The sequence below is a fragment of the Streptomyces neyagawaensis genome, from assembly GCF_023516595.1.
In the GTDB taxonomy this organism is placed as follows: Bacteria; Actinomycetota; Actinomycetes; order Streptomycetales; family Streptomycetaceae; genus Streptomyces; species Streptomyces neyagawaensis.
Genome location: NZ_JAMGBG010000156.1, coordinates 1 through 44,609, shown reverse-complemented (window position 1 = coordinate 44,609; position 44,609 = coordinate 1). Strand labels below are relative to the sequence as shown.

Below are 44,609 nucleotides of genomic sequence, written 5' to 3'. Positions count from 1 at the left end.
GCCGGAGCCCCGTACGGGCCGGCCGGCGGCTGGCCCTGCGGCGGCGCGAACTGCTGGCCGCCCTGCTGCGGCGCGGGCGGCGCGTACCAGCCGGGCTGGCCCTGGCCCGGAACCGGCATCGGCGGCTGCGCGCCGGGCGGCAGGGGCTGCTGGAGCCCGGCCTTCTGGTCGATCGTCGAGCGGTAGTCCACGGCGCCCTGCGTCATCCGCATGTACGCCTCCTCCAGAGACGCCTGGTGCGGGGACAGCTCCCACAGGCGTACGTCGGCGTCGTGCGCGAGGTCGCTGATGCGGGGCAGCGGCAGGCCCATGACCCGCAGCGCGCCGTCCTGCTCGGGCAGCACCTGGCCGCCGGCCTCGGTCAGCGCGGTCGTCAGCTTCTCGCGCAGCTGCGGCTCGGTGTCCGGGGTCCGGACCCGCGCGAAGTCGGCGGAGTTCGCCGAGATGAAGTCCTTGACGCTCATGTCGGAGAGCAGCTGGCCGCGCCCGATCACGATCAGGTGGTCGGCGGTCAGCGCCATCTCGCTCATCAGGTGCGAGGACACGAAGACCGTACGGCCCTCCGCGGCGAGCGCCTTCATCAGGTTGCGCACCCAGAGGATGCCCTCGGGGTCGAGGCCGTTGACCGGCTCGTCGAACAGCAGCACCTGGGGGTCGCCGAGCAGGGCGGCGGCGATGCCGAGCCGCTGGCCCATGCCGAGGGAGAAGCCCTTGGAGCGCTTCTTGGCCACGTCCTGGAGGCCGACCACGCCGAGCACCTCGTCCACCCGGCGGGCCGGGATGCCCGACAGCTGCGCCAGGGACAGCAGGTGGTTGCGGGCGGACCGGCCGCCGTGCACCGCCTTGGCGTCGAGCAGGGCACCGACCTGGCGGGCGGCGTTCGGCAGCTTGCGGTACGGGTAGCCGCCGATCGTCACCTGCCCGGAGGTGGGGTTGTCCAGGCCGAGGATCATGCGCATCGTCGTCGACTTGCCGGAGCCGTTGGGCCCCAGGAAGCCGGTGACGGCCCCTGGCCGCACCTGGAAGGAAAGGTTGTACACGGCTGTCTTCGCGCCATAGCGCTTAGTCAGGCCGACTGCCTCGATCATGCTCCGCACCCATCGAACGGTTCAGGACGTCTCGTCTCAGGACGTCGGGGCGCACGCCCCCGTAAGGGTTAGGAGCTTATCCGGGCCTTGACGGTTCCGCTCAAGAGTAAGTAAAACCGCGCAGGTCACACGGTCGCCGACTTGGCATGTACGTTTCGCCTGGTCAGGCCCCTCGGTCATGCGTCGCGCTTCTTCAGCGACAGGAACCCGCCGAGCAGCGCGGCCAGCACCCACAGCGCCATGATCCCGAGGCCGCCCCAGGGCCCGTACGGGGTGTCGTCGTCCACCGGGGTGACCACGCGCATGATGCTGCTGCCGGCCTGGTCGGGCAGATAGCGGCCGACCTTCTCGGTGGCGCCGACGTTGCCCAGGATGTTGGAGATCAGGAAGAAGAACGGCATCAGGATGCCGAGCGACAGCAGCGGGCCGCGGAGGATCGCCGCGATCCCCATGGAGAACACCGCGATGAGCGTCATGTAGAGCCCGCCGCCGATGACCGCGCGCAGTACGCCCGGATCGCCGATGGCGGCCCGGTGCTCCCCGAGCATCGCCTGTCCGAGGAAGAACGTCACGAAGCTGGTCGCGAGTCCCACTCCGAACGCGAGTGCGGTCGCCACCGCCAGCTTGCTGAAGAGGAACGTGCCCCGCTGCGGCACCGCCGCCAGCGAGGTGCGGATCATCCCGGTGCTGTACTCGTTCGACACCACCAGCACCCCGAACACGATCATCGCCAGCTGACCGAGGCTCATCCCCGCGAAGCTCACGAACGTCGGATCGAAGGAGAGCCGCTCCGTACGGCTCAGGTTGTCGAACTCGTGCCGGGACAGCAGCGAGATGAGGATGCCGAGCGCGACGGTGACGACCACCGCGAGGGACAGCGTCCACACCGTGGACGCCACCGACCGGATCTTGGTCCACTCCGACCGTACGACCTGTGCGGCGGCCATACTCAGCCCTCTCCCTTCCAGCCCTCGCCCCACGCCCGGGCCGCGGGAACGTCCCCGGCCCCGGAGTGGGCGTGGTACTCCACCGACTCGGCCGTCAGCCGCATGAACGCCTCCTCCAGTGAGGCCTGCTGCGGGCTCAGCTCGTGCAGGACGACCTGGTGCCGGGCCGCCAGCTCCCCGATGTGCTCGGCCTTGCCGCCGTCCACCTCGAACGCGCCGTCACCCGTCCGCAGGACGGTGATCCCGGCCGCCGCCAGCACATCGGACAACTGCTCGGGCTGCGGGGTGCGGACGCGCACGTACGTGCGTGAGTTCCGCTGGATGAAGTCGGCCATGGAGGTGTCGGCGAGCAGCCGCCCCTGCCCGATCACGACCAGGTGATCGGCGGTCAGGGCCATCTCGCTCATCAGGTGGGACGACACGAACACCGTCCGGCCCTGGGCGGCCAAGGACTTCATCAGGGTGCGGATCCAGTGGATGCCCTCGGGGTCGAGTCCGTTGACCGGCTCGTCGAACATCAGGATCCGCGGGTCGCCGAGGAGGGCGCCCGCGATGCCGAGCCGCTGCCCCATGCCGAGGGAGAAGCCCTTCGCCTTCTTCCGGGCGACCGGGGTGAGGCCCACCGTGTCCAGTACCTCGTGCACCCGCGCCCGGGGGATCCCGTTGCTCTGCGCGAGGCACAGCAGATGGTTGAACGCGCTCCGCCCGCCGTGCACGGCCTTGGCGTCGAGCAGCGCGCCGATGTACGTCAGCGGGTCCTTGAGCCGGTCGTAGTGCGTGCCGTCGATCCGCACATCCCCCGCGGTCGGCCGGTCGAGTCCGAGGATCATCCGCATCGTCGTCGACTTCCCCGCGCCGTTCGGCCCGAGAAAGCCCGTCACCATGCCGGGCCTGACCGCGAAGGAGAGGTTGTTGACGGCCACCTTCTCCCCGTACCGCTTGGTCAGCCCCTCGAGCTCGATCATGCGGCCACGCTAGAACGGGCCCGGGCCACCTGCCACCGGGGCACCCCGCGCCCGGCACCCCTCACACCGAAGGGCTCGCACCCCCTCACACCGAAGGGCCCGCACCCCCCGAAGGGGATGCGGGCCCTCAAGAACCCACGGCCGACAGCCGTCACACAGCGGTGTTACCGGGTCTGCTGCGCCGGAACACCCCGGGAGATCGGCTCGTCGTCGGTCACCGGCGTGCCCGCCGCGGCGACGGCCGCACCGGTGAGCGTCGCCAGCATCTCGCGCACGTTCGTCAGCTGGGCGTTGATGGAGTCGCGGCGGTTGGTGAGCGCCGCCAGCTCGCGCTCGGATTCCGAACGGATCCGGTCGGCCTTGGCGTTCGCGTCCGCGACGATGTCCTCGGCCTGACGCTGCGCGGTCTCCACCGTCTGGCGGGCGCGGCGCTCGGCGTCGGTGCGCAGCTTCTCCGCCTCCAGACGGAGCTGCTCCGCGCGGTGCTCGATCTCCGCGAGGCGCTTCTCGGCCTTCTGCTGCCGCGAAGCGAGGTCACGCTCGGACTGCTCACGCCGCTTGGCGAGGTTCGTCTCGAAGTCGGCGGCGGCCTGCGCGGCCTTGGCGCGGGTCTCCTCGAAGAGGGCGTCCGCCTCCTCGCGCTTCGACTGCGCGTCCTTCTGCGCCTCGGCACGCAGCTGCGAAGCGTCGCTCTTGGCCTTCTCGACGATCCGGACGCCCTCGTCCTCGGCCTTGGCCTTGCGCTCCGCGGCGAACGACTCGGCGTCGTTGCGCACCTGCTGGGCCGCCGACTCGGCGAGCTCGCGGTGCTGCTCGGCGGCGCGGCGGGCCTCCTCGCGCAGGTCCTTCGCCTCCTCCTCGGCGAGGCGGAGGATCTTCTCGACGCGGGCGCCGAGACCGGCGTAGGACGGCTCGGCGTCGGTGACCGCGGCCTGGGCGTTCTGCGTCTCGAGGTGGAGCTCCTCGATGCGCTTCTCGAGGGCGGTGATGCGGGCGAGAGCGGAGTCACGGTCGGAGACGAGCTTGGAGATACGTTCGTCCACCTGAGCGCGGTCGTATCCACGCCGCACAAGCTCGAAGCCGTAGGGGGAAGTGTCGCTCATGGGGTTCCTGTCGAATGAGACCGGTGAGGTGATAGGTGGAATCCTAGGGGGCGAAGCGGCGTGTCATCGAGCGGATGCACGTTTGATCTGGAGAATGACACCTCTTTTGAGTGGCCGACCCTCGGAATACTTGCCAGAAACTTTGCATCAAGGCCCTGGCGAGCACAGGAAGAACACAATTGGGTGTCTGACGATCGAGTGGCGCGGGACCATACCCGCAACAGCCCGACTCCGCTAGCCGTCTGACGACTTGCCACCCGATCGGGTAGCACCCGCTGTGGCACCCGCCTTGACTCCACCGTCCTTGCCGCCCGACGGGGCCTCAAAAGACTCCAACGCCTCCAGGACGTCCTGGACACGGGAGATCTCCGCATTGATGTCCTCGCGGCGCCGGACCAGCACCTCGAGTTCCCGCTTGCCCTCCTCGACCGTACGGCGGGCCTCACGGATCGCCTCGGCCTTCAGTTCCTCGGCCTCACGGATGAGCGTGGACTTCTTCTGCTCCGCCTCCTTCAGAAGACCCTCGGCCTTCTTCACGGCGGCGATACGCACCTTGCCCGCCTCGGAGTTCGCCTCGGAAACGATCTCCTTGGCCTTCGCCTGAGCCTTCTCCAACTGCTCCTCGGCGGCCTTGATCAGCGCGTCACAACGATCGCCGGCGGATTTCATCGTCTCGGCCGACTCACGGCGGGCCCGCGCGTGCAGCGCCTCGATCTCCGACGTGATCCGCTCGCGCAGTTCCTCCGCCCGCTCCCTTATGGCGGTCGCGTCCCGGCGCGCGCCGACCAGCAGCTCGTCGGCGTCCTGACGGGCCTTCTCGACCGTGGTGTTGCCCTCCACGGTCGCCGTGGAGATCAGCCGGTCGGCCTCCGTGCGGGCCGCGCCCACCATGGAGTCGGCCTGTGCCTCGGCGTCCGCGGTGGTCTTCAGCGCCTGCTTCTGCGCCTCCGCGAGCAGCTTGTCGGCCTCCGCCGCGGTCTCCGTGATGAGCGTGTCGACCTGCTCGGCGGCTTCCGAGCGCCGCTTGTTGGCGTCCTTGCGGGCCTCGTCGAGCGTGCGGTCGGCCTCGTCGCGGGCGGCCGCCGTGAGCCGCTCCGCCTCCGCCTCCGCCTCGGCCCTGACCCGCTCGGCGTCGTGCCGGACCCGCTCCGCGTGCTGCCTCGCGGAACCGACCGTCTCGGCGGCCTCGGCCCGCAGCCGCTCCGCGTCGTCGGTCGCCTCGGAGATCAGCCGCTCGGCCTGGGCGACGGACTCCGCCCGGACCCGCTCGGCCTCCTCGTTGGTCTCCCGTGTCAGCCGCTCCGCCTCGGCGGTGACCTCGGTGATGAGGGTGTCGGCCTGCGTCGCCGCGTCCGACCGGATGCGGTTGGCGTCCTCACGGGCCTCGGCACGCGTGCGCGTGGCGTCCTGGTCGGCCCGCGCGATGGTGTCGGAGGCCTCCGTACGGACCCGCTGGGCGTGCTCGGACGCCTCCGAACGCACCCGCTCCGCCTCGGCGATCGCCTCCGCGACCGTGCGCTCCGCGAGCGACTTCGCCGCGTCCGTCTCCTCACGGGCCTCACGGCGCACCCGGTTGGCGTCGTCGGTGGCCCGCTCCCGCTCCGCGTAGGCGTCGGCGCGGACCCGGTCCGCCTCCTCCTCGGCCTCCCGGCGCGTACGGTCCGCCGCGTGCTCCGCCGCGTTGCGCAGCCCGGCGATCTCCTCCTGGGCCTGCTCGTGCAGCCCGGCGACGGAGTCCCGCACCTGCTGGGCGTGCTGCTCGGCGGCCGACACCATCTCCGTGGCCCGCCGCTCGGCCTCCTCGACCAGCCGTACGGCCTCGGTCTCGGCCTCCTCCACGCGCTTGCGCGCCGAGGCCAGCAGCTCCTCGCTCTGCTCGCGGGCCCGCCGGCGCTCCTGGTCCGCCTCCTGGCGGGCCGAGCCGAGCAGTTCCTCGGCCTCGCGGCGGCGCCGGACGGCCTCCTCCTGAGCGGCGGCCAGCGTCTCCGAGGCCTCCGCGGCGAGCCGCTCCGCGGCGGCCTGCGCCTCCGCCCGCACCCGGTCCGCGGTGTCCTGCGCCTCCGACTTCAGCCGCTCCGCCTCGGCCGCGGCCTCCGACCGCAGACGTACGGCGACGGCCTCGCCCTCGGCCCGCGACGCGGACGCGTCCGCCGCGGCCTCGTCCCGCAGCCGCTCGGCCTCGGCCTCGGCCTGCGCCTGGAGCGTACGGATGCGCTCGGCGGCCTCGGTGCGCAGCCGGTCGGCCTCCTCGGCGGCCTCGCGGCGGATCCGCTCGGCCTCCGCGCGGGCGTCGGTGAGCGCCTCCTCGGCGGAGGTGAGCCGCTGCTCGGCGTCCGTGTGCAGCCGGGCCAGACCCTCGGCGGCCTCCGCCTCACGGGTCGCGATGCCCCGCTCGGCCTCCTCGCGCAGCTCACGGACGGCGCGCTCGGCGTCGGCCTTCAGCTCCTCGGACTGCTCCTCGGCCTCGGCGCGGTGCCGCTCCGCCTCCTTGCGGGTGCGCTCCAGCGTCTCCTCGGCCTGACGGCGCAGCGCCGAGGCGCGCTCGATGGCCTCCGTGCGGACCTTCTCGCTGTCCGCGGTGGCCGTCTGCCGCAGCTCGTCCGCGTCCGCCTTCGCCTTGGCGAGCAGCTCCTCGGCGGTCTTCGCCGCCTCCTCGATCTGCTGGACGGCCTCACGGCGGGCCTCGGACCGGATCCGCTCGCCCTCCGCGACCGCGTCGGCACGCAGCTGCTCGGCCTCGCCGCGCAGCCGGCGCGCCTCCTCCTGCAGCTCGACCGTCTTGGCGCGGTACTCCTTGGTGTCGTCCTTCGCCGCGCCCTTGAGCTCCTCGGCGAGGTCGTGCGCCTCGGCCCGCAGCCGGTCCGCCTCGGCCTCGGCCTCCTTGCGGATCCGGTCGGCCTCCTCGGCGGCGGCCTTGGTGGTCCGGCGGGCGTCCTCGGACGCCTTGTTCAGCACGTCCTCGGCGGTCTTGGCCGTCTTGGCGAGCTGGGAGGCGGACTCCTCCGCGGTGAGCGAGCGGGCCTTCTCGGCCGCCTCGGCGAGCAGCTTCTCCGCCTCGGCCTTGGCGTCCGCGACGACTTCCTCGGCGGCCGCCTTGGTGGCCTCGGCGTCCTTCGTGGCCTCCTCGACCAGCCGGGCGACCTGCTCCTTGGCCGTACGGGTGCGCTGCTCGTTGGTCGACTCGGCGGTGGAGAGGGCCTTGGCCGCGTTCTCCTTCGCCTCGGTGACCAGCTTCTCCGCCTCGGCCCGCGCCTCGCGCAGCGCCGCCTCGGCCTCCGACATGCGCTGCTCGGCGGCCCGGCTCAGCTCGGCGGCCTGGCGGCGGGCGCTGTCCGACTCGGTGGCGGAGGAGGAGCGCAGCTGCTCGGCGTGCTCGGTGGCCTCCTGGGCCTGCGTCGACGCCGCGTTCAGCAGCCGCTCGGCCTCGGCGCGGGCGCGGCGCAGGATCTGGTCGGCCTCCGCGCGGGCGGCCTCGGAGTCGCTCTGGAGACGCTGGCGGGCCTCGTTGGTGAGCCGCTCCGCCTCGGCGCGGGCGGCGGCCAGCGCCTGCTCGGCCTCGGCGCGGGACTCGTCGACGAGCCGGCGGGCCTGCTGCTCGGAGCGGGCCCGCAGCTGCTCGGCCCACGCCACGTTCTCGTTGACGTGGGACTCGACGGTCTGGCGGCGCTCGGACAGCTCCTGGTCGAGCTGCTGGCGGCGGGTGACCGCCTCCTGGTGCAGCTCCGCCTGGAGGCGCGCGGCCTGCTCGGCGTGCTCCTGGAGGATCCGCTGGGTCTGCGCCCGCGCCTGGCTCAGCTCGCGCTCGGCGTCGGCGCGCAGCTGGTCGGCCTGCATCTGGGCCTGGCGCAGCATCTGCTCCGCCTGGTACCCGAGGTCGGCGCCGTCGTAGGCGGGCCGGGACATGAGGGTGCGGCGCGCCTCGTGCAGCTTGGCGCGCAGCACCTCGACCTGGTAGCCGAGGTCCTCGGCGTGCTGGATCGCCTTTTCCCGCTCGGTCTTCAGCCGCTCCATCTCGGCCTCGAACCGAGAGAGGTGGTCGACGTCAGCCGCCGGCTCTCGCTCCTGGCGTTCGTAGCCCCGCACTGCGCGGTCCCATCCGTCCCCTGGTCGCAACCTCTGGCAAACGAGCTCCGTCCAACCGGCGAACGGGGCCCCCGGGGAATGGTGTCAGATCAACGGCGGAGCACGGGCTGCCGCCCTCACCCTCGTCCCCCGAAACCTGGACCCCGGCCCATGAGTCCCGTCGTCGGAAGGCGGCAGGACCCGGGCCGTCGCCCGGTGAAGGGGACGGCCACCCCCAACCCTACCGGCCCATATGTACGGGGGTCAGTGCTCAGGTGACTCAACTGGCGCCGAAGTGACCAGTTCTGTCAGTACTCCATGACAATCCTTCGGGTGCAGGAACGTGATCCGTGACCCCATGGAACCGCGTCGCGGCTCCTCGTACAGGATGCGTACGCCCTTGTCCTTGATCGAGGCGGCGTCGGCGTCCACATCGGCCGTACCGAAGGCGATGTGGTGCACCCCCTCGCCGTTCTTCGCCAGCCACTTGGCGACGGTGGAGTCCTCGCGGGTCGGCTCCAGGAGCTGCAGGTAGGAGGCACCGCCGTCGTCCGTGCTGTTGATCTTGAGCATGGCCTCGCGCACGCCCTGCTCCTCGTTGACCTCGGAGTGGAACACCTCGAAGCCGTAGGTGGCACGGTAGAACTCGACGGTCTTGTCGAGGTCGAAACAGGCGATCCCGATGTGGTCGATTCGCGTCAGCATGGTGTCAGTGCAGCGCGCATCGAGCGGTTACGCAACGTGCCAGCGATCACACTCACGGCCGGGTGACGGCACGGAGTGCCACTCAGTACATTCGAAGTAAACCCTCGTTCACTCCTCGGCCGTGCAGGCTGGATAGGGGATCGCACCTCATGACTGGAACGAACGGCAGGACCTCGGTGATCGTCGCGGGCGCGCGTACGCCCATGGGGCGGTTGCTCGGGTCGCTGAAGTCCTTCTCCGGAGCCGACCTCGGCGGCTTCGCGATCAAGGCCGCCCTCGACCGTGCGGGGATCGGTGGCGACCAGGTGCAGTACGTGATCATGGGCCAGGTGCTCCAGGCCGGGGCAGGGCAGATCCCGGCACGCCAGGCCGCCGTCAAGGCGGGCATCCCGATGAACGTGCCCGCCCTCACCATCAACAAGGTGTGTCTGTCGGGCCTGGACGCCATCGCCCTCGCCGACCAGCTGATCCGCGCCGGCGAGTTCGACGTGGTCGTCGCCGGCGGCCAGGAGTCCATGACCAACGCCCCGCACCTGCTGCCGAAGTCCCGTGAGGGCTACAAGTACGGTGCGATCCAGATGCTCGACGCGATGGCGTACGACGGGCTGACGGACGCCTTCGAGGGCATCGCCATGGGCGAGTCCACCGAGAAGCACAACACCCGCCTCGGCATCCTCCGCCCGGAGCAGGACGAGTTCTCCGCCCTGTCCCACCAGCGGGCGGCCGCCGCGCAGAAGAACGGGATCTTCGACGCGGAGATCACCCCCGTGGAGATCCCGCAGCGCAAGGGCGAGCCGGTCGTCTTCAGCCAGGACGAGGGCATCCGGGGCGAGACCACCGCGGAGTCGCTGGGCAAGCTGCGCCCGGCCTTCGCCAAGGACGGCACGATCACCGCGGGCTCCGCCTCGCAGATCTCGGACGGTGCCGCGGCCGTGGTCGTGATGAGCAAGGAGAAGGCCGAGGAACTGGGCCTTCAGTGGCTCGCCGAGATCGGCGCCCACGGGAACGTCGCGGGACCGGACAACTCCTTGCAGTCGCAGCCGTCCAACGCGATCCAGCACGCCCTGAAGAAGGACGGCCTGGACGTGGCGGATCTCGACCTCATCGAGATCAACGAGGCCTTCGCGGCGGTCGCCGTGCAGTCAATGAAGGACCTCGGGGTGTCCCCTGAAAAGGTGAATGTCAACGGCGGTGCCATCGCCCTCGGCCACCCGATCGGTATGTCCGGCGCCCGTCTCGTCCTCCACCTCGCGCTGGAGCTGAGGCGGCGCGGCGGCGGGGTCGGCGCGGCCGCGCTGTGCGGCGGCGGCGGTCAGGGTGACGCGCTGATCGTGCGGGTACCCAAGGCCTGAGGCCTTCCCCTCCCAGGTGTACGTGGCTGTTCGGAACGGAGCTGTGATGCAGGACGTCCCCACGCTGGTGGCCCAGGCCAGGGAAGGGCGGCCGCGTGCCGTCGCCCGGCTGATCTCCCTGGTGGAGGGGGCGTCCCCGCAACTGCGCGAGGTGATGGCGGCGCTGGCCCCGCTGACCGGCGGGGCGTACGTCGTCGGTCTGACCGGATCGCCCGGCGTGGGCAAGTCCACGTCCACGTCGGCGCTGGTCACCGCGTACCGGAAGGCCGGCAAGCGGGTCGGCGTTCTGGCGGTGGACCCGTCCTCGCCGTTCTCCGGGGGCGCGCTGCTCGGTGACCGCGTCCGGATGTCGGAGCACGCCTCCGACCCCGGTGTCTACATCCGCTCCATGGCGACCCGCGGCCACCTCGGCGGCCTCGCCTGGGCGGCGCCGCAGGCGATCCGCGTCCTCGACGCGGCGGGCTGCGACGTGGTGCTGGTCGAGACGGTCGGTGTCGGCCAGTCGGAGGTGGAGATCGCCTCCCAGGCCGACACGTCCGTGGTGCTGCTGGCGCCCGGCATGGGTGACGGCATCCAGGCGGCCAAGGCCGGGATCCTGGAGATCGGTGACGTCTACGTCGTCAACAAGGCCGACCGGGACGGCGCCGACGCGACCGCGCGCGAGCTGAACCACATGCTCGGGCTCGGCGAGACGCGCGGCCCCGGGGACTGGCGGCCGCCGATCGTCAAGACGGTCGCGGCACGCAGCGAGGGCGTCGACGAGGTCGTCGAGGCGCTGGAGAAGCACCGGGCGTGGATGGAGGAGCGCGGGGTGCTCGCGGAGCGGCGGCGGGCCCGCGCCGCGCGCGAGGTCGAGACGATCGCGGTGACCGCGCTGCGGGAGCGGATCGGGGACCTCCACGGAGACCGCCGCCTGTCCGCTCTCGCGGAGCGGATCGTGGAGGGGGAGCTGGACCCCTACCGGGCGGCCGACGAACTGGTCGCCGGCCTGACGGAGGGGTGAGGGCGCCTTATGGGTGGGGGCCGGGGGGGGCGTCGGCGGCTGCGGGTGCGTCGTGGTTTCTCGCGCAGTTCCCCGCGCCCCTGAAGGGAACGGGCCTGCGGCCCGCCCTTCATCCTGAAAAGCACGGGGCGCAGCCCCGATCGCTTTTCAGGGGCGCGGGGCGGTGACACATGCGGCTCCGCCGCGAGGGCGCGAACAACCCCTACCGGGCCGCAGTCGAACCACGGCCCGGAAAGGCATCCGGCGGTCAGCCATTCGTGCGGTCGGCCGTGACCTTGCCCGTGTCCAGCGCCACGCGCCAGTCGCTGCCCGTGCCGTTCGCGGCGGTGGTGTCGACCTCCCACGCCTTGTCCCGGCTCTCCTCGTCGAGGTCGACGGAGGTGACGGTGCCCTTCGCGGCGGCGGCCTCCGCGGCCTCCGCGGCGGTCACCGAGCTGCCCTTGAGCGCGTCCCGGATCCGCGCGGTCTCGGCGGCGTCGTCACCGTCGTCGTCCTTCTCAGTGTGCGAGCCGAGAACCTTCCCGGTGGCCGGGTCGATCTGGACGCTGTGCCAGGAGCCGCCGCCCGTCAGTACGTCGACGTCCCACACGTAGGTCGTGCCCTCGTCGTCGAGGTCGGCGGAGACCGCCGTACCGGACGTGTGCTTCAGCGCCGCCTCGATCGCGTCGGCGGCGGTGATCTGCGCGGCCTTGGCGTCGGCCGCGTTCTCCGCCTTGTCCTCGGCGTCCTCGTCCGTGTCACGGGCGGCCCGGTCCTCGGCCTTGTCCTCCGCCTTGTCCTCGGCCCTGTCCTGCGCGGTGTCGTCGGTGTCCTGGGCGTCGTCGCGGTCGTTGTCGTCGTTCGCCACCGTGACCGTCTTCTTCGCCGGCGCCTCGTCGTCACCCGCGACCGCGATGGCGGTCGCGGTGCCTCCGCCGATCAGGGCGGCGGCCGCGACGGTGGCGATGACGATGTTGCGCTTCATGGGATTCCTCCGTCTGGTGTGCCTCGTCTGCTTTCGACGTCCACCAAGCTGGCCGAGCGACGCTGAAGCGGACCTGAAACCCCCTGAAGAACGCTTCAGGTTCGCTTTGCCAAGCTGAACGCATGCGTCTGTTGATCGTGGAAGATGAGAAGCGGCTCGCGGTGTCCCTGGCCAAGGGGCTGACGGCCGAGGGCTACGCGGTGGACGTCGTCCACGACGGCGCTGAGGGCCTGCACCGGGCGAGCGAGGGCGTCTACGACCTCGTCATCCTCGACATCATGCTGCCCGGCATGAACGGCTACCGGGTGTGCGCCGCCCTGCGAGCCGCCGGCCACGACGTGCCGATCCTGATGCTCACCGCCAAGGACGGCGAGTACGACGAGGCCGAGGGACTCGACACGGGCGCCGACGACTACCTCACCAAGCCGTTCTCGTACGTGGTCCTCGTCGCCCGGGTGAAGGCGCTGCTCAGGCGGCGCGGCCCGGCGGGCGGAGCCTCGCCCGTGCACGCGGTCGGCGATCTGCGGGTCGACACCGCCGCCCGGCGCGTGTTTCTCACCGACGACGAGGTCACGCTGACCGCCAAGGAGTTCTCCGTCCTCGAACAGCTCGTGCTCAGAGCCGGTGAGGTCGTGTCGAAGGCCGACATCCTGGAGCACGTCTGGGACTTCGCCTACGAGGGCGACCCGAACATCGTCGAGGTCTACATCAGCACCCTGCGCCGCAAGCTGGGCCCGACGCTCATCAAGACCGTCCGCGGCGCCGGATACCGACTGGAGGCCCGCCCGTGAGGCGCCGTCTGGGCTCCGTACGGGCCCGTGCCACGCTCGCGGCGACCGTGGTCGTGGCCGTCGCCCTGGTCGCCGCGGGCGCCGCGGTGCTGCTCTCGCTGCGGTTCACCCTCGTCGACAAGGCGGACACCGAGGCCGACTCCGTGGCCCGCAGTGCCGCCTCGGCGCTCGCCCACGGCTTCGCGTACGACAAGCTGAACCTGCCGGACGGCGACGAGAACCCCGTGGAGATCCTCGACCGCGCGCAGAAGCCGGTCGTGGTCGGCGAGGACGTCGAGGGCATCAGCGTGAGCGCCGTCGCCTCCGAGCGGCTCAACTCCGAGACCAACGACGACGCCGACGACCGGGCGGAGGGCGACCGGGAGGCGGAGGACGCGAACCGTCTGAAGTCCGGTGAGGTCGCCGACGAGACCTGGTACGGCGAGGGCACCGCGACCGTCGAGGGGGAGACGGCCGACTACCGGTTCGCCGCCGTCGACGTGATCACGAAGGGCGGGGTCCCTCTCACTGTCTACGCGGGCGCGCCGCTCGCCGTCGAACAGGACGCCGTGCACACCGCCTTGACGACGATGCTGATCGGGTTGCCGCTGCTCCTGCTGACGGTCAGCGGGGTGACGTACCTGGTCACCCGGCGGGCGCTGCGGCCCGTCGAGGGCATCCGCGCCGAGATGGCCGCGATCACGGCGTCCGAGGACCTCTCGCGGCGTGTCCCCGAGCCGGACACCCATGACGAGGTCGCCCGTCTGGCCCGTACGACGAACGAGACCCTCGCCGCGCTGGAGAGCTCCGTCGAACGCCAGCGCGCCTTCGTCGCCGACGCCTCGCACGAACTGCGCAGCCCGATCGCCTCCCTGCGCACCCAGCTGGAAGTGGGCGCCGCGCACCCGGAGCTGCTGGACCTGGACGGGGCCCTGGAGGACACCGTACGGCTGCAGGGGCTCGCCGCCGACCTGCTGCTCCTCGCCCGCCTCGACGCGGGGGAGCGGCCGCCGCCGGACGCGCGGTTCGACCTCGCGGCCGTCGTCCGGGAGGAGGTGGACTCCCGTCCGGGGGTGGCCCTCGACTGTGTGGCGTCGCTGGAGGTCGGTGGCTCCCGCGGCCAGATCTGCCGGGTCCTCGGCAATCTGCTGGACAACGCCGCCCGGCATGCCCGCGACCGGGTCGCCGTCACCCTGCGCGCCGAGGCCGGCGAGGCCGTCCTCCAGGTCGCCGACGACGGCTCGGGGATCGCCCCGGCCGATCGCGAGCGGATCTTCGAACGCTTCGTCCGTCTGGACGAGTCCCGGGCCCGCGACGACGGCGGCGCCGGCCTGGGCCTGGCCATCGCCAGGGACATCGCCCGCCGCCACGGAGGCACCCTGACCGTCCGGGACGCCCAAGAAGGCGGCGCCCTCTTCGAACTACGCCTCCCCAAGGAGACCTAAGGGCCTAAGGAGATCTAAGGCCCAAGGAGACTTCAGGGCGCCTTCTTCGACGTACGGCGCCCCCAGGCAACCCAGGGGCGCGGGGAACTGCGCGACCAGCCACGACGAACCCGCAGCCGACACAAGACCCGCAGCCCAGCCCCCGTAGTCTCCCGGCCCCCCAAGCGGAGCGCTACGGCTTGCCGCGATGGCTGCGCAAGTGCTCCGCGACCGGCGTCAGCGACTTGTGCAGTTCCTCCAGCGCCTCCTCCGGCAGCAGATCGATGAAGTGCCGCCGCACCGACGCCACATGGTGCGGCGCGACCCGCTGCATGGTCTCCAGCCCGTGCTCGGTCAGCACGGCGAACAGCCCGCGCCGGTCGGACTCGCAGTTCTCCCGGCGCACCAGGTTCGCGTTCTCCATGCGGGTGATCTGGTGCGAGAGGCGGCTCTTGGACTGGAGGGTCGCGGAGGCGAGGTCGCTCATCCGCATCCGCAGGCCCTCCGACTCGGAAAGGTTCACCAGGATCTCGTAGTCGTTCATTGTCAGGCCGAACGGCTGCAGATCCCTTTCGAGCTGGTGCGTCAACAGTCGGTTGACGTCCAGATGGGTGCGCCAGGCGCACTGCTCCGCATCGGTCAGCCAGCGCGTGGCCGTCTCGGTCTCCATGAATGAAGTCTACCTAAAAGGTTGAAAGGCGAACTAGTGAGGGTTGTGGTGGTACGGGTCGGAACGTGACAGCGCGCACACGTTCGATGTCACACTCCGCAGACTACCGCTCACAGCCCGAAGCGACGCTGGAGGTCCCCCAGCTGTCCGGGAAGGCGCGGTGTGCCGGCTTGCTGTCCGTAGTGGCCGGGTACCCCTCCGCCGCCGGGTACGCCCGGCTCGTGCGGCACCGCGCCCATGGCCTGCTCGGCCATCAGCGTTTCGGACGACTGGAGCAGCACCGTGCCCGCCCCGACGAACTCGAACTGGTGCTCCTCGCCGGAGGCGCCGCCGATACCCGTCAGTGCACGTAGACCGCCCATTACGCCTGTCATGTACCCATGGTCGTAGTGGTGGCAGGGGGAGGGGCAGTCGGCCCACCCGACCAGCGCCTGCGGGTCGACCCGAATGGGGGGTTCCATGAACACCACGGGGCCGTTGGAGGCGGCCACGAACTTGCCCGTCCCGATCAGCGTCAGGAACCCCGGAACGATGGACTGCTTCAGCGCGAGACTTGGCTGAAAAGCGAGGAGGTTGCCGGAGCGAATGGTCAGGTTGCCCTCGTCCAAGTCATATGAATTGACGTCGAAGGCCCGGTCGGCCAGGAGCATCTTCCCGGAGCCCTCGGCGACGACCCAGTCGCTCGCGTGCAGAGGCGAATGAAAGGACGTACGGACAAGACGGTCCAGCCGGCCGTGTCCGACGCCGTTGAACTCCATCTGCCCGTAGTAGGCGATCATCTTGCCCTTCTGCAGGAACCACTGGCTCCCCTTGAGCTCCACGCAGAAGGTGTAGTTGTTGACGTTGTCGTCGCTCGGCAGTGTCATCGGGTCGAAGACCGTCGGGCCGGCGACCGGGCCCCCGTACATGCTCACAGCTTCTCCTCCGAGGCCTGGACGTACACCGCGCCGTTGCCGCTCAGCTCCAGCTGGAACGCCTCGCCGGAGCCGCGGCCCACCATGTCGCGCCAGCCGAGCGCGGTGGACAGCTTGTTGCGCACGTCGCCGTGGTGGGCCACGTACGCCTGGGGGTCCACATGGACCGGGCGGTGGGGAGTGATGGGGACCTCGATGACTCCGCCGTGCGCCATCACGGCGACCGCGCCGTGGCCCTGGAGGGTGGTGGTGAACAGGCCCTGCCCGGTCACCTGGCCGCGGACCATGCCCATGACGCCGCCCTGCGAGCCCATGAACATCGTGCCCTGCTGGAGGGTGCCGTCGAAGGCCAGCAGACGGTCGGCCTCGACGTAGAGCGTGTCACCGGTCAGGTTGATCACCTGGATGTGGTGGCCGCCGTGCCCGAACAGGACCGTGCCGCTGCCCTCGACGGTCATCAGCGGGGTCGCCTCGCCCGCGACGCGGCGGCCGATCATCGACGCGATACCGCCCTGGCCGCCCTGGATGTTGGGCGTGAAGGACACCTCGCCCTTGTAGGCGAGCATCGCCCCGCGCTGGCTGAACAGCCGCTGGCCGGGCAGGACGGTCGCCTCGATCATCTTCGAGTTGATCTCACGGAAGGGCATCTCACACGTCTCCCGCGATCGTGTTGCGCTCGCTCGGCTGGACATAGACGAGTCCGTCGCCCTCGAAGCGCATCTGGAAGGCCTCGCCGCCGCCCTCCCCGAGCAGCGTGCGGAATGTCACACCGGACTGGAACGACTGCTGGAGGTTGCCCTGGTGGGCGATGTACGCCCCCGGGTCCACCGTCAGCGGGTACTGGTGGCTCACGCGCAGCACCACCGCCGGGCCGTCGGACATGATCGCCGCCTGGCCGTGGCCCTCTATCGTCGTGGTGAACAGGCCGTTGCCCTGCGAGGCGCCGCTCAGCCCCGTGAAGCTCGTGCCCGTCCGCAGTCCGGAGTCCGTCGCGAGCAGATTGCTCGACTCCACATACAGCTTGTCCCCCTGAAGATTAACGAGGTTGATCTCGGAGGCCCGGTCCGCGAACCAGCAGGTTCCCTGCCCGGTGACCTCCATCAACGTCATCTGTTCACCCGTGAGGCGCCGCGTCACCATCCCGCGCAGGCCCTCACCACCGCCGCTCAGCTTCTTGAACGACATCTGACCGTCGTACGCGACCATCGAGCCGTTCTTCGCCTTCACGGCGTCCCCGGTCATGTCGACAGCGAGCACCTTGCTGCCTTGAAGTCGGAACATTGCCACGGGGTGACGGTAACCGGCCGATGGCCGGACAGGACAGGGTCCAGAGGGTGATCTCGACCCTGAGGGGACCCCTAGGGCATTCAGGCGGTTGACGGATGCCAGAATGGACAGCGCTTGTGCATGCGTTCACAAAGCTCGACGACTCGCCCGCCGACCCCACCGAAGGTGACCCGTGGACATAAAGACCGCCTCCGCCCTCCGCCGCCTGCGCCTCGTCTCCGCCCCCGAGGCCGTCTCCTTCCTGCTGCTGCTCGTCTGCTCGGTGCTGAAGCGGACCACGGAGTTCAACGCGGTGCCCGTCATGGGCTGGGTCCACGCCATCCTGTTCCTGCTGTACCTGGTCTTCTGGGCCGACGCCTGGAACCGCGCGAAGTGGTCGCTGAAGACCGCTGCGCTCTACTTCGCCCTCTCCGTGCTGCCCGCCGGCGGCTTCTTCGCGGAGCGCCGGCTGCGCCGTGAGGCCGAGGACGCGGTGATCGCCTCCCGCGCCCGCAAGGAAGGGGTCGTGAACGCGTGATCGTCGCCTTCTCCGTGACGCCGCTCGGCGTCGGCGAGGACGTGGGGGAGTACGTCGCCGACGCCGTCCGTGTCGTCCGTGAATCGGGTCTGCCGCACCGCACCGACGCGATGTTCACCTCCGTCGAGGGCGACTGGGACGAGGTCATGGACGTCGTCCGCCGTGCCGTCGCCGCGGTCGAGGAGCACGCCCCGCGGGTCTCCCTGGTCCTGAAGGCGGACATCCGCCCCGGCGTGACCGACGGCCTCACCTCCAAGGTGGAGACGATCGAGCGGTACCTCGCCGATTGACTTGCACCTCGGGCTGAAGCCCTAGGATTCTGGCCTTCTCGACTGGTTGCTGTGCCTCCATCGCGGCACGGTTTCCGGTCGGGAATCCATGGCTTCCTGTTTCTTCGCGCTGTGCCGGGATCGCTCCTGGTCTTACCGGCGCTCCGCAGGCCGTCACCGCCAGTCCGGCGGCCGTCTTGATGTTGATCGCGGCGTTGACGTCCCGGTCGTGGACGGTGCCGCAGGCGACACACGTCCACTCCCGGACGTCGAGGGGTTTGGGCCCGTCCACGGCGCCGCAGGCGGAGCAGGTCTGGGAGGTCGGCGTGAACCGGCCGATCGTGACCAGGGTGCGGCCGTACCGTGCTGCCTTGTACTTCAGCATGCCGATGAACGATGACCAGCCGGCGTCGTGCACGGATTTGGCCAGCCTGGTGCGTGCCAGTCCCGCCACCGAGAGGTCCTCCACGGCGATTGCTTGGTTCTCGCAGATCAGCTTCGTGGAGAGCTGGTGGTGGAACTCACGGCGCGCGTCAGCAACTTTGGTGTGGGCGCGGGCGACCTTCAGGCGGGCTTTGGCCCGGTTCTTCGATCCCTTCTGTTTGCGGCACAGCTCTTTCTGGGTCTTCTTCAGCTTCTTCTCCGCCCGGCGCAGGAAGCGCGGGGAGTCGATCTTCGTGCCGTCGGAGAGGACCGCGAAGTGAGTGAGGCCGAGATCGATGCCGATGGTGCGGTCGGACTCGGGCATCCGGCCGGCGTCGGCGGCGGGGTCGGTGTCGATGACGAAGGAGGCGAAGTACCGGCCGGCCGCGTCCTTGATGACGGTGACGGAGGTGGGGGTGGCGGGCAGGGTGCGGGACCATTTCACCTTCACCGTGCCGATCTTCGGCAGGCTCAGCCGTCCGCTGCCGGTGATGTTCCAGCGGGCGTTGGCGGTGAACCGGATCGACTGCCGGGCGTCCTTACGGGACTTGAAGCGGGGCGAGCCGACCTTCGGCCCCTTGCGGGCGCCTTTGAGGAAGGCGAAGAAGTTGCGGTAGGCGGCCTCGGCGTCCCGCAGGGACTGTTGGAGGACGACGGCGGAGACCTCACCCAGCCAGGACCGTTCCGCAGTCCGTTTCGCCTCGGTGACCAGCCTCCTCGACAGCTCTCCGGCTGTCGGGAACGGCTGCCCGGCCCGGCGGGTGTCCTCGCGGGCTCGCACCGCGTCGTTGAACACGACACGGGCGCACCCGAACGCCCTGGCCAGCGCGGTGCGCTGACCGGCATCCGGGTAGAGCCTGAACGCGTACCGGAGCTGCATGACGATCACACTAGGGAGACCGCACACGCGTCACCAGAGAGAACAGACGAACGAATCATCACCCTGACTCTCCCGCCCCAACCCACCCCCGGGGTGCGAGCGCTACGCCGTCTGCCGTAATGGGCGGGCACCCGCCGGGATGTCCTCCGTTCGGCCCACTCCGGATCGACGTACCGCCATTCGCGCTCTTTCGTGGAGGTATCGCCTCGTCGTTCGATCGCGGGAGGGCGCTGTGGGACCGGAGGGCTATGACTACGACACCCACAGCCGCCTGGCGGGACCGCTCACGGAGCCGTCGGGGCCGGTCCACCGGGTGCGGTACACCAAGCTCCTGGCGAAGGAGCCGCACCGCATACGCGCCGTCCTGCTGATGACGCTCGCGCCGGTCCTCACGGGCGTCCTGCTGATCTACCTCGTCTGGCCGACCCACTGGGTGGAGCGCGAGGGCGCGGACAGCTGGCTGGTGGGCCTCGACATCGTGATGCTGACGGCGATCGGGCTGATCGAGCTCTTCATGGTCGTCAACGTCGTGTCCATCGCCCACGCGACGATGGTCGCCCGCGACCCCATACCCGTGGTCCCCGAACCCGGCACGCGTGTCGCCTTCCTCACCACCTACGTCCCCGGCAAGGAACCCCTCTCCATGGTCCGGGCCACCCTGGAGGGCGCGACCCGGATACGGCACGACGGCCACCTCGACGTGTGGCTCCTCGACGAGGGCGACGACGACCTGGCCAGGGCCCTGTGCGCGGAACTGGGTGTCCGGCACTTCACCCGCAAGGGGAGGGCCGAGTGGAACCGCCCCAAGGGCCCCCACAAGGCCCGCACGAAGCACGGGAACTACAACGCGTGGATCGCGGCGCACGGCGAGGAGTACGCGTTCTTCGCCTCCGTCGACACCGACCACGTACCGCTGCCGAACTTCCTCGAACGGATGATGGGGTACTTCCGCGACCCGGACGTCGCGTTCGTCGTCGGCCCCCAGGTGTACGGCAACTACACCGCCCCGGTCACCAAGGCCGCCGAGTCGCAGCAGTTCCTCTTCCACGCCCTCATCCAGCGCGCCGGCAACCGCTACCGCGCCCCCATGTTCGTCGGCACCAACAATGTCGTACGCGTCGCCGCCCTGCGGCAGATCGGCGGACTGCGCGACTCGATCACCGAGGACATGGCCACCGGCTTCGAGCTGCACCGCCACCGCAACCCCGCCACGGGCGCGTACTGGCGGTCCGTGTACACACCGGACGTGCTGGCCGTCGGCGAGGGGCCCGCCTCCTGGACGGACTTCTTCTCCCAGCAGACGCGCTGGTCGCGCGGCACGTACGAGACGCTCTTCAAGCAGTACTGGAAGGCGCCGTTCACGATGCCGTGGGGCCGCCTCTTCTCGTACACGCTGATGCTCGTCTACTACCCGATGACGGCCGTCAACTGGCTGCTCGGCATCGTCAGCTGTGTGCTGTTCCTGTGCTTCGGAGCGTCCGGCACCCAGGTCACCCCCTCCGTGTGGCTGATGCTGTACAGCGACGCGGCCGCCCTCCAGGTCGGGCTCTATCTGTGGAACCGCAGGCACAACGTCTCGCCGCACGAGCCGGAGGGGTCGGGCGGGCTCGCCGGGATGGCCATGTCCGCGCTCTCCGCGCCCATCTACCTGAAGTCCCTCGGCGCCGCGCTGCTGAGGCTGCCCTGCCGTTTCGTCGTCACCCCCAAGGGCGGCGACGCCAGCCCCGACCGGCTGCTGACCTTCCGCATCCATCTGTTCTGGGCGGCCGTGCTCTCCGCGTCGCTGACCGTCTCGCTCCTGCTCGGCCACAGCCATGTGGCCATGCGCACCTGGGCGGTCCTCGCCACGGCCGTCTCGCTGGCGCCCGTCGCGGTGTGGGCCGTCACCCGGCACCGTGAACGCCGGGCGGGCGCCCCTGCCCCCACCCCGGCCCCCTCGGTCTCCGGCACCGCGACGGGAGGCAACTAGGCCATGGCGCACCGGCTCCCGAAGAAGACCAAGACGCACCGGCTCCCGAAGAAGACCGAGGCGCACCGGCTCTCGAGGACCAAGCGGACCGCCCTCGGCATCGGAGGCGTCGCCCTCCTCGCCGGGCTGAACGCCCCGGCGGTGATCGGCTTCGCCGAGAAGCATTACCACGAGTGGAAGATCGCCCAGCCCGGCTACAAGGCCCTCTACGGCTCCTGGTCGCAGGTCGACATCCCGCGCGAGTTCCGCACCAACGCCATCCACGCGGCCCTGCTGCACACCGGCAAGGTGCTGATCGTCGCCGGCTCGGGCAACGAGCAGAAGAAATTCGACAAGGGGTCCTTCGACACCGTCCTGTGGGACCCGGTGAGGAACACGTTCAAGAGGATCCCGACCCCCGTCGACTTCTTCTGCGCGGGCCACGCCCAGCTGCCCTCCGGCCGGCTCCTGGTGGCCGGCGGCACCGCCCGCTACGAGCTGCTGGCCGGCGAGGTCGAACGGGCCGGCGGCGGCATGCGCGTCAAGAACGAGAACCCCGACCGGGCCGTGTTCCTGGAGAAGGGCACCCGCTTCCGCTCACCGTCAGGCACCGAGTACGTCAGCCGCTTCGACGTCACCGTCCCCAGGGCGAAGCGCGCCTTCGACATCACGTACGACGCGGCCGGCGTGATGCAGCCGTGGCGGACGAAGGTCACCGCGAGCGAGGCCCGGGTCTTCGTCGAGGCCGTCGGGAAGGGCCCGCGGTTCGTCACCGACCAGCAGGCCCAGTACGAGATCGTCGGGCTGACGGGCCGGGCGGCCGACGACACCTACGGCCTCTCCGAGAAGATCACCCTCGACAAGCAGGACTTCCAGGGGATCAGGGCGGCCTACGAGTTCGACCCGGTGGCGGAGAAGTACGTGTCGGTCGCGCCCATGGCGAAGGCCCGCTGGTACCCCACACTGGTCGGTCTGCAGGACGGTCGGGTGCTCGCCGTGTCCGGGCTCGACGACGTCGGGGTCGTCGACCCGGGCGACAACGAGATCTACGACCCGGCGACCAGGAAGTGGAAGCCGGGGCCCGAGCGGTACTTCCCCACGTACCCGGCCCTCTTCCTCACCAAGGGCGGCAAGCTGTTCTACCCGGCCTCCAACGCCGGGTACGGTCCCGCCGACGCGGGCCGGGTGCCGGGCCTGTGGGACCTCAGGACCAACACGTTCGAGAAGGTGCCGGGTCTGACGGACGCCGACCGGACGGAGACCTCGGCCTCCGTGCTGCTGCCGCCCGCGCAGGACCAGAAGGTGATGATCCTCGGCGGCGGAGGCGTCGGCGAGTCACGGAAGTCGACCTCGCGCACGGCGGTCGTCGACCTGAAACAGGACTCCCCGGCCTTCCAGGACGGCCCCGACCTTCCCCAGGGCACCCGCTATCTGAACAGCGTGATCATGCCCGACGACACCGTCTTCACCTCCAACGGCTCCCGCGACTACCGCGGCCGCAGCGCCAGCAACATCCTCAAGGCGCAGTTCTACGACCCCCGGACCAACTCCTTCCGGGGCGCCGCCGCCCCCCGGGTGGGCCGCAACTACCACTCCGAGGCGCTGCTCCTGCCGGACGGCCGCGTCGCCACCTTCGGCTCCGACCCGCTCTTCGACGACCAGCAGAACACCAAGCTGGGCCACTTCGAGCAGCGCATGGAGATCTACACACCGCCGCGGCTGCACGAGTACGGCAAGGACCGTCCCGTTCTCGGCGACGGCCCTCAGGAGACCGACGCCAAGGGCCGCGCCACCTTCGCCACCGCCCACCCGGGGCGGATCGTCGAGGCCCGGCTGATGCGGCCCAGCGCGGTCACCCACTCCACCGACGTCGAACAGCGGTCCATCGCGCTGGAGGTCACCCGGACCCGCGATTCGATCACCGTCGACGTCCCGTCGGACCGGACCCTCGTCCCGCCGGGCTGGTACATGCTGTTCGTGACGGACGCGCGGGGCACACCGTCGGTGGCCAAGTGGGTCCAGGTGCGGTGACGGGGCCGGGCGCGGCGACGGATTCAGGTGCGGCGACGGGGTCAGATGCGGTGACGGGTTCGGGCGCGGTGACGGGTTCGGGCGCGGTGACGCCGGGGGGCTACGCCTTCGTGTTGCGGGCCAGGCCGAGGGCGTAGTCCGGCCACCATGTGCCCGCCGCCGGTCCGCCCCGGCACTCCCCGTCCGACTCCCCGGGGCGCTTGATCCACAGATACGCGTCGAGGACCGGCGACCCGGTGTCCGTGGTGGGTGCCGTGCCGAGGGCCCTGCCGGGCGGGTTGCACCAGGCGGTGCCGCGCTCACCGTTCAGCGGGCCGTTGCCGTTGCGGCTGGTGTCGACGACGAAGTGCTTGCCGCCGAGGGCCTCGGACAGCCTGAGGCCGTACGCCCTGGTCGCGGCGTCGGTCTGGAAGTTGGAGACGTTGAGGGCGAAGCCGTCGGCCCGGCCGATGCCGGAGCGGCGCAGCGGCGCGACGAGGTCGCGGGGGTCGGCGATCCAGGCGGGGTTGCCGGCGTCGACGTACACCTTGGTGCGGGGCCGCTCCTTCAGCCGGTCGACGGCCTCGCCCAGCAGTCCCTCGCGCTCGGCGTGGTACTCGCCGGGGGTGCAGCCGTCCACGATGTGGGCGACCGCGTCCGGTTCCAGGACGACCAGGGCGTCGCCGCCCCCGAGGGCGCCGGTGAAGGCGTCGATCCACCGCAGATAGGCCCCCGAGTCCTCGGCGCCGCCCGCCGAGTGCCGGCCGCAGTCGCGGTGCGGGATGTTGTACGCGACGAAGACCGCCGTGCGGTGCTCCCGGCCCGCCGCCTCGACGGCCTTGGCGATCACCGGCACCGGGTCGTCGCCGGCCGGCCACAGGGCGGTCGGCCGCTCGGCGATCCGGCGCAGCAGGGCGGCGTCCCGTGCACGGCCCTCGTCCTTCCACCGCTCGATCTGCCGGGCCGCGGGGCTCGCCGGGTCCACCCAGAAGGGGGACCCGGCGGCGGGCCGTACGGCGTCACCGGCCTTCTCGGTGGCGCCGCCGACGGAGGTGTCGCCGGTGCCGCTCCCGGGCGGGGATCCCGGCGATGCGCAGCCCGCCGCGAGCCCGAGCGCGGTGAGGGCCGAGAGGACGGCGAGCGACGTACGGGTCGGCCGGGACATGGCGCTCCCTCTGCTCCCAGGGTGGTGACGTGCCGTGACGATATATCACCGATCGTTACACAAGGTGATAATTCGACTCGGTTGCGACACTGTCCGCGGAGGGTCGCCGTCCTGCCGGGCGACCGAAAGGCGAGACGGGGCTGACCGGCATGTGACCGGCCGGTAAGGTCGGTGCCGTGCCGAAGCCGCTCAGCCTCTCCTTCGATCCCATCTCGCGCGCCGACGAGCACTGGAAGCAGCGCTGGGGAAGCGTCCCGTCCATGGCCGCGATCACCTCGATCATGCGTGCCCAGCAGATCCTGCTGGCGGAGGTCGACGCGGTCGTCAAGCCGTACGGGCTGACCTTCGCGCGCTACGAGGCGCTGGTGCTGCTCACCTTCTCGCAGAAGGGCGAGCTGCCGATGTCCAAGATCGGTGAGCGCCTCATGGTCCACCCCACGTCCGTGACGAACACGGTGGACCGGCTGGTGAAGTCGGGTCTCGTCGACAAGCGCCCCAACCCCAACGACGGCCGCGGCACCCTTGCCTCGATCACCGACAAGGGCCGTGAGGTCTGTGACGCTGCCACCCGCGACCTCATGGCCATGGACTTCGGCCTCGGCGCCTACGACGACGAGGAGTGCGCGGAGATCTTCGCGATGCTCCGCCCGCTGCGGGTGGCGGCGGGGGACTTCGAGGAGAGCTGAGCGGCGACGACCGCCGGGTCAGGCCGCGGCGGTCTCGGTCGCCGGGTCCTCGATGACCAGGGGCTCGGCCTCACGGGTGATCCGGCGCTCGACGAAGAAGGCGGCGGTCGGGACCGTGCCCGCGAGCAGGACCCACAGCAGACGCCCGACCGGCAGCTTCATCTTGTTGCCGAGGTCGAAGGCGAAGACCAGGTACAGCACGTACAGCCAGCCGTGGGCGAAGCCCACCACGGTGACGAAGGTGTCGAAGCCGTCCAGGCCCAGCACGCGCTTCCCGATCACGCCCGCCGTGAGCAGGATCAGCAGCACGGCCGTGACGAGGGCCAGCACTCGGTAGCGGGTCAAGACGCTCTTCTTCATGCCGTTGAGCGTAACGGGTGCTTCCATGGCCCTTTCGGGCGCGTCCTGACCTGCGTCACTGTCCTTTACTAGGACGTCCTAGTAAATTGGGGTGTATGGACGCTGACGCCATCGAGGAGGGTCGCCGTCGTTGGCAGGCCCGGTTCGACGCCGCGCGCAAGCGCGAGGCAGACTTCACCACGCTGTCCGGCGATCCGGTGGAGCCCGTCTACGGCCCCCGGCCCGGGGACGTGTACGACGGGTTCGAGCGGATCGGATGGCCGGGGGAGTACCCGTTCACGCGGGGGCTCCACGCGACCGGCTACCGGGGGCGGACCTGGACGATCCGGCAGTTCGCCGGGTTCGGCAACGCCGAGCAGACGAACGAGCGGTACAAGATGATCCTCGCCAACGGCGGCGGGGGCCTGTCCGTGGCGTTCGACATGCCCACCCTCATGGGGCGGGACTCCGACGACCCCCGGTCGCTGGGCGAGGTCGGGCACTGCGGCGTCGCCGTCGACTCCGCCGCCGACATGGAGGTCCTGTTCAAGGACATCCCGCTCGGGGACGTCACGACGTCCATGACCATCAGCGGGCCCGCCGTGCCCGTCTTCTGCATGTACCTCGTCGCCGCCGAGCGGCAGGGCGTCGATCCGGGCGTGCTGAACGGCACCCTGCAGACCGACATCTTCAAGGAGTACATCGCGCAGAAGGAGTGGCTGTTCCAGCCCGAGCCGCACCTCAGGCTCATCGGCGACCTCATGGAGCACTGCGCGGAGCGGATCCCCGCGTACAAGCCGCTGTCCGTCTCCGGCTACCACATCCGTGAGGCCGGGGCCACGGCCGCGCAGGAGCTGGCGTACACCCTGGCCGACGGCTTCGGGTACGTGGAGCTGGGGCTCAGCCGCGGGCTGGACGTCGACGTGTTCGCGCCCGGGCTGTCCTTCTTCTTCGACGCGCACGTCGACTTCTTCGAGGAGATCGCCAAGTTCCGCGCGGCACGCCGGATCTGGGCCCGTTGGATGCGCGAGGTGTACGGGGCGCGCACCGACAAGGCTCAGTGGCTGCGGTTCCACACCCAGACCGCCGGTGTCTCGCTGACCGCGCAGCAGCCGTACAACAACGTGGTGCGCACGGCGGTGGAGGCGCTCTCCGCGGTCCTCGGCGGGACCAACTCCCTGCACACCAACGCCCTGGACGAGACCCTCGCGCTGCCCTCCGAGCAGGCCGCCGAGATCGCGCTGCGCACGCAGCAGGTGCTGATGGAGGAGACCGGCGTCGCCAACGTCGCCGACCCGCTGGGCGGTTCGTGGTACGTCGAGCAGCTGACGGACCGTATCGAGGCCGACGCCGAGAAGATCTTCGAGCAGATCAAGGAGCGCGGGCTGCGGGCCCACCCCGACGGGCGGCATCCGATCGGGCCGATGACCTCCGGGATCCTGCGGGGCATCGAGGACGGGTGGTTCACCGGCGAGATCGCCGAGTCCGCCTTCCGCTACCAGCAGGCCCTGGAGAAGGGCGAGAAGCGCGTGGTCGGCGTCAACGTCCACCACGGCTCCGTCACCGGCGACCTGGAGATCCTGCGGGTCGGCCACGAGGTCGAGCGCGAGCAGGTACGGGTGCTGGCCGGGCGGAAGTCCGCCCGCGACGACGCGGCGGTCCGGCGCGCGCTGGACGCCATGCTCGTCGCCGCGCGGGACGGGTCGAACATGATCGGGCCGATGCTGGACGCGGTCCGCGCGGAGGCCACGCTGGGCGAGATCTGCGGGGCCCTGCGGGACGAATGGGGCGTCTACACGGAGCCCGCGGGCTTCTAGACGTTCTAGACGCCGTTCGCGGAAGGGGGCGCGCGTGCGCCGGCCGTTCGGCACGGTCGCGTGCGTCCCCCTCAGCCCGCCGCCCCGCCCAGGCCCACCAGCAGGAGCCTGGTGAAGGCGCGCACCCACTGCTCGTCGGCCGGTTCCGCGCTCACCAGCGTGCGGTGGATCACCGCGCCCGCCACGACGTCGAAGATGAGGTCGACGGTCGTCGGGTCGGACTCCGGCGGGAGTTCACCGCGGGCCTGGGCACGGGTGCGGCCCTCCAGGACCAGCCGCTTCTGGCGTTCGACGATGGACGTGCGGATGCGTTCGCGCAGCGCGTCGTCGCGGGTCGACTCGGCGAGTACGGCCATCAGGCCGCTGCGTGCCTCGGGGCGGGCGAGGATCGCGGCGAACTGCAGCACCACGCCCTCGATGTCCGCCGCGAGGCTGCCCCGGTTGGGGATCTCCAGCTCGTCGAAGAGCTCGGCCACCGCGTCGACCACGAGCTCGTTCTTGCCCGCCCAGCGGCGGTAGAGGGTCGTCTTGGCCACCCCGGCGCGCGTCGCCACGTCGCCCAGCGTCAGCTTCGACCAGCCCAGCTCCACGAGAGCCTCCCGGGTGGCCGCCAGGATCGCGGCGTCCGCCGTGGCGCTGCGCGGACGCCCCGTGGCGCGGGAGGCGGGGGTGCGGCTCTGCATGCCGCCGACCATATCCGGCCGTTCTTCGGCGTCCAGGCATGTCGTGCCCGGTGCCGTGAGGCAGATCACCGGGGAGTGGGTACATAGGAGTCGCGAGTGCAGTTACGCTACGGGTCGTAGCGAAAGCTCGTGCACCAGGGGGACGGTCGGCCTCGCGACGCTTTTCACGCGCGCGCCCGGAGGGGGGAGGATGTACTCATGCAGCCACGGAACATGTCCATGAGCGGAGTCGTCGACCTCGCCGCGGTGAAGGCGGCCCAGGAGGCCAAGGCGAAGGCGGAGCAGGCGCGCGCCGAAGCGGCCCGCCAGGGCGGCCAAGGAGCGGTCTCCCCGGCCGACCTGGTCATCGACGTCGATGAGGCCGGGTTCGAGAGGGAGGTCCTCCAGCGCTCCACCGAGGTGCCCGTCGTCATCGACTTCTGGGCCGAGTGGTGCCAGCCCTGCAAGCAGCTCAGCCCCGTGCTGGAGCGGCTGGCCGTCGAGTACAACGGCAAGTTCGTCCTCGCCAAGATCGATGTCGACGCGAACCAGATGCTGATGCAGCAGTTCGGGATCCAGGGGATCCCGGCGGTGTTCGCCGTCGTCGCCGGGCAGGCGCTGCCCCTCTTCCAGGGCGCCGCCCCCGAGCAGCAGATCCGCGCCACCCTCGACCAGCTCGTGCAGGTCGCCGAGCAGCGCTTCGGCCTCACCGGCCTCGTGGTCGACCCCGAGGCCGAGCCGGGTGCCGTCGAGTCGGCCCCGCAAATCCCGGCCGGCCCCTACGACCATCTGCTCGCCGCCGCCGTGCAGGCCCTGGACGCGGGCGACTTCGGCGGCGCGGTGCAGGCGTACAAGAACGTGCTGAGCGACGACCCGGGCAACATCGAGGCCAAGTTGGGCCTCGCGCAGGCCGAGTTGTTGCAGCGGGTGCAGGGCATGGACCCGCAGGAGGTGCGCAAGGCCGCGGCGGAGAACCCCGCCGATGTGTCGGCGCAGATCGCGGCCGCCGACCTCGACCTCGTGGGCGGACATGTGGAGGACGCCTTCGGGCGGCTCGTCGAGACGGTCCGGCGGTCGGCGGGCGACGAGCGGGAGGCCGCGCGGCTGCGGCTGATCGAGCTGTTCGAGGTCGTCGGGTCCGACGATCCGCGGGTGACCGCGGCCCGCCGGGCGCTGGCGCGGGCGTTGTTCTGAGACAGGTTCCGGGGCGGGCCGCGCCGGCCCGCCCCGCCTCGCCCTCCGCGCCCACGCCTCGGCGTGGGCGCACGGCTGTGATGTGGCGGAACGCGTGTTGCCGGAGTGAGAGATTTGGCGACACGGCGACATCCTGGCCGCCCTTTACCAAATCTTGGTAATCCCGGTCGCTGTTACTGGCAGTAAGAGAACCGCGCCGATGTGTCGGACTCTGTCCGACTGTCAACCACTCTGTCGCCTCACTCGGGGCGACCCAGGGTCGCTGCCCGATGCCAATGGGTCGTTGTTCGGTTATCCGTCCGTTACTAGCGAGTAACGAACCCCCTTGCGGGGGCGGCGAGAATGCACCACGATCGGCGACGCTCGGTCCAATCCCGTACCCCGCCGGCCAGTCGGGTCAACGGGTTTTCTGGGTCCCCACCGAGTAGAGCCGGCGACAGTGGCGTCGTCTCTTGGACAGGGGGGTCTCCGCCGCAACGGTGGAGCCTGTCCAGCAGGTTGTGCGTGATGCGTGTCAGGCGCGACCAGTGGTTGTCGCTCGGGGGTGATCGCCGGTGAGTTCGGGCGCTTCGGCGCCACCGAGCGCGGGCGCTCCCCATTCCCGAGGACGTAGCACTTCTCCCATCCCTGTCCGGCCGAGCCGCCGTCAAGGGGCGAGCCGGTGGCAGGAGATGTACGTCCGAGAAGGAGGAAATATGGAGTCCCAGGTGCGTGGCGGGACCAGATGGAAGCGGTTCGCTGTGGTCATGGTGCCCAGCGTCGCCGCCACGGCAGCGATAGGTGTCGCCCTCGCGCAGGGCGCTCTCGCCGCGTCGTTCAGTGTGTCGGGCCAGTCGTTCAAGGTGACGGCGGGTCAGCTCGATGGTCAGGGCTTCTCGCAGTACGGGGCGCTCGACGAGGGCTACACCCTCAAGGGCGAGAAGACGGTTCACCCCGTCGCCGTCTCGGCCTTCAAGAGCGCGACGATCACCAACATGTGCCAGTCGGTCGTGACCCCCGGTGTCCCGCTGCTCGGTAGCGTCAGCCTCAAGCTGACCGCCGGTACCGGTGGCAAGAAGGTCGAGGCCGAGAACCTCTACATCGACGTCGAGGACCTCTCGGCCGATGCCGTCTTCAAGGGCATCGACATCGGTGTGGCGGCCAAGGACGCCAACAAGGGTCCGGGCATGAAGGGCGGCTCGGAGCAGGCCAACCCCTACGGGTTCGCCCAGCAGGCCGACTCGGCCTCGCTGAGCGACGTGAAGCAGACGGCGTGGGCGACCACCGCCGGAACCTTCAAGCTGAGCAACCTCAAGATGTCGCTCCACAAGGGCACCGTGGAGTGCTACTGAGCACTCCCTGGGCGGGTGAGGGGGCCTGTGCTTCTTCGCCCGCCCGTCCCTCTCGCTGCGCGGGGCACCCCGCGCGCGACCTCCGTACGTGAATTCCCGTACGCGCGCCTCGAACCACATGCCGTACGCGAACTTCTCACAGCAACACCGTTCCAGGGAGCTGTTGTCCATGAGCGCCGAGTCAACGGGGCAGAACGAAGACTATCTCCGCGCCTTTCGGCGGCGCTTCCGCGACTGGAGGGGCTCTCGTCCCTTCTGGGCGGGCCTTCTGGTACTGCTCGGCGGTGTCCCGATCATGTACCTGCCGTACGCGAACCTGCAGATCGGTCACCTCACGCTCGCCATGTCGACGACGGGCGGCGCGGGTTCCCTCATCATCGGCGTGCTGCTGGTGGTGCTCGGGATCAGCCTGTGGTTCCAGCGGCACGTACGCACCTTCGCCGGTACGGCGGCGATCCTCCTGGCGCTCGTGTCCATCCCGGTCTCCAACCTCGGTGGCTTCGGCTTCGGCTTCCTGCTCTCCCTGATCGGCGGCGCGCTGGCCATCGCCTGGGCGCCCGGCAACGAGGAGGAGCGGGTGTCGTCCACGTACAAGACCCCGGCGCGCGCCGCGGCCGCGCCGGACACGGCTCCCCAGGGCACGGCATCGGAGAACACGGCACAACCAGGTGCGGTCCCCCTGGTCAAGGGCGACGCCCCCGAGCCCGCGACGGCGGACTCGACGAGCGGGGCGGCGCGCGGCGAGGGCGACGACCTGTCAGGTACCACCCCCACGAACGGGACGAACGGGAGGCACAGTGCCGGCTGACAAGGTGACCCACGGGACTTCGGTGGGAGAGTCCCGTGCGAGAACCGGACCGCGGCACGCGGCGCCCAAGAAGCCCCTTCTCACCCGGCTGAACGTGCCGGCGGGCAAGGCGATAGCCCTGGCGGCGATGCCGACGGCGGTCCTCATGGGCATGGGCTTCACACCCACCCTGGCCCGCGCCGAGGACCCGACGAAGCAGAGCCTGACGGCCGACGAGTACAAGGACTGCGTGGCCGCCCTGGAGGCCGCCGACGAGGACACCGACACGTCCGCGTCGCCCACCCCGACCCCGTCCGCCTCCGCCCCGGAGAGCGACGCCCCGTCCACGGACGACGGCGCCAAGGACGAGGACACCACCACCGGCGGCGGCGACTCGGCGTCCGGCGGCAACTCCGCGGACGACGACACCTCTTCGCCGGATTCAGGTTCCGACGACAAGGGCGACGCGGACGAGTCCACCACGGACCCCGCCGACACGTCCGCCTCCGACGCCACGGCCACCCCGTCGCCCACGCCCTCCGCCGAGGAGGCGGGCAGCGGCAACGTCCTGGAGGACATCGGCGACGCGCTCGAGGACATCTTCGTCCCCGAGAAGGACACCGAGGACACCACGCCCGAGCCGTCCACCACGCCGTCCCCGTCCGCCTCCGAGGACACCGCCGGTGACACCGGCTCCGACGCCGGGAAGGCCGGCAAGGACGCGAAGGACGCGAAGGACGACGCCACCGACAAGGTGACCGACACGGCCAAGGACGTCACGGACGCCGCGAAGGACGCGAAGGACGACGCCGAGGACACGGTCGGCGACGCCACCGCGACCCCGAGCCCCACCCCGTCGCCGAGCGACAAGGTGAACGCCGACGACTGCCCCGTCGCCACCGAGGACGAGAGCGGCGTCGAGAAGGGCATCCCCGCCCTGCCGAACGACCCCTGGTACCTGAACGCCAGCTCCCTGCTGCTGAAGGGCGCCGACTACCAGGGCATCGTCAAGGTGCGGACCGCCGACGGCTCGGTCAAGGAGGTGCTGAAGTACGTCATCTCCGACGGCACCGACATCGGCGACCTCCACCAGACGGTCGACGACAAGCAGGCCGGCGTCACCTACCACGTGCAGGCCCGCAAGGGCAGCACGTCCACGATCCGCGACGGCAAGACGATCATGTACACGGAGAGCATCTCCGGCAATCTGCTCGGTCTGATCCCGGTGACCTTCGACCCGAAGCACCCGCCGCCGCTGAACATCCCGCTGATCTACTTCACCAAGGTGAAGGTCGTCCAGGCGGGCCAGTTCGGCGGGACGCTCACCGTGCCCGGGCTGCACCAGTTCACCACCGACTGAGACCGCCCACGGCGCCTCGGCGCCGCCCAGGACCCCTCCGGGAGCCGCAACACACCGAGGGCGCCCCCTGCTCGCAGGGGGCGCCCTCGGTGCTGTCGTACGGCGTCGGCGGCGTCAGTCGCGGGAGCCGCCGCCCAGGTGGTGCACCCGGACCATGTTCGTGGTGCCCGGCACACCGGGGGGCGAGCCGGCGGTGATGACCGCGATGTCGCCCTCGTTGAAGCGGTTCAGCTTGAGCATCGCGTGGTCGACCAGGTCCACCATCTCGTCGGTGCTGTTCACGAACGGCACCACGTGCGACTCCACGCCCCAGCTGAGCGCCAGCTGGTTACGGGTCGACTCGTCGGTGGTGTACGCGATGATCGGCTGCGACGCGCGGTAGCGGGAGAGCCGGCGGGCGGTGTCACCGGACTGCGTGAAGGCCACCAGCGCCCGGCCGCCGAGGAAGTCGGCGATCTCGCAGGCGGCGCGGGCGATCGAACCACCCTGCGTACGCGGCTTCTTGCCCGGCACCAGCGGCTGGAGGCCCTTGGAGAGCAGCTCCTCCTCGGCCGCCGCGACGATCTTCGACATCGTGCGGACCGTCTCCAGCGGGTACGCGCCCACGCTGGACTCCGCCGACAGCATGACCGCGTCCGCGCCGTCCAGGATCGCGTTCGCGACGTCGGACGCCTCGGCGCGGGTGGGGCGGGAGTTGGTGATCATCGACTCCATCATCTGGGTCGCCACGATCACCGGCTTGGCGTTGCGGCGGCACAGCTCGATGAGCCGCTTCTGCACCATGGGGACCTTCTCGAGCGGGTACTCGACGGCCAGGTCGCCACGGGCGACCATCACGCCGTCGAACGCCATCACGACGTCCTCCATGTTCTCGACCGCCTGCGGCTTCTCCACCTTGGCGATGACGGGGACCCGGCGGCCCACCTCGTCCATCACCTTGTGGACGTCCTGCACGTCGTCGGCGTCCCGCACGAAGGACAGCGCCACCAGGTCGCAGCCCATCCGCAGCGCGAACCTGAGGTCCTCGACGTCCTTCTCGGACAGCGCGGGCACGTTCACCGCGGCACCGGGCAGGTTGATGCCCTTGTGGTCCGAGATGACACCGCCCTCGACGACCTCGGTGCGCACGCGCGGGCCGTCGACCTCGAGGACCCGCAGCTCGACGTTGCCGTCGTTGATGAGGACCTGGTCGCCGGCGGAGACGTCACCGGGCAGGCCCTTGTACGTCGTCCCGCAGATGTGCTTGTCGCCCGGCACGTCCTCGGTGGTGATGGTGAACTCGTCACCGCGCACCAGCTCCACGGGCCCCTCGGCGAAGGTCTCCAGACGGATCTTGGGGCCCTGGAGGTCGGCGAGGACACCGATGGCCTTGCCGGTCTCGGCGCACGCGGCCCGGAGCCGGTCGTACCGGCCCTGGTGCTCGGCGTGGCTGCCGTGGCTGAAATTGAAGCGGGCCACATTCATGCCGGCTTCGATCAGGGCGACAAGCTGCTCGTGGGAGTCGACCGCGGGGCCGAGAGTACAGACGATTTTCGAACGGCGCATGGGACGATCCTATCGGTTTGTTTCGCTGCGGAATATTCCGTCTGGCGGAATGCACATGGGCGGCTATGCGCTCAATCGTGTTACCGGCGTGTATTTCCCGACTGTTTCGCTCATCTGTCGACCAGGGCGTACGTCTGTGCCGCGATCTCGAGTTCCTCGTCGGTCGGCACCACCGCGACGGCGACCCGGGCACCGGCCGGCGAGATCAGCCGAGGCTCGTCGCCGCGTACGGCGTTGAGGTCGGCGTCCACCGCCGGTCCCAGCGGTTCCAGGCCCGCGAGGGCTGCCTCCCGCACCCGCGCCGCGTTCTCCCCGACCCCGGCGGTGAACGCGATCGCGTCCACCCTGCCGAGCACCGCGCAGTAGGCGCCGATGTACTTCTTCAACCGGTGAATGTAGATGTCGAAGGCGAGCTTCGCCCGCTCGTCGCCCTCGTCGATACGCCGGGTTATTTCCCGCATGTCGTTGTCGCCGCACAGCCCGATCAGACCGCTCTTCTTGTTGAGGAGAGTGTCGATGTCGTCCGTGGACATTCCGCCAACGCGCATCAAATGAAAGATGACGGCCGGGTCCATGTCTCCCGAGCGCGTACCCATCACGAGCCCCTCCAAAGGCGTCAGCCCCATGGAGGTGTCCACGCACCGGCCTCCGCGCACGGCCGACGCGGATGCCCCGTTGCCGAGGTGCAGCACGATGACGTTCACGTCCTCCGGGGCCCGGCCCAGCAACTCGGCGGTGGCCCGCGAGACATACGCGTGCGAGGTGCCGTGGAAGCCGTAGCGGCGCACCCGGTGGGCGTCGGCGGTCTCCACGTCGATCGCGTAGCGCGCCGCCGACTCCGGCATCGTCGTGTGGAACGCGGTGTCGAACACGGCGACCTGCGGCAGGTCCGGGCGCAGGGCCTGAGCCGTGCGGATGCCCGTCAGGTTGGCCGGGTTGTGCAGCGGCGCCACCGGGATCAGCCGCTCGATCTCGGCGAGCACGATGTCGTCGATCACCGTCGGCTCGGTGAAGCTCTGCCCGCCGTGCACCACGCGGTGCCCGATGGCGGCCAGTTCCGGGGAGTCGAGGCCGAGCCCGTCCTTGGCCAGCTCCTCCGCGACGGCCTTCAGGGCGGCCGCGTGGTCGGCGATCGGGCCGGTGCGCTCCCGGGCCTCGCTCCCGTCGGTCAGCGGGGTGTGCTTCAGCCGGGAGCCCTGCTCGCCGATGCGCTCCACCAGGCCCACCGCCAGCCGGGTGCTGTCCCGCATGTCGAGCAGCTGGTACTTCACCGAGGAGGAACCGGAGTTGAGGACGAGGACGCGTGTGGCGGTCACGGTGGTGGTAGGCCTTCTGTCGTCGGTGGGGGTCACTGGGCCGCGGGGGTCTGGGCCTGGATGGCGGTGATGGCGACGGTCGTGACGATGTCCTGGACGAGGGCGCCCCGGGACAGGTCGTTGACCGGCTTGCGCAGGCCCTGCAGCACCGGCCCGACCGCGAGGGCGCCGGCCGAACGCTGCACCGCCTTGTAGGTGTTGTTGCCGGTGTTGAGGTCCGGGAAGATCAGCACGGTGGCCTGCCCGGCCACCTCGGAGCCCGGCAGCTTGGTCGCCGCGACACTCGGCTCCACGGCGGCGTCGTACTGGATCGGCCCCTCGATCAGCAGGTCGGGCCGCCGGGCGCGGACGATCTCGGTGGCCTCGCGCACCTTGTCGACGTCGGCGCCCGAACCGGAGGTCCCCGTGGAGTACGACAGCATCGCGATCCGGGGCTCCACCCCGAACTGCTGTGCGGTCGCGGCGGACTGGACGGCGATGTCGGCGAGCTGCTCGGCGTTCGGGTCCGGGTTCACCGCGCAGTCGCCGTAGACCAGCACCTTGTCGGCGAGGCACATGAAGAACACCGACGAGACGATGCCCGCGTCCGGCCTCGTCTTGATGATCTCGAAGGCGGGCCGGATGGTGGCGGCCGTGGAGTGCACCGACCCCGACACCATGCCGTCGGCGAGCCCCTCCTCGACCATCAGCGTGCCGAAGTAGTTGACGTCGGACACCACGTCGTACGCCAGCTCGACGCTGACGTTCTTGTGGGCGCGCAGCTGCGCGTACTTCTCCGCGAAGGAGTCCCGCCACGCGGAGGTCGCCGGGTCCACCAGCATGCTGTCGCCGAGGTCGATGCCCAGGTCGGCGGCCTTCTTGCGGATCAGGTCGACGGGGCCGAGGAGGGTGAGGTCGCAGACCCCGCGCCGCAGCAGCACCTCGGCCGCGTGCAGCACCCGCTCCTCGGTGCCCTCGGGGAGGACGACCCGGCGCCGCTCGGCGCGGGCCTGCTCCAGCAGCTTGTGCTCGAACATCATCGGGGTGATCCGGTCGCTGCTGGGCGCCGAGACCCGGCCGCGCAGCTCGGCCGTGTCGACGTACCGCTCGAAGAGGCCGAGGGCGGTTTCCGCCTTGCGCGGGGTCGCCGCGCTCAACTTCCCCTCCATCGAGAAGAGTTCGGAGGCGGTCAGGAACGAGCCGCTCTCCACGGCGACCACGGGCGTGCCGGGCGCGAGCCGCGCCGCCAGCGTGAGGATCTCGTCGCTGGGCCGCTCGTTGAGGGTCAGCAGCACACCGGCGATCGGCGGGGTGCCCGCGCTGTGGGCGGCGAGGGCGCCCACCACCAGGTCGGCGCGGTCCCCGGGGGTGACGACCAGACAGCCGGGGGTGAGCGCGTTCAGGAAGTTCGGCAGCATCGCCCCGCCGAAGACGAAGTTCAGCGCGTCACGGGCGAGCCCCGAGTCGTCGCCGAGGAGCACCTTGCCGCCGAGCGCGTGGGTGATCTGCGCGACCGTCGGCGCGGACAGGGCGGGCTCGTCCGGGACGACGTAGCAGGGCACGGGCAGGGGGTGCCGCGCGTCCGTGAGCCGCTCGGCTATCTCGTCCCGGTCGCCGGGCGCGACCCGGTTCACCACCATCGCGATCACGTCGCAGCCGAGGCCCTCGTACGCGCGGTACGCGTTGTGCGTCTCGGCGACCACCGACTCGGCGGTCTGCTTGCGCCCGCCGACCACGGGGATCACCGACGCCCCGAACTCGTTCGCGAGCCGGGCGTTGAGGGACAGCTCGTCGGGGAACTGGGTGTCCGCGAAGTCGGTGCCGAGCACGAGGACGACGTCGTAGTCCCGCGCCACCGAGTGGAACCGCTCGACGAGGGCCGCGACCAGCTCGTCCGTGCCGTGCTCGGCCTGGAGGGTGGACGCCTCGTGGTAGTCCATGCCGTACACGGTGGCGGGGTCCTGCGAGAGCCGGTACCGGGCGCGCAGCAGTTCGAAGAGCCGGTCCGGGCCGTGGTGCAGCAGCGGCCGGAACACCCCCACCCGGTCGACCTGGCGGGTCAGGAGCTCCATGATCCCCAGCTCGACGACCTGGCGGCCGTCGCCGCGGTCGATCCCGGTCACGTACACGCTGCGCGTCACGTGGGCTCTCCGTTTCATGTCGGGTTCGGTGGGTGCTTCGGTGGGTGCTGCCGTGGTTGCTCAGGTGGTGCCGCGAGTGCCGCTTTAGTGGCTTCGCGCAGTGTTTCCGCGGGGGTGCGACGGGTGTGCGGACATCACCGCCGCGGCGGACGGAAACCCTCTTGACAATACCTCCGGGGGTGGATAAGGCGCCCATCAGGTCGGCAGGGCGGGGGAGGGGCGCCCCGGGCGGCCGGAGGCGGCCTCCGCGGGCGCGGCACCCCCCTGCGAGGCGTGAAACAATCGGATCGGCTCACAAGTACCAGCACCCCGCAGGACGAGCAGGAGACACAGCACGATGCGTATCGGAGTTCTGACCGCAGGCGGCGACTGTCCGGGCCTGAACGCAGTGATCCGGTCGGTCGTGCACCGAGCGGTCGCCCATTACGGCGACGAGGTGATCGGCTTCGAGGACGGCTACGCCGGTCTGCTCGACGGCCGCTACCGCAGCCTCGACCTGGAGTCCGTCAGCGGCATCCTCGCCCGCGGCGGCACCATCCTCGGCTCCTCCCGCCTCCAGCGCGACCGCCTGCGCGAGGCGTGCGAGAACGCGCAGGACATGGCGCACGAGTTCGGTATCGACGTCCTGATCCCGATCGGGGGCGAGGGCACCCTCACCGCCGCGCGGATGCTCAGCGACGCCGGGCTGCCGGTCGTCGGCGTGCCGAAGACGATCGACAACGACATCTCGTCGACGGACCGCACCTTCGGCTTCGACACGGCGGTCGGGGTCGCCACCGAGGCGATGGACCGCCTGAAGACGACCGCCGAGTCCCACCAGCGGGTGATGGTCGTCGAGGTCATGGGCCGGCACGCGGGCTGGATCGCCCTGGAGTCCGGGATGGCCGCCGGTGCGCACGGGATCTGTCTGCCGGAGCGCGCGTTCGACCCGGCCGCCCTGGTGAAGATGGTCGAGGAGCGCTTCGCGCGCGGCAAGAAGTTCGCCGTCATCTGTGTCGCCGAGGGCGCCCACCCCGCCGAGGGCTCGATGGACTACGGCCACGGCGAGATCGACCAGTTCGGCCACGAGCGCTTCCAGGGCATCGGCACCGCCCTCGCGTACGAGCTGGAGCGCCGCCTCGGCAAGGAGGCCAAGCCGGTCATCCTCGGCCATGTGCAGCGGGGCGGCACCCCGACCGCGTACGACAGGGTGCTCGCCACGCGCTTCGGCTGGCACGCGGTGGAGGCCGCGCACCGGGGCGAATACGGCCGGATGACCGCGCTGCGCGGCACCGACGTGGAGATGGTGCCGCTCGCGGAGGCCGTGACCGAGCTGAAGACGGTCCCGAAGGACCGGATGGACGAGGCGGAGTCGGTCTTCTAGACGCCCGGCCCGGCGGGGCCCCCGGAGGCGGGCGTTCGAGCTGTGCCCGACGCCCGGTCCTCACGGTCGACGGTGGTCGCCGCGCACGGCCTAGTAGGGGGCCGCCCGGCGGACCAGTGACCAGAAGTGGTCGGTGATCCGGTCGAGGTAGTCGCGGCCGGCGTCGCCCGCGTCGGTCGCGGCCGTGCCGTTGGCCCAGCTGAGGCCGGCGCTCATCCTCCCCTGGTAGTCGAGGTGCATCTCCTGGAGGACGTCCTCCAGGAGGCGCCGGTCGAGGGACAGCAGCTTGGCGGTCGGCCGGACGTACGCCTGCCAGCGGGTGGCGACCGCGTCGTGGAGCAGCTCGGTGAGGCGTGCCTCCCGTCCGGTGACGACGACCAGCTCGGGGAGCGAGAGGTCGAGCAGATCGGCGAGGGCGGTGGACTGCCGTTCGGTGCCGCGCCATTCACCGGTCTCCTCCATGTGGAGGTAGGCGGTCAGGTCCATGCCGATCGCGCGGGCCACGTCCTCGGGGGCGGTCCCCCGGGCCAAGCGGTGCTCGCGCAAGGTGCGCGGCGCCCCGATGAGTTCACCGGGCGAGCACCACAACACGCCCGCGAGAGCGGTGAGTTCGGGGCTCGTCGGTGCCACCGTGCCGCGTTCCCACGCGTTCACCAGGTCCGGGGTGACATAGGGGAGACCGTACGAGGAGCGCATGCCGTAGGCGACGTGTTCGGGTCCCATGCCGAGGGCGGCGCGGAGTCTGCGGGCGGCGGCGGTGTCGAACGGTGGGGTGGGGGCCTGGATCTCCGGGTGCCCGTACGGGCCGGGGTCGGGGGCCGGGGTCCGGATCGGATCGGGGCCCGGATCGGGGCTCGGACGGGTCGGTCGACGGTGCGGGTGCTGGGGCTGCCGTTCACGGGCTGAGCGTCGGTGCACGCGCACAACGTAGGGGTGCGGGACTGCGGTGACTACGGGCTGTTCGGCCACAATCACGGATTGTAGGAACCTACGGGTTCCGTGATCCCTGTGGCTTGAGTGACCCGGTTGGGCATGGCCGGCTCAGCCCTTGACCGCGCCGCCCAGGGCGAAGCCGCCGCCCAGACGGCGGGCCACGCCCACGTACAGCAGGATCACCGGGGTCGAGTAGATCACCGAGAACGCCGCCAACTGTCCGTAGACCACGGTCCCCTTGTTGCCGAAGAACTCGTTGATGCTCACCGCGGCCGGCATCTGGTCCGGGGTGAGCAGCAGCATGAACGGGACGAAGAAGTTGCCCCACATCATCACGAACGAGAACACGGTCACGACCGCGACGCCCGGCCCCATCAGGGGCAGCACGATCCGCAGCAGCGACTGCAGGGGCGAGGCGCCGTCCGTCCACGCCGCCTCCTCCAGCTCCTTCGGCACGCCGTCCATGAAGTTCTTCATCAGCCAGATGGCGAACGGCAGTTGGGAGGCGGCGAAGAAGAGGATCGTGCCCTCGTGGGTGTCGATCAGATTCACCCGCACGAACAGGGCGTACACCGGGACCATGATCGCCGTGATCGGGAGGCTCGTCGCGAAGAGGATCGTCAGGAGGAAGGGGCGGTTCAGACGGGAACGGAAGCGGGACAGGGGGTAGGCGGCGAGGGCGGCGCACACCACGGTCAGCGCGGTCCCGCCGCCGCACAGCAGCAGACTGTTCAGCAGCGGCGTGACCGTGATGTCCGGGGTGAGGACCGCCTCGTAGTGGGCGAGGGTCACGGAGTCCGGGAGCCGGACCCTGAGGTCGGCGCGGGCGTCCACGGACGACAGGACCACCCAGGCGAGGGGCAGGACGAACGCGGCGGCCACGACGAGCAGTCCGGCGTCGGCGGTCAGTCGGCGCCGCAGGGTCCTGCGCGAGGCGGGTGTCCGGGTTCTGGCCGGTACGACGGGTGTCCGGGTTCTGCTGGGCACGGCGGGTTTCGGGGTTCTGGTCGGCACCGGGTCAGACCTCCGTTCGCAGCAGCCGCAGATACACGACCGAGAAGAGGGAACCGACCACCAGGAGCAGCAGCGCGACCGCCGTGCCGTAGCCGATCATGCTCTTCTGGAAGGCCTCCTCGTACATGAACAGCGGGAGCGTCTGGCTCCGGCCGCCGGGGCCGCCCCTCGTCATCACCCAGATCAGCCCGAAGACGGAGAGCGTCTGGAGGGTGATGAGCATGAGGTTCGTGCCGATGGAGCGCCGGATCATCGGGAGGGTGATGTGCCACAGCCGGCGCCGGCCGCCCGCGCCGTCGACCTCCGCGGCCTCCGTGATCTCCTTCGGGATCTCGTCGAGCGCCGCCGAGTACACCAGCATCGAGAACGCCGTCCCCCGCCAGACGTTCGCGAACGACACCGCCAGGATCGGCAGCGTGTACAGCCAGTTCTGGGTGGGGAGACCGAGCCAGTCCAGGACGGCGTTGAGGGTGCCCTCGCGGCGGAAGAAGGCGTACAGCAGGAAGCCGGCGACCACCTCCGGCAGCACCCAGGCGGTGACGACGATGCCGCCGACGAGGGTGCGGACGGGCTTCGAGGCGCGCCGCATCAGCGCGGCCAGGGCCAGACCCAGGGTGTTCTGGCCCAGCAGCGCCGAGACGACGGTGAAGACGAGGGTCAGCCACACGGCGTTGCGGAACGCCTCGTCGCCGAAGGCGGTCCGGAAGTTCTCCAAGCCGACGAAGGAGTCCTCGGCCTGGCCGGTGAGCTGGAGGTCGGTGAAGGCGATGGAGACGCAGTAGGCGATGGGGCCGGCGAGGAAGAGGAGCAGCAGGACGGTGGCGGGGGTGACGGGGAGGGCTCGGGTCAGGGAGCGGAGGGCGGGGTGCGGCGGGCGGCCCGGTCGTCTCGTCATGAGCGGCGGGTCAGCCCCGGGTCACCTGGTCGTCGGTGGCCGCCGCGAGTTCCTCGTCGTAGTTCTTCGCCGCCTCGGCCACCGACGCGTCGCCCGTCGTCACGGACTCCATGGCCTCCTGGATGGCGGTCGAGACCTTCGGGTACGCGGGGTAGGCGGGCCGGTAGTGGGTGTGGGCCACCAGGTCGGTGAAGAACTCGATGCCGGGCTGGGCCTTGGCGTAGGCCGGGTCCTCGGCGACGTCCTCGCGGACGGCGATACCGGAGTTGGCGATGTACCACTTCTGGGCGTTCGCCTTCGACTGCATCGTCTTGATGAACGCGAAGGCGAGGTCCGGGTTGGCGGCCTTGGCGGGGATCGCCCAGGTCCAGCCGCCGGACATGCTCACCTTCCCGGGGGCCTGGCCGTGCTGGGTGGGCATGGCGGCGAGGCCGAGCTTCTCCGACCAGTCGGGCCATTCATGGCCGCTGCCGGGCAGCCAGTCCTGTGGGAGCCAGGAGCCGTCCAGGTTGATGCCGAGCCTGCCCTCGGGGAGGAGTTCACCGCGGACCCGGGTCGCGATGTTCGGGTCGAGGGCGTCGGAGACCTCCGGGCCCAGCTTCTCCCGGTAGACGGTCTCCACGAAGGCCAGCGCGTCCTTGAAACCCTGGGTCCCGGCCTTCCACTTCTTGGACTTCTCGTCGTACAGGGGGTCGCCACCGTCGTCGGTGGCGCCGTCCGTGCCGTAGAGCAGCATCTCGAAGCCCTGCATGGTGGCGGCCTCGCCCGCGGGTTTGCCCGTGTAGACGTTCAGGGGGATGACGCCGGGGACCTTCCGTTTGATGGCGCGGGCGGCGGAGAGGACGTCGTCCCAGGTCCTCGGCTGCCAGTCGGCGGGCAGACCGGCCTTGGCGAAGATCTTCCTGTCGAACCAGAGCCCCCGGGTGTCCGTGCCGTCCGGGACGCCGTACGTCTTCCCGTCCTCGGCCTTCGCCGCGGCCCTCGCGGTGCCGATGAACCGGTCCCAGTCCTTCCAGTCGGCCAGATAGTCGTCCAGCGGCCTCAGATAGCCGCTGGTGATGTCCGAGTTGATGAGGAAGGTGTCCTCATAGACCAGGTCCGGGGCCGTCTTCGGGGACCGCAGCATCTGCTGGACCTTGGTGTAGTACTCCGAGTCCGGCGCCTTGATCGGGACGAGCTTCACCTTCTTGCCGGGGTTCGCCTTCTCGAACTGCTTCTTCACGTCCCCGAGAAAGGTGTCCATCACCCGGACCGAGTTGTCCGTGGACTGCTTGTACGACACCTCCACCGTGTCCGGATCGCTGCCGGAGCCGCTGCCGCAGGCGGCGAGGACACCGGGCGCGGCGATGGCGAGAGCCCCGGCGAGGAGGAGGCGGAGAGGGGATCGGCGGCGGTTGGGGGGTGCGGTGGGGCGCACGGGCACGACCTCCTGCTGGCTACGTCGTTGTGGCCTTGGGTGGTGCCCGGTGACGGTACGAGGAATGGTCTAGTCAGGTCAATGAGTGTGCAGCGGAACGGACTTGGGCGGGCTACTCCCCGCGCACCCAGCGGTACACCAGTTCCGGGCGTCCCACCTGCCCGTACTGCGGTTCGCGTCTCGCTCGGCCCGCGTCCACCAGGTGTTCGAGATAGCGGCGGGCCGTGATCCGGGAGATGCCCACGGCCTCGGCGATGCCGGCGGCCGTGAGCCCCCGCGCTGTGTCCCGGAGGGCGACGGTGACCCGTTCCAGGGTCGGCGCGCTCAGGCCCTTCGGCAGGGCCGCCGGGCCCGGCGCCCGCAGGGTCGCCAGCGCCCGGTCCACCTCGTCCTGGCCGCTGGCCTCGCCCGCCGCCGCGTGGAACTCGGCGTAGCGGATCAGCCGGTCGCGGAGCGTCGCGAAGGTGAAGGGCTTCAGGACGTACTGGACGACGCCGAGGGAGACGCCCTCCCGGACGACCGTCAGGTCCCGTGCCGACGTCACCGCTATCACGTCGGCGTGATGCCCGGCGGCGCGCAGCGAGCGCGCCAGTTGCAGACCGTGCACGTCCGGGAGGTGCAGGTCCAGGAGCAGCAGGTCCACCGGCATGCGCTCCAGCGCACGGCGTGCCTCCGCGCCCGTGTGGGCCTTGCCGACCGCCGTGAAGCCGGGGACGCGGCCGACGTACATCATGTGGGCGTCGGCGGCGACGGGGTCGTCCTCCACGACGAGGACTCTGATGGGATCCGCATCGGTCATACGTCGTCGCCTCCCGGCACGGCATCGGCCACAGCAGCGGCCCGAGGGCCCGGGTCCTGGTGGCTCTGGTGGCTCGTGGGGCTCTGGGAGGTCCGCTCCTGGAGACTCCGGGAGGTCCGCTCCGGGGAGCTCTGGTCGGTCGCGTCGCGGGGGGTCCGCATGCTCTCGCCGGGGTCGCCCTCGCCGGCCTCCGTCGCGCCCAGCGGCAGCCGCACCTCGAACTCCGCGCCGCCCCCGGGCGCCTCCGCCACGGTCAGGGTGCCCCCGTGGCGGCGCGCCGTCTGGCGGACGAGGGCCAGCCCCAGGCCCCGGCCGCCGGGACCGGACGGCTTGGTGGAGAAGCCGCGCTCGAAGACGGAGTCCCGGTACGCCGGGTCCACGCCCGCGCCCGTGTCGCTGACCCGCAGCACCAGCACGGGGCCCCTCGCCGGGTCGTCAAGCCCGTCGGCCGGCCCCTCCGCCTCGTCGGCCGTCCCCGCCTCGTCCGTGTACGCCGTCACCGTCACCCGTGCCCCCGTCGTCCCCTGCGCCGCGTCCACCGCGTTGTCGATGAGATTGCCCAGCA

39 protein-coding genes are annotated in these 44,609 nt (G+C 70.7%); 15 read left to right on the top strand and 24 right to left on the bottom strand.

Translation table 11 applies throughout. The features are described 5' to 3' along the window. The 6 genes from M8J73_RS39640 to mce form a co-directional block, all read right to left on the bottom strand. The coding region (locus M8J73_RS39640; protein ID WP_249829712.1) for an ABC transporter ATP-binding protein at positions 1-1,088 on the bottom strand (1,088 nt) is incomplete at its 3' end. 176 nt (positions 1,089-1,264) lie between these two features. Next, entirely contained in the window at positions 1,265-2,035 is a 771-nt protein-coding gene (locus tag M8J73_RS39635; RefSeq protein ID WP_055540378.1) for an ABC transporter permease, read from the bottom strand. Positions 2,036-2,037: 2 nt separating this feature from the next. Next, the gene (locus tag M8J73_RS39630) at positions 2,038-3,000 is read right to left on the bottom strand and encodes an ABC transporter ATP-binding protein (RefSeq protein ID WP_055540377.1); all 963 of its coding nucleotides are present in this window, start codon (positions 2,998-3,000) and stop codon (positions 2,038-2,040) included. Between the two features lie 164 nt (positions 3,001-3,164). After that, positions 3,165-4,103 (bottom strand): coiled-coil domain-containing protein, encoded by a 939-nt coding sequence (locus M8J73_RS39625; RefSeq protein WP_055540376.1) that lies wholly within the window; start codon positions 4,101-4,103, stop codon positions 3,165-3,167. A 234-nt stretch (positions 4,104-4,337) separates the two neighbouring features. Further along, the gene (gene scy / locus M8J73_RS39620) at positions 4,338-8,186 is read right to left on the bottom strand and encodes a polarized growth protein Scy (protein ID WP_249829711.1); all 3,849 of its coding nucleotides are present in this window, start codon (positions 8,184-8,186) and stop codon (positions 4,338-4,340) included. A 243-nt stretch (positions 8,187-8,429) separates the two neighbouring features. After that, positions 8,430-8,870, bottom strand: coding sequence for a methylmalonyl-CoA epimerase (gene mce / locus M8J73_RS39615; protein WP_055540586.1), 441 nt, complete (start codon positions 8,868-8,870; stop codon positions 8,430-8,432). 149 nt (positions 8,871-9,019) lie between these two features. Between mce and M8J73_RS39610 the strand changes: the two genes are divergently transcribed. Further along, entirely contained in the window at positions 9,020-10,222 is a 1,203-nt protein-coding gene (locus M8J73_RS39610) for an acetyl-CoA C-acetyltransferase (protein ID WP_079055029.1), read from the top strand. A 46-nt stretch (positions 10,223-10,268) separates the two neighbouring features. After that, positions 10,269-11,225, top strand: coding sequence for a methylmalonyl Co-A mutase-associated GTPase MeaB (gene meaB, locus M8J73_RS39605; RefSeq protein WP_055540585.1), 957 nt, complete (start codon positions 10,269-10,271; stop codon positions 11,223-11,225). Positions 11,226-11,472: 247 nt separating this feature from the next. Here meaB and M8J73_RS39600 read toward each other — a convergent pair whose 3' ends face one another. After that, positions 11,473-12,189 (bottom strand): PepSY domain-containing protein, encoded by a 717-nt coding sequence (locus M8J73_RS39600; protein WP_055542570.1) that lies wholly within the window; start codon positions 12,187-12,189, stop codon positions 11,473-11,475. A 122-nt stretch (positions 12,190-12,311) separates the two neighbouring features. Between M8J73_RS39600 and M8J73_RS39595 the strand changes: the two genes are divergently transcribed. Both M8J73_RS39595 and M8J73_RS39590 read left to right on the top strand, forming a co-directional pair. After that, entirely contained in the window at positions 12,312-12,980 is a 669-nt protein-coding gene (locus M8J73_RS39595) for a response regulator transcription factor (protein WP_055542569.1), read from the top strand. After that, complete coding sequence (locus tag M8J73_RS39590) at positions 12,977-14,404, top strand: sensor histidine kinase (RefSeq protein ID WP_055542568.1); 1,428 nt, start codon at positions 12,977-12,979, stop codon at positions 14,402-14,404. Before M8J73_RS39595 ends, M8J73_RS39590 begins: the two co-directional genes overlap by 4 nt. 172 nt (positions 14,405-14,576) lie before the next feature. On the opposite strand, the gene M8J73_RS39585 is transcribed toward M8J73_RS39590, so the two are convergent. The 4 genes from M8J73_RS39585 to M8J73_RS39570 form a co-directional block, all read right to left on the bottom strand. Beyond that, complete coding sequence (locus M8J73_RS39585) at positions 14,577-15,053, bottom strand: MarR family winged helix-turn-helix transcriptional regulator (protein WP_055538055.1); 477 nt, start codon at positions 15,051-15,053, stop codon at positions 14,577-14,579. A gap of 110 nt (positions 15,054-15,163) precedes the next feature. After that, positions 15,164-15,961, bottom strand: a complete 798-nt coding sequence (locus M8J73_RS39580) for an AIM24 family protein (protein WP_283947454.1) — start codon at positions 15,959-15,961, stop codon at positions 15,164-15,166. A gap of 2 nt (positions 15,962-15,963) precedes the next feature. Continuing rightward, positions 15,964-16,614 carry an AIM24 family protein gene (locus M8J73_RS39575; protein ID WP_055538057.1) on the bottom strand — a complete coding sequence of 217 codons (651 nt, stop codon included), beginning with the start codon at positions 16,612-16,614 and terminating at the stop codon, positions 15,964-15,966. Between the two features lies 1 nt (position 16,615). Beyond that, positions 16,616-17,248, bottom strand: a complete 633-nt coding sequence (locus M8J73_RS39570) for an AIM24 family protein (RefSeq protein ID WP_055538058.1) — start codon at positions 17,246-17,248, stop codon at positions 16,616-16,618. Between the two features lie 178 nt (positions 17,249-17,426). Here M8J73_RS39570 and M8J73_RS39565 point away from each other — a divergent pair, with 178 nt between their 5' ends. Further along, positions 17,427-17,771 carry a DUF3817 domain-containing protein gene (locus M8J73_RS39565; RefSeq protein WP_055538059.1) on the top strand — a complete coding sequence of 115 codons (345 nt, stop codon included), beginning with the start codon at positions 17,427-17,429 and terminating at the stop codon, positions 17,769-17,771. Continuing rightward, a complete protein-coding gene (locus M8J73_RS39560; protein WP_055538060.1) occupies positions 17,768-18,061 on the top strand; it encodes an MTH1187 family thiamine-binding protein in 294 nt (97 codons plus the stop codon). Before M8J73_RS39565 ends, M8J73_RS39560 begins: the two co-directional genes overlap by 4 nt. Here the strand turns inward: M8J73_RS39560 and M8J73_RS39555 are convergent. Beyond that, on the bottom strand, positions 18,018-19,343 hold the full coding sequence (locus tag M8J73_RS39555) for an RNA-guided endonuclease InsQ/TnpB family protein (protein WP_249829710.1): 1,326 nt from the start codon (positions 19,341-19,343) through the stop codon (positions 18,018-18,020). The two genes, M8J73_RS39560 and M8J73_RS39555, sit on opposite strands and share 44 nt — an antisense overlap. Before the next feature lie 232 nt (positions 19,344-19,575). On the opposite strand from M8J73_RS39555, the gene M8J73_RS39550 reads away from it, so the two are divergent. Together M8J73_RS39550 and glxA are read left to right on the top strand one after the other, a co-directional pair. Further along, complete coding sequence (locus M8J73_RS39550; RefSeq protein ID WP_249829709.1) at positions 19,576-21,312, top strand: glycosyltransferase family 2 protein; 1,737 nt, start codon at positions 19,576-19,578, stop codon at positions 21,310-21,312. Between the two features lie 3 nt (positions 21,313-21,315). Beyond that, complete coding sequence (gene glxA / locus M8J73_RS39545; RefSeq protein ID WP_249829708.1) at positions 21,316-23,322, top strand: radical copper oxidase GlxA; 2,007 nt, start codon at positions 21,316-21,318, stop codon at positions 23,320-23,322. 100 nt (positions 23,323-23,422) lie between these two features. Here the strand turns inward: glxA and M8J73_RS39535 are convergent, their stop codons facing one another. Next, entirely contained in the window at positions 23,423-24,466 is a 1,044-nt protein-coding gene (locus M8J73_RS39535; protein ID WP_055537789.1) for a glycoside hydrolase family 6 protein, read from the bottom strand. A gap of 176 nt (positions 24,467-24,642) precedes the next feature. Here M8J73_RS39535 and M8J73_RS39530 point away from each other — a divergent pair, with 176 nt between their 5' ends. Then, the gene (locus tag M8J73_RS39530; RefSeq protein WP_055537790.1) at positions 24,643-25,152 is read left to right on the top strand and encodes a MarR family winged helix-turn-helix transcriptional regulator; all 510 of its coding nucleotides are present in this window, start codon (positions 24,643-24,645) and stop codon (positions 25,150-25,152) included. A gap of 18 nt (positions 25,153-25,170) precedes the next feature. Here the strand turns inward: M8J73_RS39530 and M8J73_RS39525 are convergent, their stop codons facing one another. Continuing rightward, positions 25,171-25,512, bottom strand: a complete 342-nt coding sequence (locus M8J73_RS39525; RefSeq protein ID WP_055523036.1) for a DUF3817 domain-containing protein — start codon at positions 25,510-25,512, stop codon at positions 25,171-25,173. Between the two features lie 95 nt (positions 25,513-25,607). On the opposite strand from M8J73_RS39525, the gene icmA reads away from it, so the two are divergent. Further along, the gene (icmA, locus tag M8J73_RS39520) at positions 25,608-27,308 is read left to right on the top strand and encodes a coenzyme B12-dependent isobutyryl-CoA mutase large subunit (RefSeq protein ID WP_055537791.1); all 1,701 of its coding nucleotides are present in this window, start codon (positions 25,608-25,610) and stop codon (positions 27,306-27,308) included. 71 nt (positions 27,309-27,379) lie between these two features. Here icmA and M8J73_RS39515 read toward each other — a convergent pair whose 3' ends face one another. Continuing rightward, positions 27,380-27,991, bottom strand: coding sequence for a TetR/AcrR family transcriptional regulator (locus M8J73_RS39515; protein ID WP_055537799.1), 612 nt, complete (start codon positions 27,989-27,991; stop codon positions 27,380-27,382). 198 nt (positions 27,992-28,189) lie between these two features. Here M8J73_RS39515 and M8J73_RS39510 point away from each other — a divergent pair, with 198 nt between their 5' ends. The 4 genes from M8J73_RS39510 to M8J73_RS39495 all read left to right on the top strand — a co-directional run bounded on the left by M8J73_RS39510 (position 28,190) and on the right by M8J73_RS39495 (position 32,642). Beyond that, positions 28,190-29,164, top strand: a complete 975-nt coding sequence (locus tag M8J73_RS39510; RefSeq protein ID WP_055537792.1) for a tetratricopeptide repeat protein — start codon at positions 28,190-28,192, stop codon at positions 29,162-29,164. 746 nt (positions 29,165-29,910) lie between these two features. Continuing rightward, positions 29,911-30,495, top strand: a complete 585-nt coding sequence (locus tag M8J73_RS39505; RefSeq protein WP_240501109.1) for a DUF6230 family protein — start codon at positions 29,911-29,913, stop codon at positions 30,493-30,495. A gap of 169 nt (positions 30,496-30,664) precedes the next feature. Then, positions 30,665-31,303: a DUF6114 domain-containing protein gene (locus tag M8J73_RS39500; RefSeq protein ID WP_055537793.1), complete on the top strand. Its 639-nt coding sequence runs from the start codon at positions 30,665-30,667 to the stop codon at positions 31,301-31,303. Then, positions 31,293-32,642: a hypothetical protein gene (locus M8J73_RS39495; protein ID WP_206187794.1), complete on the top strand. Its 1,350-nt coding sequence runs from the start codon at positions 31,293-31,295 to the stop codon at positions 32,640-32,642. The genes M8J73_RS39500 and M8J73_RS39495 overlap by 11 nt, the downstream gene beginning before the upstream one ends. A gap of 114 nt (positions 32,643-32,756) precedes the next feature. Here M8J73_RS39495 and pyk read toward each other — a convergent pair whose 3' ends face one another. The 3 genes from pyk to pta form a co-directional block, all read right to left on the bottom strand. Beyond that, a complete protein-coding gene (gene pyk, locus M8J73_RS39490) occupies positions 32,757-34,187 on the bottom strand; it encodes a pyruvate kinase (RefSeq protein ID WP_055537794.1) in 1,431 nt (476 codons plus the stop codon). A gap of 110 nt (positions 34,188-34,297) precedes the next feature. Beyond that, positions 34,298-35,503: an acetate kinase gene (locus tag M8J73_RS39485; protein WP_055537795.1), complete on the bottom strand. Its 1,206-nt coding sequence runs from the start codon at positions 35,501-35,503 to the stop codon at positions 34,298-34,300. Positions 35,504-35,535: 32 nt separating this feature from the next. After that, complete coding sequence (pta, locus tag M8J73_RS39480; protein WP_055537796.1) at positions 35,536-37,623, bottom strand: phosphate acetyltransferase; 2,088 nt, start codon at positions 37,621-37,623, stop codon at positions 35,536-35,538. Between the two features lie 337 nt (positions 37,624-37,960). Between pta and M8J73_RS39475 the strand changes: the two genes are divergently transcribed. After that, complete coding sequence (locus M8J73_RS39475) at positions 37,961-38,986, top strand: ATP-dependent 6-phosphofructokinase (RefSeq protein ID WP_055537797.1); 1,026 nt, start codon at positions 37,961-37,963, stop codon at positions 38,984-38,986. 90 nt (positions 38,987-39,076) lie between these two features. Here the strand turns inward: M8J73_RS39475 and M8J73_RS39470 are convergent, their stop codons facing one another. The 6 genes from M8J73_RS39470 to M8J73_RS39445 all read right to left on the bottom strand — a co-directional run. Beyond that, positions 39,077-39,817: a helix-turn-helix domain-containing protein gene (locus M8J73_RS39470; protein ID WP_372504093.1), complete on the bottom strand. Its 741-nt coding sequence runs from the start codon at positions 39,815-39,817 to the stop codon at positions 39,077-39,079. 210 nt (positions 39,818-40,027) lie between these two features. Next, positions 40,028-40,906, bottom strand: a complete 879-nt coding sequence (locus tag M8J73_RS39465; protein ID WP_055543305.1) for a carbohydrate ABC transporter permease — start codon at positions 40,904-40,906, stop codon at positions 40,028-40,030. Positions 40,907-40,937: 31 nt separating this feature from the next. Continuing rightward, complete coding sequence (locus M8J73_RS39460; protein WP_249829707.1) at positions 40,938-41,828, bottom strand: carbohydrate ABC transporter permease; 891 nt, start codon at positions 41,826-41,828, stop codon at positions 40,938-40,940. Positions 41,829-41,838: 10 nt separating this feature from the next. Next, a complete protein-coding gene (locus tag M8J73_RS39455; protein WP_249829706.1) occupies positions 41,839-43,245 on the bottom strand; it encodes an extracellular solute-binding protein in 1,407 nt (468 codons plus the stop codon). A 112-nt stretch (positions 43,246-43,357) separates the two neighbouring features. Continuing rightward, entirely contained in the window at positions 43,358-44,044 is a 687-nt protein-coding gene (locus tag M8J73_RS39450) for a response regulator (protein ID WP_249829705.1), read from the bottom strand. Further along, positions 44,041-44,609: sensor histidine kinase (locus tag M8J73_RS39445; RefSeq protein WP_249829704.1), on the bottom strand; the 569-nt coding region annotated here is incomplete at its 5' end. The genes M8J73_RS39450 and M8J73_RS39445, both read right to left, overlap by 4 nt.

Coding starts and splice junctions, on each gene's coding strand:
- M8J73_RS39635 (WP_055540378.1), bottom strand. CDS start 2,035: ATGGCCGCCGCACAGGTCGTACGGTCGGAGTGGACCAAGATCCGGTCG.
- M8J73_RS39630 (WP_055540377.1), bottom strand. CDS start 3,000: ATGATCGAGCTCGAGGGGCTGACCAAGCGGTACGGGGAGAAGGTGGCC.
- M8J73_RS39625 (WP_055540376.1), bottom strand. CDS start 4,103: ATGAGCGACACTTCCCCCTACGGCTTCGAGCTTGTGCGGCGTGGATAC.
- mce (WP_055540586.1), bottom strand. CDS start 8,870: ATGCTGACGCGAATCGACCACATCGGGATCGCCTGTTTCGACCTCGAC.
- M8J73_RS39610 (WP_079055029.1), top strand. CDS start 9,020: ATGACTGGAACGAACGGCAGGACCTCGGTGATCGTCGCGGGCGCGCGT.
- meaB (WP_055540585.1), top strand. CDS start 10,269: ATGCAGGACGTCCCCACGCTGGTGGCCCAGGCCAGGGAAGGGCGGCCG.
- M8J73_RS39600 (WP_055542570.1), bottom strand. CDS start 12,189: ATGAAGCGCAACATCGTCATCGCCACCGTCGCGGCCGCCGCCCTGATC.
- M8J73_RS39595 (WP_055542569.1), top strand. CDS start 12,312: ATGCGTCTGTTGATCGTGGAAGATGAGAAGCGGCTCGCGGTGTCCCTG.
- M8J73_RS39585 (WP_055538055.1), bottom strand. CDS start 15,053: ATGGAGACCGAGACGGCCACGCGCTGGCTGACCGATGCGGAGCAGTGC.
- M8J73_RS39580 (WP_283947454.1), bottom strand. CDS start 15,961: ATGTACGGGGGCCCGGTCGCCGGCCCGACGGTCTTCGACCCGATGACA.
- M8J73_RS39575 (WP_055538057.1), bottom strand. CDS start 16,614: ATGCCCTTCCGTGAGATCAACTCGAAGATGATCGAGGCGACCGTCCTG.
- M8J73_RS39570 (WP_055538058.1), bottom strand. CDS start 17,248: ATGTTCCGACTTCAAGGCAGCAAGGTGCTCGCTGTCGACATGACCGGG.
- M8J73_RS39555 (WP_249829710.1), bottom strand. CDS start 19,343: ATGCAGCTCCGGTACGCGTTCAGGCTCTACCCGGATGCCGGTCAGCGC.
- glxA (WP_249829708.1), top strand. CDS start 21,316: ATGGCGCACCGGCTCCCGAAGAAGACCAAGACGCACCGGCTCCCGAAG.
- M8J73_RS39535 (WP_055537789.1), bottom strand. CDS start 24,466: ATGTCCCGGCCGACCCGTACGTCGCTCGCCGTCCTCTCGGCCCTCACC.
- M8J73_RS39525 (WP_055523036.1), bottom strand. CDS start 25,512: ATGAAGAAGAGCGTCTTGACCCGCTACCGAGTGCTGGCCCTCGTCACG.
- icmA (WP_055537791.1), top strand. CDS start 25,608: ATGGACGCTGACGCCATCGAGGAGGGTCGCCGTCGTTGGCAGGCCCGG.
- M8J73_RS39515 (WP_055537799.1), bottom strand. CDS start 27,991: ATGCAGAGCCGCACCCCCGCCTCCCGCGCCACGGGGCGTCCGCGCAGC.
- M8J73_RS39510 (WP_055537792.1), top strand. CDS start 28,190: ATGCAGCCACGGAACATGTCCATGAGCGGAGTCGTCGACCTCGCCGCG.
- M8J73_RS39505 (WP_240501109.1), top strand. CDS start 29,911: ATGGTGCCCAGCGTCGCCGCCACGGCAGCGATAGGTGTCGCCCTCGCG.
- M8J73_RS39500 (WP_055537793.1), top strand. CDS start 30,665: ATGAGCGCCGAGTCAACGGGGCAGAACGAAGACTATCTCCGCGCCTTT.
- pyk (WP_055537794.1), bottom strand. CDS start 34,187: ATGCGCCGTTCGAAAATCGTCTGTACTCTCGGCCCCGCGGTCGACTCC.
- M8J73_RS39475 (WP_055537797.1), top strand. CDS start 37,961: ATGCGTATCGGAGTTCTGACCGCAGGCGGCGACTGTCCGGGCCTGAAC.
- M8J73_RS39460 (WP_249829707.1), bottom strand. CDS start 41,828: ATGACGAGACGACCGGGCCGCCCGCCGCACCCCGCCCTCCGCTCCCTG.
- M8J73_RS39450 (WP_249829705.1), bottom strand. CDS start 44,044: ATGACCGATGCGGATCCCATCAGAGTCCTCGTCGTGGAGGACGACCCC.